The sequence below is a fragment of the Micromonospora sp. NPDC048063 genome (genome assembly GCF_043202855.1).
Lineage (GTDB): Bacteria > Actinomycetota > Actinomycetes > Mycobacteriales > Micromonosporaceae > Micromonospora.
Map to the genome: position 1 here is coordinate 227,121 of NZ_JBIDBG010000007.1, position 57,309 is coordinate 284,429.

At 69.8% G+C, this 57,309-nt stretch carries 47 protein-coding genes and 4 pseudogenes (1 of these 51 cut by a window edge); 29 read left to right on the forward strand and 22 right to left on the reverse strand.

The features are described 5' to 3' along the window. The 3 genes in view from ACGFZ2_RS19560 to ACGFZ2_RS19570 are tightly spaced (each overlapping or abutting the next) and all read left to right on the forward strand, a layout consistent with a single transcriptional unit that may run on beyond the window. A protein-coding gene (locus tag ACGFZ2_RS19560) for an ABC transporter ATP-binding protein/permease (protein WP_393455337.1) crosses the window boundary here: on the forward strand, positions 1–131 show its 3' portion. It extends 1,594 nt beyond the left edge of the window; the window shows 131 of its 1,725 coding nt (coding positions 1,595–1,725); the start codon falls outside the window, past its left edge; the stop codon is at positions 129–131. Then, positions 128–742, forward strand: coding sequence for an ABC transporter transmembrane domain-containing protein (locus ACGFZ2_RS19565; protein ID WP_393455340.1), 615 nt, complete (start codon positions 128–130; stop codon positions 740–742). Before ACGFZ2_RS19560 ends, ACGFZ2_RS19565 begins: the two co-directional genes overlap by 4 nt. Then, positions 628–1,884, forward strand: a complete 1,257-nt coding sequence (locus ACGFZ2_RS19570; protein WP_393455343.1) for an ABC transporter ATP-binding protein — start codon at positions 628–630, stop codon at positions 1,882–1,884. The genes ACGFZ2_RS19565 and ACGFZ2_RS19570 overlap by 115 nt, the downstream gene beginning before the upstream one ends. A gap of 384 nt (positions 1,885–2,268) precedes the next feature. Here ACGFZ2_RS19570 and ACGFZ2_RS19575 read toward each other — a convergent pair whose 3' ends face one another. Further along, positions 2,269–3,723 carry an RNA-guided endonuclease InsQ/TnpB family protein gene (locus ACGFZ2_RS19575; RefSeq protein ID WP_393455346.1) on the reverse strand — a complete coding sequence of 485 codons (1,455 nt, stop codon included), beginning with the start codon at positions 3,721–3,723 and terminating at the stop codon, positions 2,269–2,271. 142 nt (positions 3,724–3,865) lie between these two features. After that, entirely contained in the window at positions 3,866–4,702 is an 837-nt protein-coding gene (locus tag ACGFZ2_RS19580; protein WP_393455349.1) for a LysR family transcriptional regulator, read from the reverse strand. Between the two features lie 95 nt (positions 4,703–4,797). On the opposite strand from ACGFZ2_RS19580, the gene ACGFZ2_RS19585 reads away from it, so the two are divergent. Then, positions 4,798–5,523, forward strand: coding sequence for an SDR family NAD(P)-dependent oxidoreductase (locus ACGFZ2_RS19585; RefSeq protein ID WP_393455352.1), 726 nt, complete (start codon positions 4,798–4,800; stop codon positions 5,521–5,523). Between the two features lie 96 nt (positions 5,524–5,619). Continuing rightward, positions 5,620–5,787 (forward strand): annotated as a pseudogene (locus ACGFZ2_RS19590) (hypothetical protein); the annotation flags it as partial. A gap of 26 nt (positions 5,788–5,813) precedes the next feature. Here ACGFZ2_RS19590 and ACGFZ2_RS19595 read toward each other — a convergent pair. Then, positions 5,814–6,755, reverse strand: coding sequence for an ATP-grasp domain-containing protein (locus ACGFZ2_RS19595; protein ID WP_393455355.1), 942 nt, complete (start codon positions 6,753–6,755; stop codon positions 5,814–5,816). A 251-nt stretch (positions 6,756–7,006) separates the two neighbouring features. Here ACGFZ2_RS19595 and ACGFZ2_RS19600 point away from each other — a divergent pair, with 251 nt between their 5' ends. After that, a complete protein-coding gene (locus tag ACGFZ2_RS19600) occupies positions 7,007–7,969 on the forward strand; it encodes a hypothetical protein (RefSeq protein ID WP_393455358.1) in 963 nt (320 codons plus the stop codon). A gap of 107 nt (positions 7,970–8,076) precedes the next feature. Further along, the gene (locus tag ACGFZ2_RS19605) at positions 8,077–8,496 is read left to right on the forward strand and encodes a hypothetical protein (RefSeq protein WP_393455361.1); all 420 of its coding nucleotides are present in this window, start codon (positions 8,077–8,079) and stop codon (positions 8,494–8,496) included. Between the two features lie 321 nt (positions 8,497–8,817). Here the strand turns inward: ACGFZ2_RS19605 and ACGFZ2_RS19610 are convergent, their stop codons facing one another. From ACGFZ2_RS19610 to ACGFZ2_RS19630, 5 genes are all read right to left on the reverse strand, one after another. Continuing rightward, positions 8,818–9,861, reverse strand: coding sequence for a hypothetical protein (locus ACGFZ2_RS19610; protein WP_393455364.1), 1,044 nt, complete (start codon positions 9,859–9,861; stop codon positions 8,818–8,820). Then, positions 9,858–10,196 carry a PadR family transcriptional regulator gene (locus ACGFZ2_RS19615; RefSeq protein WP_393455367.1) on the reverse strand — a complete coding sequence of 113 codons (339 nt, stop codon included), beginning with the start codon at positions 10,194–10,196 and terminating at the stop codon, positions 9,858–9,860. Before ACGFZ2_RS19615 ends, ACGFZ2_RS19610 begins: the two co-directional genes overlap by 4 nt. Positions 10,197–10,506: 310 nt before the next feature. Continuing rightward, on the reverse strand, positions 10,507–11,172 hold the full coding sequence (locus tag ACGFZ2_RS19620; protein ID WP_350685477.1) for a Type 1 glutamine amidotransferase-like domain-containing protein: 666 nt from the start codon (positions 11,170–11,172) through the stop codon (positions 10,507–10,509). Between the two features lie 274 nt (positions 11,173–11,446). Then, positions 11,447–12,379 carry a DUF1963 domain-containing protein gene (locus tag ACGFZ2_RS19625; protein ID WP_393455369.1) on the reverse strand — a complete coding sequence of 311 codons (933 nt, stop codon included), beginning with the start codon at positions 12,377–12,379 and terminating at the stop codon, positions 11,447–11,449. Positions 12,380–12,511: 132 nt separating this feature from the next. After that, a complete protein-coding gene (locus tag ACGFZ2_RS19630; RefSeq protein ID WP_393455621.1) occupies positions 12,512–13,048 on the reverse strand; it encodes a DUF1062 domain-containing protein in 537 nt (178 codons plus the stop codon). Here ACGFZ2_RS19630 and ACGFZ2_RS19635 point away from each other — a divergent pair. From ACGFZ2_RS19635 to ACGFZ2_RS19645, 3 genes are all read left to right on the forward strand, one after another. Beyond that, positions 12,944–13,312, forward strand: a complete 369-nt coding sequence (locus tag ACGFZ2_RS19635; protein ID WP_393271244.1) for a hypothetical protein — start codon at positions 12,944–12,946, stop codon at positions 13,310–13,312. The two genes, ACGFZ2_RS19630 and ACGFZ2_RS19635, sit on opposite strands and share 105 nt — an antisense overlap. Positions 13,313–13,982: 670 nt before the next feature. Next, positions 13,983–14,117: a hypothetical protein gene (locus ACGFZ2_RS19640; protein WP_393271231.1), complete on the forward strand. Its 135-nt coding sequence runs from the start codon at positions 13,983–13,985 to the stop codon at positions 14,115–14,117. Between the two features lie 147 nt (positions 14,118–14,264). After that, on the forward strand, positions 14,265–14,414 hold the full coding sequence (locus tag ACGFZ2_RS19645; RefSeq protein ID WP_393455372.1) for a hypothetical protein: 150 nt from the start codon (positions 14,265–14,267) through the stop codon (positions 14,412–14,414). Positions 14,415–14,509: 95 nt separating this feature from the next. On the opposite strand, the gene ACGFZ2_RS19650 is transcribed toward ACGFZ2_RS19645, so the two are convergent. The 3 genes and pseudogenes from ACGFZ2_RS19650 to ACGFZ2_RS19660 all read right to left on the reverse strand — a co-directional run. After that, positions 14,510–15,466, reverse strand: coding sequence for a pentapeptide repeat-containing protein (locus ACGFZ2_RS19650; protein ID WP_393455375.1), 957 nt, complete (start codon positions 15,464–15,466; stop codon positions 14,510–14,512). A 478-nt stretch (positions 15,467–15,944) separates the two neighbouring features. Further along, entirely contained in the window at positions 15,945–16,622 is a 678-nt protein-coding gene (locus ACGFZ2_RS19655) for a uridine kinase (RefSeq protein WP_393455378.1), read from the reverse strand. Between the two features lie 200 nt (positions 16,623–16,822). After that, positions 16,823–17,197: pseudogene (locus tag ACGFZ2_RS19660) on the reverse strand (transposase); the annotation flags it as partial. A gap of 93 nt (positions 17,198–17,290) precedes the next feature. Here ACGFZ2_RS19660 and ACGFZ2_RS19665 point away from each other — a divergent pair. The 4 genes from ACGFZ2_RS19665 to ACGFZ2_RS19680 all read left to right on the forward strand — a co-directional run bounded on the left by ACGFZ2_RS19665 (position 17,291) and on the right by ACGFZ2_RS19680 (position 21,064). Then, complete coding sequence (locus ACGFZ2_RS19665) at positions 17,291–18,313, forward strand: ABC transporter substrate-binding protein (protein WP_393455381.1); 1,023 nt, start codon at positions 17,291–17,293, stop codon at positions 18,311–18,313. Then, positions 18,310–19,113: a class I SAM-dependent methyltransferase gene (locus tag ACGFZ2_RS19670; protein ID WP_393269678.1), complete on the forward strand. Its 804-nt coding sequence runs from the start codon at positions 18,310–18,312 to the stop codon at positions 19,111–19,113. Before ACGFZ2_RS19665 ends, ACGFZ2_RS19670 begins: the two co-directional genes overlap by 4 nt. After that, a complete protein-coding gene (locus ACGFZ2_RS19675; protein WP_393269680.1) occupies positions 19,110–20,216 on the forward strand; it encodes a FecCD family ABC transporter permease in 1,107 nt (368 codons plus the stop codon). The genes ACGFZ2_RS19670 and ACGFZ2_RS19675 overlap by 4 nt, the downstream gene beginning before the upstream one ends. Positions 20,217–20,338: 122 nt before the next feature. Beyond that, positions 20,339–21,064 carry an ABC transporter ATP-binding protein gene (locus ACGFZ2_RS19680; RefSeq protein WP_393455384.1) on the forward strand — a complete coding sequence of 242 codons (726 nt, stop codon included), beginning with the start codon at positions 20,339–20,341 and terminating at the stop codon, positions 21,062–21,064. Here ACGFZ2_RS19680 and ACGFZ2_RS19685 read toward each other — a convergent pair. Continuing rightward, positions 21,043–21,842, reverse strand: a pseudogene (locus ACGFZ2_RS19685) (4'-phosphopantetheinyl transferase). The gene ACGFZ2_RS19680 and the pseudogene ACGFZ2_RS19685 sit on opposite strands and share 22 nt — an antisense overlap. Positions 21,843–21,953: 111 nt before the next feature. On the opposite strand from ACGFZ2_RS19685, the gene ACGFZ2_RS19690 reads away from it, so the two are divergent. Then, complete coding sequence (locus ACGFZ2_RS19690; RefSeq protein WP_393455387.1) at positions 21,954–23,924, forward strand: phosphopantetheine-binding protein; 1,971 nt, start codon at positions 21,954–21,956, stop codon at positions 23,922–23,924. Then, complete coding sequence (locus ACGFZ2_RS19695) at positions 23,921–24,994, forward strand: saccharopine dehydrogenase NADP-binding domain-containing protein (protein WP_393455390.1); 1,074 nt, start codon at positions 23,921–23,923, stop codon at positions 24,992–24,994. The genes ACGFZ2_RS19690 and ACGFZ2_RS19695 overlap by 4 nt, the downstream gene beginning before the upstream one ends. Positions 24,995–25,012: 18 nt before the next feature. On the opposite strand, the gene ACGFZ2_RS19700 is transcribed toward ACGFZ2_RS19695, so the two are convergent. Both ACGFZ2_RS19700 and ACGFZ2_RS19705 read right to left on the reverse strand, forming a co-directional pair. After that, on the reverse strand, positions 25,013–27,442 hold the full coding sequence (locus ACGFZ2_RS19700; RefSeq protein WP_393455393.1) for a methyltransferase: 2,430 nt from the start codon (positions 27,440–27,442) through the stop codon (positions 25,013–25,015). A 19-nt stretch (positions 27,443–27,461) separates the two neighbouring features. Continuing rightward, on the reverse strand, positions 27,462–33,863 hold the full coding sequence (locus tag ACGFZ2_RS19705) for an SDR family NAD(P)-dependent oxidoreductase (RefSeq protein ID WP_393455396.1): 6,402 nt from the start codon (positions 33,861–33,863) through the stop codon (positions 27,462–27,464). Positions 33,864–34,017: 154 nt separating this feature from the next. Between ACGFZ2_RS19705 and ACGFZ2_RS19710 the strand changes: the two genes are divergently transcribed. The 6 genes from ACGFZ2_RS19710 to ACGFZ2_RS19735 are packed head-to-tail and all read left to right on the forward strand — an operon-like array spanning position 34,018 to position 43,460. Continuing rightward, positions 34,018–37,878: an amino acid adenylation domain-containing protein gene (locus ACGFZ2_RS19710; RefSeq protein ID WP_393455399.1), complete on the forward strand. Its 3,861-nt coding sequence runs from the start codon at positions 34,018–34,020 to the stop codon at positions 37,876–37,878. 31 nt (positions 37,879–37,909) lie between these two features. Next, entirely contained in the window at positions 37,910–39,418 is a 1,509-nt protein-coding gene (locus ACGFZ2_RS19715; protein ID WP_393455402.1) for an ABC transporter substrate-binding protein, read from the forward strand. Then, entirely contained in the window at positions 39,415–40,344 is a 930-nt protein-coding gene (locus ACGFZ2_RS19720) for an ABC transporter permease (RefSeq protein ID WP_393455405.1), read from the forward strand. Before ACGFZ2_RS19715 ends, ACGFZ2_RS19720 begins: the two co-directional genes overlap by 4 nt. Then, the gene (locus ACGFZ2_RS19725; protein WP_393455408.1) at positions 40,341–41,141 is read left to right on the forward strand and encodes an ABC transporter permease subunit; all 801 of its coding nucleotides are present in this window, start codon (positions 40,341–40,343) and stop codon (positions 41,139–41,141) included. The genes ACGFZ2_RS19720 and ACGFZ2_RS19725 overlap by 4 nt, the downstream gene beginning before the upstream one ends. Then, positions 41,138–42,529: an ABC transporter ATP-binding protein gene (locus tag ACGFZ2_RS19730; protein WP_393455410.1), complete on the forward strand. Its 1,392-nt coding sequence runs from the start codon at positions 41,138–41,140 to the stop codon at positions 42,527–42,529. The genes ACGFZ2_RS19725 and ACGFZ2_RS19730 overlap by 4 nt, the downstream gene beginning before the upstream one ends. Continuing rightward, on the forward strand, positions 42,516–43,460 hold the full coding sequence (locus ACGFZ2_RS19735; protein ID WP_393455412.1) for an NAD(P)/FAD-dependent oxidoreductase: 945 nt from the start codon (positions 42,516–42,518) through the stop codon (positions 43,458–43,460). The genes ACGFZ2_RS19730 and ACGFZ2_RS19735 overlap by 14 nt, the downstream gene beginning before the upstream one ends. Before the next feature lie 559 nt (positions 43,461–44,019). On the opposite strand, the gene ACGFZ2_RS19740 is transcribed toward ACGFZ2_RS19735, so the two are convergent. Genes ACGFZ2_RS19740 through ACGFZ2_RS19750 form a run of 3 tightly spaced genes read right to left on the reverse strand, consistent with a single transcriptional unit; the run spans position 44,020 to position 46,214 of the window. Beyond that, the gene (locus ACGFZ2_RS19740; protein ID WP_393455415.1) at positions 44,020–44,877 is read right to left on the reverse strand and encodes an ABC transporter ATP-binding protein; all 858 of its coding nucleotides are present in this window, start codon (positions 44,875–44,877) and stop codon (positions 44,020–44,022) included. Continuing rightward, complete coding sequence (locus ACGFZ2_RS19745; RefSeq protein ID WP_393455418.1) at positions 44,874–45,560, reverse strand: FadR/GntR family transcriptional regulator; 687 nt, start codon at positions 45,558–45,560, stop codon at positions 44,874–44,876. Before ACGFZ2_RS19745 ends, ACGFZ2_RS19740 begins: the two co-directional genes overlap by 4 nt. Before the next feature lie 12 nt (positions 45,561–45,572). Continuing rightward, positions 45,573–46,214, reverse strand: a complete 642-nt coding sequence (locus ACGFZ2_RS19750) for an NAD-dependent epimerase/dehydratase family protein (protein WP_393455421.1) — start codon at positions 46,212–46,214, stop codon at positions 45,573–45,575. Positions 46,215–46,474: 260 nt separating this feature from the next. On the opposite strand from ACGFZ2_RS19750, the gene ACGFZ2_RS19755 reads away from it, so the two are divergent. From ACGFZ2_RS19755 to ACGFZ2_RS19770, 4 genes are read left to right on the forward strand one after another with little or no spacing between them, the layout of a single operon-like run. After that, a complete protein-coding gene (locus ACGFZ2_RS19755) occupies positions 46,475–48,184 on the forward strand; it encodes a 2-isopropylmalate synthase (protein ID WP_393455624.1) in 1,710 nt (569 codons plus the stop codon). A gap of 58 nt (positions 48,185–48,242) precedes the next feature. Next, the gene (locus ACGFZ2_RS19760; protein ID WP_393455424.1) at positions 48,243–48,455 is read left to right on the forward strand and encodes a hypothetical protein; all 213 of its coding nucleotides are present in this window, start codon (positions 48,243–48,245) and stop codon (positions 48,453–48,455) included. 32 nt (positions 48,456–48,487) lie between these two features. After that, a complete protein-coding gene (locus tag ACGFZ2_RS19765) occupies positions 48,488–48,787 on the forward strand; it encodes a transposase (protein WP_088981155.1) in 300 nt (99 codons plus the stop codon). Further along, on the forward strand, positions 48,784–49,674 hold the full coding sequence (locus ACGFZ2_RS19770) for an IS3 family transposase (protein WP_393455427.1): 891 nt from the start codon (positions 48,784–48,786) through the stop codon (positions 49,672–49,674). Before ACGFZ2_RS19765 ends, ACGFZ2_RS19770 begins: the two co-directional genes overlap by 4 nt. Positions 49,675–49,720: 46 nt before the next feature. On the opposite strand, the gene ACGFZ2_RS19775 is transcribed toward ACGFZ2_RS19770, so the two are convergent. Together ACGFZ2_RS19775 and ACGFZ2_RS19780 are read right to left on the reverse strand one after the other, a co-directional pair. Further along, complete coding sequence (locus tag ACGFZ2_RS19775; RefSeq protein ID WP_393455430.1) at positions 49,721–50,818, reverse strand: helix-turn-helix domain-containing protein; 1,098 nt, start codon at positions 50,816–50,818, stop codon at positions 49,721–49,723. Between the two features lie 329 nt (positions 50,819–51,147). Next, positions 51,148–51,450, reverse strand: a complete 303-nt coding sequence (locus tag ACGFZ2_RS19780; RefSeq protein ID WP_393455433.1) for a plasmid mobilization protein — start codon at positions 51,448–51,450, stop codon at positions 51,148–51,150. Between the two features lie 210 nt (positions 51,451–51,660). Between ACGFZ2_RS19780 and ACGFZ2_RS19785 the strand changes: the two genes are divergently transcribed. Next, positions 51,661–52,596 carry a methyltransferase domain-containing protein gene (locus tag ACGFZ2_RS19785; RefSeq protein WP_393455436.1) on the forward strand — a complete coding sequence of 312 codons (936 nt, stop codon included), beginning with the start codon at positions 51,661–51,663 and terminating at the stop codon, positions 52,594–52,596. A gap of 93 nt (positions 52,597–52,689) precedes the next feature. Here the strand turns inward: ACGFZ2_RS19785 and ACGFZ2_RS19790 are convergent, their stop codons facing one another. Together ACGFZ2_RS19790 and ACGFZ2_RS19795 are read right to left on the reverse strand one after the other, a co-directional pair. Continuing rightward, positions 52,690–53,826, reverse strand: coding sequence for an ankyrin repeat domain-containing protein (locus ACGFZ2_RS19790; protein WP_393455439.1), 1,137 nt, complete (start codon positions 53,824–53,826; stop codon positions 52,690–52,692). 644 nt (positions 53,827–54,470) lie between these two features. After that, on the reverse strand, positions 54,471–55,826 hold the full coding sequence (locus ACGFZ2_RS19795) for a peptidoglycan DD-metalloendopeptidase family protein (protein WP_393455442.1): 1,356 nt from the start codon (positions 55,824–55,826) through the stop codon (positions 54,471–54,473). 99 nt (positions 55,827–55,925) lie between these two features. Here ACGFZ2_RS19795 and ACGFZ2_RS19800 point away from each other — a divergent pair. After that, positions 55,926–56,015, forward strand: a pseudogene (locus ACGFZ2_RS19800) (IS5/IS1182 family transposase); the annotation flags it as partial. A 175-nt stretch (positions 56,016–56,190) separates the two neighbouring features. On the opposite strand, the gene ACGFZ2_RS19805 reads toward ACGFZ2_RS19800, so the two are convergent. Beyond that, a complete protein-coding gene (locus ACGFZ2_RS19805; RefSeq protein ID WP_393455445.1) occupies positions 56,191–56,754 on the reverse strand; it encodes a hypothetical protein in 564 nt (187 codons plus the stop codon). Between ACGFZ2_RS19805 and ACGFZ2_RS19810 the strand changes: the two genes are divergently transcribed. Continuing rightward, the gene (locus ACGFZ2_RS19810) at positions 56,745–57,239 is read left to right on the forward strand and encodes a hypothetical protein (RefSeq protein ID WP_393455448.1); all 495 of its coding nucleotides are present in this window, start codon (positions 56,745–56,747) and stop codon (positions 57,237–57,239) included. The two genes, ACGFZ2_RS19805 and ACGFZ2_RS19810, sit on opposite strands and share 10 nt — an antisense overlap. The last annotated feature ends 70 nt before the right edge of the window (positions 57,240–57,309 follow it).

Genomic DNA, 57,309 nt, shown 5'->3' on the forward strand with positions numbered 1-57,309 from the left:
CGGTGCGGCACGCCGACCGGATCGTGCTGCTGGAACGCGGCCGGATCGTCGCCGCCGGCCGCCACGAGATCCTGCTGACGTCCTGCCCCGAGTACGCCGAGCTGGTCGCCGCACAGGAGGTGGCCGAATGACCGCGCCGGACCGGCCAGCCGACGGTCGCCGCACCGGAGCGCTACGCCGGCTGCTGCCGGCGATCGCCGGGCATCCCCGTGCCTTCCGGGGCACCCTGGCAGCGAACCTTCTCGGGCAGCTCGCCGGGCTGACCGCAGCGGTGACCGGCGCCGCCCTGGTGGGCCGGGCCGTGGCGGGCGTCCCCACCCCGGTCGGTGTGGTCACGGCGGCACTCGGCGCGCTGGTCGCGATCGTCACCGTGGCGACCTGGTGGGAAATGTACGTCTCCCACGACCTGGCCTACCGCGTCCTCGCCGACCTGCGCACCCGGGTGTACGACGCGATCACCCGGATCGCCCCGGGCGGCCTCGGCGGACGTCGCTCCGGCGACCTGGCGACCGTCGCGCTGTCCGACATCGAAACCCTGGAGTGGCTGTTCGCGCACACCATCGCGCAACTGCTCACGGCCACCGTGGTCCTCACCGCGGGCACCGCCCTGGCGGCCTGGATCGACCCGTGGCTGCCCGCCGTGGTGCTGCCCGCCGCGGCCCTGATCACGGTCACCCCTGGCTGCTGCGCCGGCACGCCGACGGACACGGGACCCAGGTCCGCGCCGCCACCGCCGACCTGACCGCCGACATCGTCGACACCGTGCACGGCCTGCGCGAGCTGACCGTTTTCGGGGCGTTGGAACGCCGCCGCGCCCACCTTGCCGCCCGTACCCGACGGCTCGGGCGGGTCCAGCGGCGCAACGCCGCCCGAGCCGGCGTGGAGACCGCGCTGATCGACGCGCTGGTCGCCGCCGCCGGTGTCGGCGCGGTGCTGGTGGTCCTCGACGGCATCCGCACGGGGCGGCTCGACGTCGCCGCCGGCCCGGTGGCACTGGTCCTCGCCGGCGCGGTCCTCGGCCCGGCCAGCCAGGTGGCCGGGCTGCTGAAGGAAGCCGGAACCCTGCGCGCCGCAGCCGACCGGATCGACGCCCTGCTCCAGGCGCCCTCCCCGGTCCCGGCGCCGGCTCGGCCCGTACCCGCACCGAACGGGGGCGAGGTGGTCTTCGATGACGTGCACTTCGGGTACCTGCCGGACCGGCCGGTGCTGAGGGGCGTCTCGTTCATCGTCCGGCCCGGTGAGACGGTTGCGCTCGTGGGTGCCTCCGGGGTGGGCAAGTCGACCTGCGTGCACCTGCTGCTGCGCTTCCACGACCCGAGCGCCGGACGGATCACCGTCGGTGGGGTGGACCTGCGGGACCTCGGCGACGCCGAGCTGCGCCGCACGGTCACCGTGGTGCCCCAGGACGTCCACCTGTTCCCCGGCTCGATCGCCGACAACATCCGCCTGGGCCGGCCGGACGCCACCGACGCCGAGGTGCGTGCCGCCGCCGACGCCGCGCAGCTCACACCGTTCCTGGACGCGCTACCGGTTGGTCTGGACACGCCGGCCGGCGAGCGGGGAACGGCACTGTCCGGCGGTCAACGGGCCCGGGTCGCCGTCGCCCGAGCCCTGCTCACCGGCGCACCGGTGCTCGTCCTCGACGAGGCCGCCGCCAACCTGGACGCCGCCACCGAGGCCGACCTGGCCGCCGCCCTGGAAGCCACCGGAGACCACCAGGCCACCCTGGTGATCGCCCACCGCCTCGCCACCATCATGCGCGCCGCCCGGGTCATCGTCCTCGACGGCGGGCGGGTCGTCGCCGATGACGCCCCTGAGCAACTGCGCAGGCGGGGAGCCCTCGCCGCTGCGGTCCGAGGCGACGAGGCGACGGCCGTCGGATGACCGGCCTCCCGGGTGCGCACCGCCCGGGAGGAGCGATACCGCGCGCCCACGGCGCGGCAGCGCTGGCGGACGACAGAGCGGGCGTGGCGCGCTTCGGCCGGCCCGGGCCGGGTCACCGGGCCGCGTCGAGGACCGCAGCGGGTTCTTCGAGGACTTTCGCTCGGGGAGACAGTCGTCCTGACCGGTCGCGGCGGCGTCGGCAAAACACAGCTCGCAGTCAACGTCATCCGCAGCCAAGGAACAGCTGCCACAGTGGTCATCTGGGTGACGGCATCGCCGCGGGACTTGGGTCCTGGCGACCTACGCGGAAGCGGCCCGGGCAGTTCTCGGCCCACAAGAAGACGGGCGGCCGACCGGCTTCTCACTTGGCTAGTGCTGTGTCCACTAACGTTCACCGGGTTTCCAGTGGCTTGTTGTGGATCCTCGCTGTAGAGGCGAGCGACTCCCCATCGATGGTTGGTGGGGCGGGCCACAGCGGGCCAAACCGACCCTCGCGCCGCCCGGTGGGCGGCGGGGGTCACGTCGGGACCGGCCGGCGCCGGGGAGGTGCCGGCCGACTCGACGGTGCGTGACCACCCCAGGCAGCACGGGCACGGCTGTGGGGGTGGTGGGTCCGCCGCCCGGGGTGCGGGTGGCGATGCTGGCCGCCGCGACCACGTCGCGGTGGCCCGAGAATCTGCAGTGTGGGCAGGTCAGGGTCCGCCCGCGCGGCTTCGGCACGCGTCGCCGGCATGTCGGGCAGGTCGACGAGGTCCCGCGTTCGTCGACGAGGTGGACGGTGATGCCGGCGAGGGTGGCCTTGTCAGTGAGGATCTGCAGAAGCCGGCCGATTTGCCACTGCCGCAGCCGCAGGTTGTGCCGCCGCCCCGCCGGCAGGTCCAGGACCCCACGGGGGTCGCCGACGTGCAGCACCCCGACCCGCTGGCCGACGGCCCAGGTGACGACGGTGCGGGCGGCTTCGTGTTGGGCCTGCCGCACCCGCCGCCGATGCCGACCCTCCACCCGACGGGCCCGGGCCCGGTACTGGCGCCACCGCCGTGACCCCCGCTGACCCGGCTTCGGTGCCCGTCGGGCGACGGTCCGTTGGCGGGCTTTGGTGTCGGCCAGGTGCATGCGGTGCTCGGCGCGGATCGCCCGCCCCGACACCAACAGCGCCTCCCCACCGGGCCCAGCGACGGCGTAGGGGTGGATGATTCCCACGTCCACACCCGCCGCCCTTGCAGGGTCCGGCCCCTCACCCGCCGGATACACCGCGACCGGAATCTCGGCGGTGACGTCGAGGAACAACCGGCCGCCCTCGCACAGCAGGGTGATCGAGCGGACCTGCTCCACCGGATACGGCACCTGACGGGCCAGGCGCACCCACAACGGCTCGATGCCTCGTGCGGTGGGGATGCGCACCCGGTGGCCGTCGAGGGTAAAGGTGCCGTGGTACCAGCGCACCGGCACCAACCCCCGCCGCCGCCTGGGGGACCGCGCCGACAGGTCACCGGCCTTACGGCGTTTCGCCGCCGCGAACCACGCATCCGAAAACCGCCGCAACACCGACCGCGCCCCAGTCGAGTCCAACTCCGCGAACGTGCCCGGACCCGACGCCGACAACTCCCGACACAACTCCTGATAACCGGCCAGCGGCGCGTCCCGACGGCGACGCCGCCATGCGTTGACCTCCACCACGCACGCCCACACGTCACCGGCCGAGCGCAGCAGCCCGAAACACCGCCGCCGCTGCCCCGCCGTCACCCGCACCGCGACACGAGCGGTGCGATACACCACCGCAGGCGCGGCGGGATCCCGACGACGAGGCACAAACCGAAGCCAACACCACCCGTACGACATTTTTCATCGCCGTCGACCCGGCAAACGTTTGTGGACACAGCACTAGCGAGCACCAAGGACATCTGTTGGTCGTCCTCGACGATGTACATCATCTCCGACCAGGCCACCGGTCTTGCCCCCATGTCGTGCCTCCTGAGGAGGCTCAGAGGCGTGTGGCTACGCGAACGAGGTCGGCGAGTGCTCGGGAGCGGCTGTGTGGCGGCCAGGCGATGACGGTCGTCACGGTCGGCGCGTCGAGAACCGGCACGGCGGCTAGGCCTTCGAGCAGGTTGGCGCGGCAGGATTCGGGCAGGACCACGGTGGTGCGGCCAAGCGCGATCAGCTGGAAGAGCTGTGTCTGGTTGCGTACTTCCGCTCCGGGGCCTTCGGGATAGGCGCCGCCGGGGCCGGGCCAGCGGGCAAGCGGGAGGTCCGGCAGTGAACTGACATCCGCCGTCCGGACGTGGGATCTGTCGGCGAGCGGATGCGAGGCAGGAAGGATGGCGACCTGTCCCTCGGTGTTCAGAATTTCGGTGTCGAGTTCGGCCGTCGAGTCGAAGGGTTGATGCAGCAGTGCCACGTCGGCCTGGCCATCATGCAGCATCTGCTGGGGCTGGGATTCGCAGAGCAGCAGGTCGACGGCGACGGCACCCGGCTCGGCGGCGTACGCGTCGAGCAACTTTGCCAGCAGTTCGCCGGAGGCGCCGGCCTTGGTGGCCAGGACGAGCGAGGGCTGACTCGTCGCGGCACGTTGGGTGCGCCGCTCGGCTGCGGCCAGCGCGCCGAGGATCGCCCGGCCTTCGGTCAGCAGCACTGATCCGGCTTCGGTGAGGGTGACTTTTCGGCTGGTGCGTTCCAGCAACGCGACTCCGAGTCGTTGCTCGAGCTGAGTGATCGCCCGCGACAGCGGCGGCTGGGCGATACCCAGGCGCCGGGCGGCCCGGCCGAAGTGCAACTCCTCGGCGACCGCAACGAAGTACCGCAACTCCCGCGTCTCCACCCGTTCAGATTACCGTCGGATCAATATCGGCTGGGTATCGTTGCGTGACTCAGACGGTGTTGGTGCCCCGCCGGTGTCCGGTCACGATCAACGGCATGAGCGAACAGACGATTGCGCTGATCACCGGCGCGAACAAGGGAATCGGATACGAGATCGCGGCCGGGCTCGGCGCGCTGGGTTGGAGCGTCGGAATCGGGGCCCGGGACGAGCAGCGCCGGGAGGCCGCCGTGGCGAAGCTGCGTGCGGCCGGCGTCGATGCGTTCGGTGTGCTCCTCGATGTGACCGACGACGCGAGCGTTGTGGCCGCCGCTGCACTGATCGAGGAGCGTGCCGGGCGGCTTGACGTGCTGGTCAACAATGCCGGCGTCGCCGGGGTATGGCCGGAGGAGCCCTCGACCGTTACGCCGGAGAGTATGCGGGCGGTGGTGGAGACCAACGTGATCGGCGTCGTCCGGGTCATCAACGCGATGCTGCCGCTGCTGCGCCGCTCCGATCGCCCGCGGATCGTCAACCAGTCCAGCCACGTCGCTTCTCTGGCCTTGCAGACCACGCCGGGTGTCGATCTCGGCGGGATCAGCGGGGCGTACTCACCGTCGAAGACGTTCCTCAACGCGGTCACCATCCAGTACGCCAAGGAGCTGAGTGACACCAATATCAAAATCAACAACGCCTGCCCCGGCTACGTCGCTACCGATCTCAACGGCTTCCGCGGAACCAGTACGCCCGCAGAAGGCGCCAAGATCGCCATTCGGCTCGCCACGCTGCCCGACGACGGCCCGACCGGAGGGCTGTTCGATGACGCCGGGAATGTGCCCTGGTGACGAGCCCCTCCTTGCTCACCCACCGTTGAGACGCCCCACGAGGTCTCCAGGCTGTCAAAGACCTCGTCTGGGGTGTTGCGCAACGGACGCGAACGAATGAGGGGAACTTCGCATCATGGCTGCTATCTGGGCTCCGGACGACATACGACGAATCGGTTCTACCGACGAACTGCAGGTCGCCGCCAAAACTATCGACGGGACCCTGTCGCGCTGGTTGCGATCTGGGTCGTGTGCGTCAGTGAGCAGGTGTATGTGCGAACCTGGTACCGACGGAACAGCGGTTGGTTCGCTCACGTGGACTCCCGCCGGGCCAGCATCCGCTTCCAGGCATGCAGGCCGACGTCGCCGTCGAGGAGGTTGCCGCCGGATCGGGTCGGCTGCGCGCGGTCCTCGGTGTTCAGGGCCGCGATCAGCTCGGCAGCGGCCGTGCTACGCGGCCGGTCGCTGACCTGGCCGTCGCCGATCTCGACGATTCGCCACCGACCATCATCGCGTAACGCGAGATCCGCAGTCACGAACGGCAGGTCCAAGGCCTGCATCGAAGCTTCCACGGCCGCCAGGTCGAGTTTTGTGGGTGGCTGGTGCTCCGGGGTATCGGGGTGCGCGGTGACCAGGCGGCAGGAACCCTCGACCCACCAGGTCCGCACCTCCGCCCCGACGAACGACTCGAACTGGCGCAGCACAAAGCCGCCGGCGAAGTCGTCACCGCGCAACTGCCGAAACCGGCCGGCCACCCGCCATGCCGCATCGCGATCGGCCACGTCCGGAATGAACGACGCCTCATGCCAGTAGTGCTTCATCGACTTGCTGTAGTCACGCAGCACCGCAGGTCCGCAGCCAAGGGCCGCGCACGCGTGAAGGAAGCCGCGGCGATCGTCGCCGGAAGTCCAGACCGACTCTGGAGTGTGGCCTTCGATCGCCGGGTACCACCCGGGAAGCTCATGTGCCCGCCGGTAGTGCTCGGGGCTGGTCCGCACGGTCGCACCGCGACCCGCGAGGGCCCGCACCAATGCTGCGTACTGCTCACTTCGCAGCATCCACCCCCGGTAAACCGCGTCCGCACTCTTGGGAACCCTGTCGACTGCCGCCCCGTCCGCCTGTCCGCGAACGAAGGCGTCGTGGTCGATCACCGCGACATCGATTCCGGCCTGGCGGGCCGCTTCGGCCTCGTCGGCGAAGTGCTCGTCTGGCCGGCGGGGGCGCAACACATCGGCGGGCACCAGCAACATCATCCAACAACGATCAGCTAAACAGCCGACCAACGCATCCGAGTATCCATCCGGACCTGCTCAGCCGATGTCGCCCAGGATCGCCGGCCCCGCCCGGTAACGGGTGCGCAGGCGGCAACCGCGCCTCATCGCGGCATGAGCGTGCGTCCGACATGGGCGTTTCGCATGCCGGTTGCGCAGGGGCCGTCCTGCGGGCGGCCGCGACTGCACACGTGGCTCCAGCGGCCCCACAAAGCGGTATTACCCTCCGTTGCATGCCTGAAGATCACGTGTATGGTGTGCGGCTCTTCGTCCCAGGGACTGCGACGACGATGGCTCAGTGGCAGGCCTCGCTCGGACGTTCCGGTCTGACGCTGGAAGGTCAGTCGCTCACGTCGCAGTACTTCGGCTTTCGCGCGATGGTGGAGTGGGTAGGTAACGACGGCTCGTTCGGTCAGGCGTTCGGTCACGGCGCGATGTCGGTGGCGGAGCAGAGCGCCGTCGCCGGGGCCGGAAGCGCCTTGGTCCTGGATTTGCCGGTGTACCTCGGTGAGGCGGCAGGCAAAGTGGCGATGCTGATCGCCGCGCTGGGCGACGCCGGAGCGCTGGGAGTGCGACTCGAGCAGTCGAAGCTGGGCTGGCCCGTCACACGCTGGGTTCAGGGTCTCGAGAGCGGCGACCCGTGGATGCTCTACCGCTGCGCCGTCGTGGTGCTACAGGATCGCGGTGTGTCGCGATCCCGCGGCATGCACGCGTTCGGGTTGCCAGATGCGCAGGTCGAGGCCCCACCATCCGAGGCCAACCAGCTCCTCGGCTCATTCAACGTGTATCAACTGGCGGAGGACCCCGTGCTGGTCAGCGGCGATACCTTCAGCCCCGACCTGGACACCCCTCGCCGCCGCCTCGAGCGCTGGCCCGATGACGGATTTCCGCCGGGCCACGCTTGCCACAACCCCTTTGGCGCCTGGCGTCTGGGCAACGAGGGAGGTGAGGCGAACTCGCGGAGCGGACTTCGGCCCGTATTCATTCCCGCGCTGGTGGCCCTCCTCACCGCCGCCGAGGAAAAGGCCGGTCGGCGCCTCCGCCGCGAAGAGGTGGAACGCCTCACTCGCGAAGGTGTCTGCATGATGATGACCCACGCCGATACCCAGAAGCTCGAACGCAGCCGAGGTTATGCAGACCTCGAGCCGGAGCTGGTCTGGAGGCAGTGGCAGGTCCTACGCGAGTCCCGAGGCTGACATCGTAATGACTTAGCACGCGTACCAGGTCGAACGTGCTGTCGTCGGCATGACCGCGCGATCAGCGGCAGAAGAGTGCAACGCGACCGGAGGGCCATACTGGTGTGGTGACAGCGCGGTTCGACCAGGCATCGGCGGAAGCGGCCGAGGCGCGCGGTGACTGGGCTACGGCGATCGCCCTGGTTAGCGAATTCGCCGAGTGTTACAGCCGCGACCCTTACCGACACAACGCGCACCTGTGGCACATGGACTTGCTCGCCAAGGCCGGACTGCTGCGCGAGTTGGTCGATCGGGCTGAGATGGACGTGCACGCGCGGCGCCATCTGGACCGGTTCCTGTACGAGGAAGGCCACGACGGTGTGCTACGTGAGCGTGCCCAGCGCGGTGACAAAACTGCCCTGTACCTTCTGGTGCGCCTGCTTCACGACCGAGGAGGGCCCGCGGCCGCTATGCAGGCGATCGCCGACATTGACGTGAATGACACCTACGCCATCAAGCTGGCACTTCGATCGCAGTCGAACTGGTAGGACGGCTGGAGGAGTTTGGTTGCGGCCCTCTTCGGCAGGAGATCGCACGACGCACTGACATCGACAGATCAGTACGCCTGATCTTGGTCGAGGTTGGCCTCGTGGGTCAGATTGCGAATGCGGTGACAGCGCTGGTTTTGTAGTAGACCGGGCGGGGTCGGCGTCAGGTCTACTGTGCGGTGAATCGATGCGCCACGTCTGTGCTGCCGGAGTTGGAGCCCGGCCTATTATGTCGGCGAGCTGGCCGAAGGTGGACTATTGCGATGGTCCGAGGACGGTTGTGGAGCGGCGTCGGGACAGTCCGATGGCAGCTACGTTTTGTCATGTCTTCGCCGTGCCTGCTGAGCCGGGGTCGGTGGCGGGTGCAGGCCGGGGCGGGCAGAGCGCGGCCACGGCGATGGCTGCTGTTATCGCCGCCCCGGCGGGGTAGGCCATGCCGCCAAATTCGTCGGTGGGCACCAGGCCACGCCAGAACGGCGAGTCAGGCACGGCCGCGCCTGACAGTATGCCCAGGTATTGCAGACTACCGAGCAGCCAGGCGGGGATCAGCAAGACGAGACCGACGATGGCGGTGGTGGCAGCGAGAGGGGCTGCCCACGGACGGTGCTCGAGACGGCGGCTGGCCCAGCCGGCTAGCAGCCATCCAGCCAGCATGCCGAGCAGGCCGACGGCGAGCGTCGAACCGGTGAGCCAGCGTGGTTCCGCCCGGTAGATCGAGACCCTGAGCCCGCCTTCGGCGTACGCTGCGTCGAAGTAGTCCTCGAATGACAGCACGAGTGCGTCGTTGCGTGCGATCAACGCCTGCGAGTTGTTGCGCCGGGCGCCGGTTTCGATGTCGGTCGGGCTGGTCGAGTAGGTGTCGGTGACGGTCCAGCCGGCCGCCTCCAGGCGTTGCTGCAGGCCGGCTAGATAGGCGTCGACGTCCTCGGTCGCAGGCGTTCGATCGGTGCTGTAGCTGACCGACGCCGCATCGGTCTCACCACCGTTGTTGCGGAAGGGGCCGTCCGACCTTTCGTACCATCGTGCCGATAAGCCCGGGGCGAGCATCTCGGCGAGCTGAGTCCACGCCGCGCCGCTTGGTAGCGCCGGCGCCGCCTCCCAACCAATACGGTTCGCCAGCGACGCGCTCAGAAAGCCGGAGAAGATTGAGGCGAAGATAGCCAGCACGACCACGCCCCTGCTGAGTGGGCGACCGGGTCGGGCCCGCATGCCTTGCCGAAGCAGGTTGAGCGTCTCAATAGGGCCAGGCCGGATGTGTCCGGCCTCGGCAGCCATGAGCAGCGTGTCTGCCAGTTCTCCGCGACGTAAGCCCTTCGGGTAGACGCGCAGCAGCAGACGATATGGGGTGGCGAGGCGGCGGCTCATGCGAACGCCGGGCCAGGCCGCGAGGCGTTCAGCAGCCGCGATGCGATGCTAGCGTTGCGGGCCAGTCGCGCTGTCTCCTCAGCGAGTGCCGCCGCGCCGCCGTCAGTGAGGCGGTAGTAGCGCCGAGGACGCCCTTCAACGATCTCCTCTCTGTCGATCGCGACCAGTCCTTGGGCGGCTAACCGGTCCAGCGCCGCGTAGAGGGTGCCGGCCTGCAACCTGACCTGGCCTTCGGAGAGTAACTCGACCGCCTGGATCATGCCGTACCCGTGCCGTGGTTGATCGACCAGCGCGGTCAGGATCCAGAACGTCGGTTCTCGCATGGCTTTCGACATAGCCGTCAATATAAAGATCATCTGACTATGTTGCAACGGCACTGGTGCCGCGCCGGCTGGGGCGCTTACATCGCCCGCTTGCAGTCCCGGGCCACGCCCCGCGAACCGGCAGACCCGAACAAGCCACACGAGCCTCTCCGGTGGCCGGAGGGAGCACCAACGGCCACTGCATCTCCGGGCAACCCCCCTATCGCAACGTCCCGAACAGCGCACTCATCTCGGCAGTTCCGGACGCCTACCGGCGTGCCGTCCACGCTCGCGTTACGTGACGATCGAATCGCGGCAGATCCGGATAGTCGCCCGGCGACAATCACCCGAACTTCGTCCATTGCCCTTCGGAGACCACCTCGACTGAGCCGTCGACGACCTTGATGGCCGTCTGTTCGTCGATGGCGTAGGCCGGGACGCCGACGTCGGCGGCCCATCGCTCCGCGTCAGCCATGGTGTTTGTCGGGAAGAGGTTCAGGTGCGGGAAGATCGAGAAGTCGACGACTCCTAGGGTGCGGTCGTCTGGTGCGGACGGCCACTCGACGAAGTAGTCCCCGATCCGGGGCGTCATCACCATGCTTCCGGCGCTCACTCCCACCCAGACCTTGTCGGGCAGCGAAGGCAGCAGATCGGCTAGCCCGGACTCGCGCATCCAGTGGCACAGGTATGTCGCGTCGCCTCCGTCGACCAGGAGCACGTCGGCCTTCCGGACCCAGGGGACCCATCGCTCCGCGCCGATGGTGGGCAGTGCGGTGAGCTCGAGGACACCGAGCGACGCCCAGCCCAGGCCGGACATGTACTGCCAGTCAGGCTTGGGCTCGGCGGCGACGAAGTCCCGTACCGATGTCGGACCGCACATCGGGTGACCCCACTGTGCTGTCGGGACACAGAGGGCGTGGCACTCATCGATCGGCTTGCCGAGCAGCTGCACGAGCACCGAGTGGATGCTCGGGTTCGTGACACCGCCGGACGTAAGCAAGAGCTTCACGATGCCTCCGAATTCGCGCGAAGGAGAATGTGCCTGATGACCAAGGGCCGCGCCGGCACTCATCGTAGTTTCGGGCGTCCACTTTCGGAGGTCCCTCAGTTGGCGGGGCGACTACCCTCCACCCGGTCCTACTTCGCCCAACACGCGCACCCGGCCGAGGCGCGCGGGACGCGCATGTCACGGCGACCGCTCATCGACAATAGCGGTTACCCAGCATCTGACGTCGGCATCGCCGGCAACGCAGATCGTGGCCGTATCCGGCGCCGCCGGCGTTCTATGGGATCAACTCAGCCACGGAAAGCGCCTCGTCCAGCCGACCAGCGGCCAGGTCGTCGTGACGGATCACGAAACTCCCGTCACTCCGGTAATAGAACTCGTTATCTACGGGAAAGCGGGCGAGCGACACCCACTCAATCGTCAGCCGGTGCGCCTCCTTCTCCACATGGGAATACCATTTCGCGGCCGGGATGACGATCTCGCCGGTCTTCTCGCGCCACGCGAGGGTCTGCTCCGCAATACTCTTGATTACCTCCTCGTCGGCATACCCGCCGATATAGGCGCTGGCGTACCCGTTGCCAGGCGGCCAGAGATCGTTGGCCAGAGCACAGAGTTCGTCAAGGTGCGGCAGGTCACGCTCGAGGTCACGGGCCATCTGCTGCTGGAAGGGCGACAGGTCGTCCTCGTCCTCGTCGTCCTCGTCCTCGTCGTCCTCGTCCTCGTCGTCCTCGTCCTCGTCGTCCTCGTCCTCGTCCGCCCCGAACCAATCGGGGAACTCCGCGCGCAGCGTGGCGCCGACGTCGTACTGCTTGTCGACGAACGCGTGGTCGGTGGATCCTGCCGCCACCTCGGTATCGGTGCCGGCCGGCACATACACGACTCGCCCGTACCTCCGCTCCCCGGTGGCAGCGGCCTGCTCGTGGTCCATGAAGAACAGCAGCGAGCCGTCTGCCGGCAGGCCGAAGCCGTCGACTCTTGGCAGCGCCGCACAGTCGACCGAGAAGATGAACGGCAACGGACTGACCCCGTCGGACGGCCAGTCCATGCCCACCGGCAGCCGGGGCAACCCACCGAACTGCCCGACCGGAACACCGCTGGATCCTCCGCTCAACCGGATCGACAAACGGAGGTGCTGGATGAACCGGCTGATCTCGTCGTCCGGGATGCCCAACGCGAGCGCTGCACGACGAAACTGCCCCTGATGATCCATAGCGCAACATGGTGCCACGAGAGCGAGCCCGGCGACCGGTGCCCCACGGCCCGCACGCGCTGTCGTCGGCATCGCTGCCGCCGTGATCGGGTGCGCACATCTCGGCACGTCCGGATGCATGCACCCGGGCGTTCACCTTCGTCGCCGGTTTCGGGCCAGCCCTGACCTTCGTTCGCCGGTCATGAGCGACCGCGCGCGGACCGCCGCGTGATGCAGTCCGGGGCAAGGCCACCTTGCCTCCCGCCGCGGCTCAGGCCCACGGCGGCGGCTCATAGCAGGACGCACGAGAAGTCCCGGTGAGTTCTGCGGTTCAGCGGAATGCCGATCTTGACGCGGCGAGCGATCTCCCCGCGGCTGATGCCCAGCCCCTTCGGCAATGAGCCGTTCGGGGCGAAGGGGCACGGGGTCGTCGAAGGTGACCGAAACCTGGGCGGGCCAGGGGCTTTCGGGAGGGGACAGGGTGAGCAGTTTCCCGCATGAGTCCCACTTCAGGGCGAACCGGTTGCGCCGGGTGATCAGCGGGTCGAGGAGGACGCGGGCGACGAGGGCAGAGGAGTTGCCGGAGTGGCCCTCCAGAGGGATCGGATCCAGGCACCGGACCGGGATGCGATCATGAACGGTGATTGTGCTGGTGCGGTCGCCGGAAACGCAGACGACCAGGAGCCAGATGTCGAGGAGTTTGCCGTTGGCATTGACGCGGAACTTCCCGTCGCCGGTGCCGGCGAGGCCGGAAGGGCAGTGGACGCAACGGAACGCGAGCAGGGGAAGGCGCGCGGGCCGAACGGCCCAGGGCAGCACGATATGAGGACGCGTAGACATGATCTCTCTGAAGACCTGACGGAAGGCATGGGAAAAAGAGCCGACGGCAACGTCGGCGACCGATGCACGGGGAAGGTGTCAGGTCTAAAGAGCAGGCGGCGTCACGCGGGGTGAAGTCCTCTCGTGAGTGGGTCGGAGAAGAAGATCCAGTTACAAGGTAGGGCGGGACGGGACGGCGAGGCCACCCATTTTTGTCCTGCCGCCGAGCACCGAGGGGCGGGGCCGGCGAGCTGCGCGTGGACCACGCGCCGATCGTTGCCGCGGCCCCCTTCTGGCGCATTCCGGCCGCCCCCGGTGGGACTTGTTCCTCCCGCTGGCCTTCGCCCTGCCCTCCGGCAGCGTCGCGGGGACGACCGCCGCCTCCCTGCCGCGGCGGATTGGTGAACAGAGAGGATAGGAGCAGCCTCCTCGAAAGCCCGAGCCCGGACATCCGTCGTCGTCACGGCAGCGCTCGCGTCGCGGCAGTCGAGTGCAGTCGATCTTGGCTCGCGCTGCAGATCCAACCGCTCGGTTGCGGCGAACTTGTGTGATGTCCTCGATAGACCGCGCCGTGGTCACGTCTGGAGGCCGCATAGGCGGGCAGTGACGATTGCCAACGTGCCATGAGCAGCGAAGAGACAGGTGGCAAGATCACGAGACCGGTTCGTATTCTCGGAGGCTCGATCGTCAGAGCTCGGAGGTGCCGCCGCGTATGCCGCCCGTTCCGGTCATCACTCTCGCCGCTGGCCGTGTACCCGGTCCGGAAGCCGTCTGCGATGCCGCCGGATGCCCGCAGGCGGCGGGGGTGACCTGGCAGGTGGCACGGTCCGGGGTCATCTTCGGCGACCGGTGGATCGCTGGTGAGGACATCGACCTGTGCCGGGAGCATGACAAGCGGGCACTGCGGTTGACCGGCGCCGAGGACTTCGTCGACGTCTGATCGGTGGCGGGTGGCCACAGTTGGAAGCGGGCGTGCTCGGCAAGGGCGGCGACGTCGTCGACGGGCCGGCTGTACCGTTGCAGGGCGGCCATCTGGTGGCTGGCGAGGTGGGCCAGGGCGGCTCGGATGGTGGCCGCAGGGTGGCCGGTGAAGCCGGGAGCGATCCTGCGGAAGATGGTGGAGGCGCACTACGCCACGCTCGATGCCGCCGGCGACGAGCCGATCACCGTGCGACCCGCCGACGTCGTCCGCGCGCTGGCCCAGGTTGCCCGCCGGGAGCGTCCCGCCGCCGCGTAGGGAAATGTCGGACGACCAGGCGGCTCCGCACCGGCCTGACGGCCCTGGTGTGGGCCCCGGCTCGTGCCGCTGATATGGAGACGCCGTGGTCGTCGTCAGTCACACGGTGCCGGCCGCGCCACCCCTTCGGGCAACCGGGTGCGGTCATTGGTCCGGGCGCACGTCAAGTTCGCGTCGGTCAGGTCCGCACTTCTCAGGTCCGCGCCGCGCAGGTACGCGCCGCGCAGGTACGCGCCGCGCAGGTACGCGTCGGTCAGATTCACGGTGGCCAGGTCCGCGCGGGTCAGGTTCGCGTCGGCCAGGTTCGCGCCGGTCAGCTTCGCACTGCTCAGGTCCGCGCCGTGCAGGTCCGCGCCGATCAGGTTCGCGCCGCGGAGGTTCGCGTAGAGGATCGCGCCGGGCAGGTGCGCGTGGGTCAGGTCCGCGCCGGCCAGGTTCGTGTCGACCAGGATCGCGGCAGTCAGGTCCGCGCCGGTAAGGTCCGCAGCGGTCAGGTCTGCGCCGCGCAGGTCCGCTTCGGGCAGGTCCGCGCCGGCCAGGCTCGCGCCGGCCAGGCTCGCGCTGTGCAGATCGGTTTTGGCGAGGTCGAGTACGCGGCGGAGTGGTCCTTTCGGACCACCCTTGTTGTCGTGGGTGCTGTCGCGGCGCCCCAGTACAGTCAGCGCGGCCTGGATGTCGATCGTCAAGGGAGACGGCGGCGTGAGCCGTTTGGGTGCGGGAGAGTGGACCCGGACGAACGCGGTGAGGATGTCGACGACGGCGGGCTGATCGTCGGCCGAGTCGCGCATGATGCGCTCCAAGGCGTAGATTGCCCCGAGCCGCACGTCTACCTTCTCCGGACCGGGCTGGCCGAGCTGCTCGACCGCCTTGGTGAACCGGTCGGTGATCTGCCCCTGCGCGGTAAGCCGCTGCTGTTCACGGTTGGCCTCGCTGGTCTGACGGTTGGCCTCGTTGGTGATGTACAGGCCGATAGCCACGAACAGCACCGACAGGATGCTGCCGATGGCCACGAGTCGCTGCCAGGGGTCGGGCTTGACGTCGATCGGCCCCACCGGGACCAACTCCAGCCGAACCGTCGACCGAGGGTGCTCGGTCGCGGACTGACCCCTGGCTCTCGGTCGCCGCTTAGTGCGCACGCGTTGACGATTTCCAGCATTCGACCGATCACGGGACGACGGCACATGTCCATTGAAAACCGATACGACCGACGAACAAGACCCCGCAGTCACACCCAGGCATCACGGATTCGAAGGACCAAGACGAGCACCCGGTGGCCAGCCCCACCGACGCGTTGGTTGGGCTCAGAAGCGGGGTAGCCATGCGTTGATCGCCGCGGCGACCTTGTCGTACCGAGTGGCTACCCTGCGGTGACGTTTGAGCCTGTTGATTCCGCACTCCACCGCGCACCGCTTCGCGCTCTCAACCCGAGACGTCGACCGCCGTGATCCGCCCGCCCCGGGCAGTCGGTGAACCGTCCGCATCATCAGACGACGCCGCGTCCACGCACCAGCAGTGCTGTGCAGGGGCGACTCACTCGTCTCCGCATCGGATGTCGGCGGCCTTGCCAGCGTTGTCGTAGACGATGTCGCACGTCAGGTGCGGGACGTACTTGGCCTTGTAGCTGATCTCCGAGCGTTCCCAGGCGTCCCACAGATCCCGGTCGTAGATACCCCGCCGGATGTCCCGCTGCCTGGCCCTCTCCCGAGCGATCTCCATCGGCGCATCGACCCAGATCCGGTGGTGGTAGTACTGCCGCAGCTCGGGGTGGTAGGCGGACACGCCCTCCACGATGAGATACCGGACCGCCGGCACCCTCACCCACCTACCCGGCCCACCGTCGCTGTCGGTCAGAGTCTGGTACTCCGTGAGCTCACCACGCCGGGCCGGCTCAAGCACCCGACGCGCGAGTTCCCCGCGGTCGAAGTCAGTCTTGTCCTCGTTGCTGACCACGCCGTGGATCAGGAAGTCGTCCAGGTGCACCAGATGGAAACTGCCCAGCAACTGACCAAGCCGCCGAGCGAAGACGGTCTTGCCGGCACCGCCGAACCCTTCCACGCCGACCAGTGTCGGCCGCTCTGACCGCCCGCCCTGGCCGATCAGGGCCGCGATCTGCGCCATCTCCAGCCCCAACACGGGACCCACAAGTTGCCGCGCATGATTCCCCGCCGTCACCTCAGCCGCCACCACCCCTTCCACCAGGTACGGCACGTTGGCCGCACGCTTCCAGGGCCAGTATCGACCCCGAAACCCTCGACTGGCCACCCGCCATCCCCGACGAACCCGCCATCCCCGACGAACAGGATCAGCGAGAGAAAAGCTGGACGGTGCCAGCCACGGCCGCGCCGCCGAAGATGTAGAGGTCCGCGGCAGGGATGGGGGCCGCCTCCAGACCTGCTCTAGGCCTCGTTTCAGGAGCGGGGTAGCCACTCGTTGATCGCTGCGACGTGCACGGTGGCCTCGTAGCGGACGGCGAGCTTGTCGTACCGAGTCGCTACCCCGCGGTGCCGCTTAAGCCGGTTGATGCCAACTCCACCGCGTGACGCTGCTGGTAGGTCACCGGGTCAAACACCGGCGGCCGGCCGCCCTTGGAACCCCTCTTCCGCCGGCCGGCCGCCTGGTCGACCTTGATCGGAATGGTCGCCTTGATACCCCGACGACGCAGGTACTCACGGTTGGCCGCGCGAACTGTAGGCCTTGTCCGCCAGCACCCGATCCGGACGGGTACGCGGCCTGCCACCGTCGGGCCTGGGCACCCGGATACCGGCCAGCACCGGGACGAACTGGCCACGGCGCCGTGCCGTTCGCAAGGTGCTTCCGTGTACGTCGGTGCCCCTACCTGCGGATTCCTCGACGAGCCACTGCTACTCTTCCCGGTCATGAAAACGGTTTTTATTACCGCTGGGCTGTGTGTGGTGTTGGCCGCCACCGGCTGTTCCGGTAGCGAGGCCGCCACACCGAGCGGTCCGACCGGTCCGGCCAGCCCGGTCCAGCTGACCAACTGCGGGCTTCCCCTCGGCATCGGCGCGCCGCCCAAGCGTTCGATAACGCTGGAACAGAACGCCACCGAGATCATGCTCAGCCTCGGTCTCGCCGACCGGATGGTCGGCACCAGCTACCAGACCGACCCGGTGCTGCCCCAGTTGCGGTCGGCGTACGAACAGGTGCCGGTACTGGCCAAGCTGTACCCGTCGCGGGAAGCGGTCCGAGCGGCGAACCCGGACTTCGTCTACTCGACCTACTCGTCCGCATACGCCCCGGACGCCGCCGGCTCCCGCGCCGACCTGGTCAAGCTCGGCGTGCCCGCGTACCTCTCCCCATTCGCCTGCGAGAACGCGGCGGACGCGGTCCCGACGGTGAGCTTCGACAGGATCTTCAGCGAGATCCGCGACATCGCGACCGTCTTCGACGTACCGGAGCGGGGTGAGAAGCTGATCCGCGAACAGCAGGGCCGGCTGGACACCGCCGGGCAGCGGGTCGACACGGCTGTGCCGAGCGCTACCGGACGGCCGGGCGCAGGCCCCTCCCTGCTCTGGTACTACTCCGGCACCACCACTCCGTACGTGGCCGGGCACGGAGGCGTACCGGACGCGGTCAGCTCGCTTCTCGGAGCTCGCAACGCGTTCACCGATGTCAGCCAGAAGTGGCCCGCCGGTAACTGGGAGGAGATCGCCAGACGCAACCCGGATGTGATCGTGGTGGCCGACCTGACCCGGGGCGGCGACGGCGACAGCGCCCAGTCGAAGATCGACTTTCTGCGCCGCAACCCGGTGACGTCCAAGCTGGACGCGGTGGTCGGCGGACGGATCATCACGGTGTCCGGATCGTCGATGGATCCGTCGATCCGCAGCGTCGAGGCGGCCGAACTGGTCGCTGCGGGCCTGCGCGGGTTCGTCCGATGACCGCGCGGGATACCGCCGACGCCGGCGTGCGGGCCGCCGGGGCGCTGGATCAGGCGGCCGCCCGGCGCCTGCTCCAGCTCTGGGACAACCAGCAGTCCGCGTACGTGGCCCACCGTGACCTGCGGTTCGAGGCGATGTTCGACGTGCTGCGGCTGCACTGCCCGGACGACCTGACGATCCTGGACCTGGCCTGCGGTCCCGGCGCGATCAGCGACCGGGTACTGGCCGGCTTCCCGCAGGCCGCCGCTGTCGCGGTCGACTACGACCCGATGCTGCTGACGGTAGCCCAGGGTGCGCTCGATCGGTACGGCTCCCGGGCCGAGGTGCGCGACGTGGACCTGGCGACCGAGGACTGGGAGAAGGCGCTGGCCGGGAGGAGGATCGACGCCGTACTCAGCTCGACCGCGCTGCACTGGCTCTCACCGGCACAGCTGCTGCGCGTCTACACCGCCGCCGCTCGGCTGCTGCCGGCCGGTGGTGTGCTGCTGAACGCGGACCACCTCCGGTACGACGGGTCGGCTCCCACGCTGAGCGACATCGCCCGCCGGCACGACGAGCGAGTGCAAGAGGAGACGTTCGCCGCCGGCGCGCTCAACTACTCCGACTGGTACGCCGAGGCGGCCCGTCATCCGGAACTGGCGGGACTGGCCGCCGAGCGGGAACGGCGGTTCGCCGACCGGCCGCCGCAGGCCCTGGCCCCGCTGGAGTTTCACCTCGCGGCACTGCGTACGGCAGGCTTCGCCGAGGTCGGCACCGTCTGGCAGTACCTCGACGACTACGTGGTGTTCGCCCGCCGATGAGCCCACCGGTCGCACCATCCCTCGCCCCGGCACCCGATTCCGGTGCCGGGGCGAGGCGAGCCTCGTTCACCCCTGCCGGCACCTGGCGCCCGGGTGGCCGGTACGTCCTGCCGCTGGCCGTGTTCCTGTTGCTCACCAGCATCGCGGCAGCGGTCGCCGTGGGCTCGGCCGATCTCTCCGCCGCCGACGTACTGCGTTCCGTGGGCACCCATCTGGGCCTGCCGGCCCGCCCGCTGCTGCCGCTGCCGGACAGCATCGTGTGGGACCTGCGGCTGCCCCGGGTGCTGCTGGCCGCGTTGGTCGGTGCCGGCCTGGCCGTGTGCGGCGCGGTGCTGCAGGCGCTGACCCGTAACCCGCTGGCCGACCCGTTCCTGCTCGGCGTCTCCTCCGGCGCCTCCACCGGCGCGGTGGCGGTGCTGGTGCTCGGAATCCACGTCGGCGCAAGCCCCGTCGGCCTGACCACCGGCGCGTTCGCCGGCAGCCTGGCCGCGTTCGGCGCGGTGCTGCTGCTGGCAGGTCGACGAGCCGTCGAGCCGACCCGCATCGTGCTCGCCGGGGTGGCCGTCTCACAGCTGTTCAATGCGGTGACCAGCCTGATCGTGATCTCCGACGCGCACACCCAGGACACCCGCAGCGTGACATTCTGGCTGCTCGGTTCGCTGACCGCGGCCTCATGGCCGGCGGTGGCGCTGTGCGCCGTGGTGACCGGCGTTGGCCTGCTGGTCTGTTGGGCCGCCGCGACGGCGCTGGACGCCTTCGCGTTCGGCACCGACACCGCACGATCGCTCGGCTTCTCCACCGGGCGAACCCGGCTGCTGCTGTTCGGCGTCACCGCGTTGGTGGCGGCCACGCTGGTCGCGGCGAGCGGGGCGATCGGGTTCGTCGGATTGACGGTGCCGCACGCGGTACGGTTCATGATCGGTTCCGGGCACCGCACGCTGCTACCCGCCTGCGCGGTCACCGGCGCGACCTTCCTGATCTGGGCGGACACCGCGGCGCGGACCGTGTTCTCGCCGCAGGAACTGCCGGTGGGTGTGCTCACCGCACTGCTCGGCGTGCCGGTGTTCGCCCTGGTCATGCTGCGCCGGACGGCTACGCCGTGACCGGCTGGGAGCCCACCGGCGGCGGGCGGGCAACCCGAGACGGCCGCGACGGCCGCGGGCACGTCACGGGCCCGCGTCCGGCTCTGCTGCGCGCGGACCAGATCGGATGGGGCGTAGCCGGCGTGCGGATTCTGGCCGAGGTGGCGCTCACCGCCGAGCCGGGTGCCACGGTCGGACTGCTCGGGCCGAACGGCTCAGGCAAGTCGAGCCTGCTGCGGCTGCTGGCCGGGCTGGCGCGACCCGACTCCGGGCTGGTGCTCCTCGACGACGTCGCGTTGAGCACGCTGTCTCGGCGCGCACTGTCCCGGCGGATCGCGGTGGTCACCCAGCAGGCGGTCACCGACGTGGAGATGTCCGCCCTGGAGGTGGTCCTGTTGGGCCGAATCCCGTACCGCCCACGTCTCGCCGGTGTCGCCGCTGCCGATGTGGCCCTGGCCCGGCACGCGCTCGCCGAGGCCGGTCTGGCCGGGTTCGAGCAGCGGCGCTGGTCCACCCTGTCAGGTGGGGAGCGGCAGCGAGTGGACCTGGCCCGCGCCCTGGTTCAGGAGCCGGACCTGCTGCTGCTCGACGAGCCGACGAACCACCTGGACATCCGGCACCAGCTGGACCTGTTGCAGTTCCTCTCGGAGTCGGCGACCACCGTCGTGGTGACCCTGCACGATCTCAACCTGGCCGCACAGTACTGCGACCGGCTGGTGCTGTTGCACGCCGGCCGAGTGATCGCGGCGGGTGCGCCCGCCGAGGTGCTCACCGCAGCCCGGATCGCGCAGGCATACCGGGTACGGGCGGACGTCGACACGGCGGCTGACGGCCGGCCCCGGGTCCGCTACCGCCGGCCCGGCTCCTGATCCGTCTCAGGCTGCCGTAGGTGGCTACAAGGATCGTCGCCGTGACTGGTTGGATCTACAACGATCGCCCTGAAGGCGTGCGGTTCCTGGCCGAGCGGATCGCGGATCCGGGCCGTGGGGAGATTGAGAACGAGATCTGGGACTGGGTCGTGCGTGGCGAGGACGACGCCGACGAGTTCGTGGATTCCCTTGACGAGGACGAGCAGCGCCACGGCGCCACCGACGAGGAGCTCAGGGCGGCGTACGCCAAGGCGTTGGCCGCTCGGCGGGCGCAGCAGCGTGGGTGGGGTGAGGTGCGGAGCAACCTCGCCCGCGCCTTCCTTGATCTCCTCCTTAGCGCTGAACAGGACGCGACCCCAGTGCACCCGCGGCACGGCGACCTCCAGTTCCCGCAGACGCGCCCGTTCGGCGGGGCCTGTCACCGACTCCTCGACGTCGCCAGGCAGCGAGGCGTGCGGTTCGGCGTCGATACCGAGTCCCGCCAGGTCGGTCCGTGGGGCCACCGCAGCCGCCCGGTAGCCGGAGCAGTGCGTGATGCTACCCACGATGCCGGGCGGCCAGAGCGGCTCGCGGCACGGCCCCGATGTGAGCGGTGCGGCCGCATGCCCCAGTTGTTCCAGGCCTGCCGGGCACAGCGGCGGGCTGTCACGAACTCCCGTCGCCGACTGTCGAGCGCACCGGCGATCAGGTCCTCCTCGCCGGGGAACGGCTCTTCGCCCAGGATGTCCTCGAACTGTTCCACCACCGCCACTGATACCGGGACCAGGGACGTGATCACCGACCACCGTCCACATCATCCACGCTATCGAAAATGACATTCATACCGGTGTAAGCTACGTCCTGTCTCCGTGCCCACCCCATACGCACCCGATCCACGAGGAGCCTCTCGATGTCACTCGGCACCTTCGCCCCCCAGGGCGATCCCGTCCCGGCCCTCACCGAAATCTGGTCGGAACTGCTCGGCGTGCCCTCGCGCACCATCGAGCCCGAGGTGTCGTTCCTGCGTCTGGGCGGAGACTCGGTCCTGGCGGTCCGCATGGCCGCACTCATCCGCAAACGCCTGGGCGTGGTGCTCGCGCTGGCCGATGTGGGCGCCGAGTCGACGGTGTCGGAGCTGGCCGGGCTCGTACGCAGAAGGTCAGCCGGCGGCACCGCGGCCCGGGCGTTGCCGGTCGACCTGCGGCGGCGTGCCGACAAGGCGAGCCCGTTCGCGCTACTTCCCCTGCAACAGGGATACTTCGTCGGCCAGCAGGGCGGCTGGGAGCTGTCGTACGAGTCCGCGCACTTCTACAGCGATGTCGCGTTGCGGAACATGGACAGCGACGAGGCCGCTGAAGCCCTCGCCGACGCCCTGCGGCGCCTCGCCGAGCACCAGCCGATGCTGCGGGCCCGGGTCACCTCCGACGGCATGCAGCACATCCTGCCGCTCGACGCCCCCGCGGCCGTCCCCGAGCCGCAGGTGTACGACCTGCGCAACGCATCGATCGAGACAGCGTCCGAGAGTCTGGCCCTGCTGCGCGCGGAAATGATCGCGAACGGGCCCGACCCGACCCACAGTCCCGGACTCGACGTCCGGCTGACACTGCTGCCCGACGGCAGGGGCCGGCTCCACACGAACATGAGCCTGCTGTTGTTCGACGGATGGTCCGCCACGCTGCTCAACCGGGAACTGCTCGAACTGAGCGCCGACTGGAACGCCGTGCCCGCCCCGCTGGACATGGACTTCGACGACTACGTCGCGTCGGTGCAGGCCCTCCCCCAGAGTGATGCCTGGGCCGGCGACCGCGACTGGTGGTGGTCGCGCCTGGACACCCTGCCGCAGCCCCCGGCGCTGCCGCTGGCAGCCGACCCCCGGGAGGTCCGTGCCACGACGATGGCCAACCGGGAGCAGTACCTGTCGCCCGGCCGCTGGGCCGCGCTGCGCGACCGGTGCGCCGCGCACGACGTCACCCCGTCGACCGCGATGTTCACCGCCTTCGCGATCACCATCGCCCGGTGGGCCGGCCACCACCGCCTCCTGCTGAACTCCCTGCAGCTCAACCGGCTGCCGCTGCATCCCGACGTGCATCGCGTCTTCGGGGCCTTCGCCTCGACCATGCTGCTGCCCACCGAACTCGCACCCGGCTCGACGTTCACGCAACTGGTCACCCAGGCACAACGGCGGTTCACCGAGTATTCCGGGCACGCACTGGTGACCGGTGTCGAGGTGTCCCGGGAGCTCGGCCGGCGGCGCGGCACCCATCGGCCGGTCGCCCCGGTGGTGTTCCAGAGCACGCTCGGCATGGACGCCGCCACGGGCGCTCAGCAGCCCGACGCCGCCGGGCCGTTGGGCGAGCTGGGCATGGACGACTTCTTCCATCAGCTGCGTACCCCCCAGGTGGCGCTGGAAGCCCGGTTCTACGAGCTACGGGGATCACTGGCCATCGTGTTCTCGCTGGTGGAAGAGCTGTTCGACGCCGCGCAGGTGGACGCCGCCTACGCCGAACTGGTGGCGCTGGTCGGCAGCCTCGCCGACGGCGAGGGCTGGCACCGGCCGGTCGACCTACCCACGGAGCCGGACAGCGACCGGACCGGCCTGCGGCTGGGGCAGTACGCCGACGACCGTCCCGGTGCCGCCGACGGCCCGCCCGCGACCGAACTCGAGCAGACGATCGCCATGCTGTGGGAAGAACTGCTGGACACGCCGGTGCTCGACCGCAGCGCCAGCTTCTTCGATCTCGGCGGCGACTCCCTGCTCGCCGTACGGGCCCTGGCCCGGCTGGCCAAGGAGGCGGGAGTCACCGTGCCGGTGCGCGACTTCCTCGCCGACCCCACGGTGGCCGGGCTGGCCGCGGTTAGCCGCGCGGGTGCCGCGCGATGACGGGCTCCGTCGGCGTGCTCGGTGGTGCCGGCACGGTCGGCCGGACCGCCGTCGAACGGCTGCGTGGCTTCGGGCTCCCCGTCCGGGTCGGTGGGCGTGATCTCGACCGGGCCGGCGAGGTCGCCGAGGCGAACGGATCGACTGCTGTGCGCGTCGACCTGTTCGATGACGCCTCGCTCGAGGCGTTCTGCGCGGGCTGCTCGGTGGTGCTCAACTGTGCCGGGCCGTCGTACCGGATTCTCGACCGGGTCGCTCGGGCTGCCCTGTCAGCAGGTGCGGGCTACGTGGACGCGGCGGGTGACTTGGTGGCGGTGGAGGCTCTCACCCAGGATCCACCGGCCGGTCTTTCGCAGCACGCGGCTGTCTTCTCCGCCGGGCTGATGCCCGGCCTCTCCGGGCTCCTGCCACGGCTGCTGCTGGACGGCAGCCCGGTGGCCCGCCTCGACGTGTATGTCGGCGGGTCGGTGGAGATCAGCGCGGCTTCCGCGGTGGACGCGCTGCTGACCCGGGGGCCGAAGTTCGGGCACGCGCTGGCGGTGTGGCGCGACGGACAGGTGGCGCAGCACAGCCTGGCGCCGCTGCGTTCCATCACGCTGCCCGGCTTCCACGGGCGGGTGCACGCCGTACCGTTCCTCTCCACCGAGATGATCGGTCTGGCGTCGGCGGCCGGGCTCCCCGAACTGCGCAACTACACGGTGTACGCGACGGACAACCTGCCGCGGGCCTTCGCGACCGCGTGGGCTGACGACGACGAGTCGCCGGAGGCGCACGCGGCCGCGATCGTGCAGGCGGCGCGGCGCGATGTCGAGGACCACGGACGTCACTACGCGGTTTTGGCGTACGCCCGTCCGCCGGCCGGGTCCGGCCTGGTGCCTCGTCGGGTGCTGCTGAGGACACCGGACTCGTACCCGCTCAGCGGGGTGGTGGCGGCCATCGCGGCACGCGAGGTGGCCGCCGGTGCCGTCGCACCCGGCGCGCACCATGCCTCGGAGGCATTGAACCCCCAAACGGTCGCCAGAGAGTTGGCGGGCGACCCCTGGGTCAGCGAGCTGGCCCTGCCCTCTCGCTGACTGGCGCGCAGGTCGTACTCAGGTGGTGGCGGCGAAGAGTTGGACGCCGACCGGATGCAACGGATGGTCCGGGCCGGGAACGGAGACGATCTGGCTGAAGCCGGCGTCGTCCAGCTCGGCCCGCCACTGCGTCTCGTCGAGGAAGATCTGGCCGGTTCCCGCCCGCCTGTCCCGGTCACCCGGCCGCTGCCCGCCCGGCCGGGCCGACATCAGGAACTGCATGGACGTCAGGATCTGGTGCATCTCGCGCGTGGTCTCCACGAACAGGAGCACACCACCGGGCTGCAGCAGGCGCCGGAAACCGCGCAGGGTTGCGGCGATGTCGACGGCGTTGTGCAGCACGTTGGCGGCGAGCACGACATCGAGTGTGCCCTCGCCGACGTCCTGCGCGAGGATGTCCGTGTTGATGTCGAACCGCCCGTACCGTAGGCCGGCGCGGTCGGCGAACCGGCGCCGGGCGTCGGTGAGGAAGAACGCCGAGACATCGGTGAACAGGTAGTCCAGGGGAGTCTCGCGCAGCGCGTCGAGGACGTCCACGGTGGTACCGCCGACCCCGGCCCCCACTTCCAGAACCCGTAGCGGCCGGTCGGCGGGACGCCATTGCGCTGCCCAGCGCAACGCTTCGGCCGTGGCGGCGTTGACGTAACGGTTGACGGCGTTGTCCCGGTAGGCGCCTTCGGCGGTGCCGGTCTCGCCGTCTGCGAACAGCAGCGCCTGCAGGCTGACCTCGTCACGCAACAGTGCGGGGAGGTACTGCACCGCGGTCTGGAAGAACCGGGTGAGTTCGGGCGGGTAGTGCAGGCCCCGGCGAGCGTCGTCGATGCCGTCGACGGCCGCGACCAGAGCCGTCCGTCCCGGTGCACGCAGATCGTGGTAGCGGTGACCGTCGGTGCTGAGCATGCCGGCATCAACGAGAACCGCGAGCCAACGGCGCATGATCCATTGATGTCTCGGCGCGATGGCCAACGCGGCCGCGATCTTCTCCTCGTCGTCGCCGGACGGTCCGGTGCACAGGTCCGCGCCGGCAAGGGTGTCGGCCATGGCCAGCCGGGCGATGCGGTCGAGCTCCTGGAGAAAGACCGGCAGACGCTCGGCGTCGTGCGGGTCGACCGCACGGGCGGCAGCGGCCGCGATGCGATCGGCCGGAACGCCACGGTCGACGGTGAGCCGCAGTCCCCGCGTATCGGCGCCCGCCTGCCGGAGCATCGCCCGCGTGGCCTCGCCGACGCGGCGGCGTACGAAGGCGGTGAACGGCTCATGGGCGCGGCCGGGCGCGGAAGCGACCGAGGTGAAGGCAGCGGCCGCGGGAGCGACGAGCGCGAGAGCGGCAGGATCGGACTGGTCCAGCACCACCGCGACGTCGGCTCCGGCCAGAGCGGTGCGCAGCTGGTGAGCGGTGACGGCGTCGGCGGCGTTCACCAGCAGCCGGTTGGGGATGCCGCCGATGCGGATCGGCCGGCCCTCGGCGATCATCGCGCGGGCATCGTCCATTCCGGCCCAGTTATGGGCGGCGGGCGGGACGCAGGCGTCGGCCGCTTCGACGTGGAGGACCGCGTCGAAGCGGTAGCGGGTCAACTCGGTGTCGGCGGTCATGGTCTTCGGGTAGGCGGCGATGCGCACGTCGCGGCCGCTGCCCATCGCGGCGCGGGCGAGTACGGCGGGGTCGAAGTTGAGTTCGTCGTCGCGGTCGGCTCGGCCTCGGGCGCGCTCGGTGATCACGGAGTCGGTCGCCTCCGGGTCGGCGGCGCGTTCCAGCCAGCGGCAGTAGGCGTCCAGCAGACCGGCGTGCCGGTTGTCGCCCACGATCACCACGCCGCCGGGTGCGACGAGCCGGACCGCGTCCTGCACCACCCGGCTGAGATAGGCGACATCGGGGAAGCACTGCGTGACGGAGTTGACGAGGACGCAGTCCGGTCCGGCGGTGGGGACACCGGCCCGGTCGAGGGCCCGCCGCACCTGCCCGGAACTCGACTCGTGTGCGCCAGCGCTGACGAAGACCTGCCCCGGCCTGGCCCGCTGCTCGTGCCGGCGCACCATGTCCTCAGCGACGTCGGTGCCGACATAGCCGGCCAGGTGCGGGTACAGCCGGTCGGCGAGCAGCCCGGTTCCGCAGCCCAGCTCCAGGACGTGCCGTGGCCGCGTGGCGAGCACCAGTTCGACGGTGCGCTCGACCCATTCGGTCATGTGCGCGACGGGCAGCGGCTCCCCGGTGTCGGAGGCGCGCCATCCCGCCAGGGTGTCACCGTTGCCCGCTCCCGCCGCGTACGTGTAGTCGTACACCTCGGCCCAGTGATCCAGGTATTCGCGTACCAGCGGCCCCAGGCCGGGCCGGACCGCGGTGGCTTCGGGCCGCAGCCGGATCTGCAAGCCGGTGCCGTCGTGGGCTGCGGCGGCGATCCACGGGTGGGCGTGCAGCCGGTCCAGGGCGGCGGTCATCTCCGGGGACACGTACGGCTCCGTTCGGTGGTCATGACAGGTGGCGGGCGAGGGCGGTGTTGAGTACGCCTGCGACAGCGGTGAGTGCCGGCTCGCGCATCAGGGAGTAGTGGTCGGCGTCGACACCGATCACCTCGGGAGGCATGGCGAGACTGGTGGACCAGCCCAGGTCGGTCAACCCGGGTGGGGTGTCGTCGACGCCCATGCCGATGCCCGAGTTGCGGGTGGCCCTGCGATCGGCTCTGACCAGCAGGGTGTGGGTCCGCTCGTCGCCGTGGAAGCCCGGCCGGTGCTGGGCGAGACTATGCAGGTGCCGGCCGAAGACCGCGACACGGGAACGGGGATCCTCACGGGTGCCGAGGAGCCGGTGCTGCCGGAGCCGGTCCGTCGCCTCCTGCCAGCGTTGCTCGGCCGGTACGCTCAGGAAGGCGTTCAACGCGTCGGTCGTACCCATGCCGAGGTCGATGTCGAGGTAAGCCTCCAGCGCTCCCAGGTGCCGGGCGAGCACTAGAGCCTCCGCCGTCTCGGGCTCGCCGGGGACCGCCGTGATGTAGGTGGGGTCGTTGGAGTCCAGCATCACCAGCAGCGCGACATGCTGGCCCTGGCTGTGCAGGGTCCGGGCCATCTCCTGGCCCAGGCTGCCGCCCATCGACCAGCCGCCGAGCAGGTACGGGCCGTCGGGCTGGACGGAACGCAGGACATCGACGTAGAGGCGCGCCAGAGCGGGCAGCTCGGTGGGCGCCTCGCCGCCGGACAGGCCAGGATCGGTCAGGCCGACGACGGTGACCCGCTCGTCGAGCCGCTGGCCGAGGTCGGCGTAGCAGGTCACGTCGCCGCCGGAGGGATGGACGAGGAACAGCGTCGGACCGGATCCGGTTCCGGCACGCAAGGTGATCGCCACGTCCTCGACCGGCAGCGCCGGGGTGGCGCTTACGGCCTCGCTGCGCCAGGCTGCCGGGTCCGTCAGGCTGCGCAGCCGGCTCAGGTAACGGTCGAACATGCGGTCGACCTCGGCCGGCGGCAGCACCGGCTCCAGCGCATCCCACTGGACCAGTAGCTGACCGTGATGCTCCAGAACCTGATGGTCGAGCACGGTCTGGGGGGTCTGGCTCAGGGCGGACACCTGCCGGCCCGCCCACTCCAGGTCACGGTCGCCGCCGATGACGTCGTCCAGTCCGAGCGCACTGGTGAACACGACCGGTACGGAGGTGAGCGCACCGGTCTGCGCGGACTTCTCCGCCAGCAGGTCGAGGGCGGAGAAGAGCCGATGGTCCAGATCGGTGAACAGTCGGCGGTGCACTCGGCCGGCGTGTTCGGCGAAGCTGCCGGCTGCACGCCGGTCCACCTCGTGCAGCAGCAGCGAGGTGAAGTCACCGACCACGCTGTCCATCGCCGGATGCAGCGGCGGGCGGTCGAACAGAGTCAGCGTGACGGCGAAGTGTTCCTCGCCGCTCCACTGGGCGAGCAGTTCGCCGTACGCGGTGAGAAGGGCGGCTGTCGGGGTGACGCCGTTGGCGGCGGCGTTACGGCGGAAGGCGGCCCACTGCTGCGCGTCGAGCCGGCCCGTATGCCGCTCGAACCGGCCGCCGGTCTCGATACCGGAGACCGGCAAAGTGGGTGCGCCGGGCAGGCCGGGCAGCCGGTCGCGCCAATAGCCGGCAGCCCGCGTCCACTCGGGGGTGTCGCGCCGTGCCGCCAGAGCTCGCACGCAACCGGCAAAGGTGATCGGCACCTCCGGCAGGGCCTGATCGGGATTCGCGTAGTAGTGACGCAGGTCCCGGTCGATGATCCAGTAGCTGCCGGCGTCGCAGACGAGGACGTCGATGCCGAGGAATAGACGAACGCCACCGCCCGGCAGCCGGGCCGCGCGGATCTGGACCAGCGGCCACCGATCGGACGGACCGGGTCGGCGGAAGACCTGCTCGCGCAGGGCGGCGAGCCGTTCGGCGCGTTTCTGCTCACCGGCCTGGGTCAGATCCACCGGGCGGATGCGGTAGGAGGGCACCTGTTCCAGTTGCCGCAGCCGACCCTGCCCGGTCGTGATGGTGCGCAGCATCGCGTGCCGGGCGATGACGAGGTTCCACGCCTGCTCGTAGCGGTCGAGATCGAGGTCCGGGCAGTCGTACTCCAGCGCGAAGTGACAGGCGGTGTCGCCGAAGCGGTAACCCCCGGTGCGGCCCGTCCAGTAGGCGTGCTGCACACGGGTCATGGCGAAGGTGCCGTCCGGGTCCGGTCCACCGGTCACCGTCGTGGCCGGATCCCGCTCTGCAGCCGGTTGCGCGCTGCCGATCGTCCCGGCCAGACCGGCGACAGTCGGACGGGCGAGCAGGTCCCGCAAGCTCAGCCGGACCCGGTACCGTTCTCCCAGGTCGGCGAGCATACGGGTGGCCAGCAGCGAGTGTCCGCCCAGAGCGAAGAAGTCGCTGTCGCCGTCGGTGACCGAGGCGCCGAACAGGTCGGACCAGGCTGCCGCCACGACCGCTTCGACGCCGGTGAGGTCACTGGTGACGTCGTCGTGCCGGTGTGCGGTCGTCCGGTCCGCGGCACGCATCCGGGTGCGCAGGTCGGTAGTGGAGACCGCCACGACCGGCGGCACGGTGCCGGCCGTCGCGGCGCTCAGGATCGCGTCGAGGGCATGCATGCCGGTGGCGGCGTCGAGCGCGAAGGTCAGGTTGACCTCGCGTTCACTGCCCAGCGGCCCCACCTTCCAGGCGTCCCAGACCACGCTGACCCAGCGGGTGTCACCGATGGGCGGCTGTTGCGCGAGGGCGTCGAGGAAGCCGTTCGAGGCGCAGTAGGGCCCGGTGCCGATGCCTCCGACGAGCGTGCCGGCCGACGACATGAGCACGACATGGCGGGGACGCTGCTGCGGCGGCAGGTCCTCGATCGCGGCCCGCAGGGCCAGTGCTCCCCGGGCTTTCGCCCGGAGGTGGCCGTCCACGTGTTCGGGGCCGATGCGGCGCATCGGTGCCAATTCTTCGGTGGCCACCACGCCCGCGGCATGCACCACGAGGTCGAGGGTGGACTGCGAGCTCACGTCGGCCAGCAGCGCGCCGGTGGCGCCGGGGTCGGCGGCGTCGAGCACCTGCACGGACACGTCGTGCCCGCGCTGGACGAGGTGGTGCACCGCGTCCTTGCGGTCGCCGGAACGGGAGGTGATCACGACCCTCATTCCCTGCCCGGCCAGGTGCGCTGCGATGGTGACGCCGACATCGCCGAGGCCGCCGATGATCAGCGCGGTCGTGCCGGGTCGCGCGGCCGGGGCGGAGGAGAGTGCGGGCCAGGGTGCCAGGCCGCTCACCCACCGCTGGGAGTTACGGACGGCGGTCTGGATTCCGGTGGATCCCCCTCGCAGGTCGGCGAGTTCGGCGATCACCGCCGGCGCGTGGGTCCGCAGGTCGGTGACGTCGACGGTGCGCCACGACAGTCCGGGCGTCTCCTGGGCGAGGACCCGGGGCAGGGACCGTACCGCCGCGGCGCCGGGCGCGGGCACGTCCGGGCTCTCGACGCGGCATCCGTTCACCGTCACCTGGAGCAGGAAAGCGGGTGGCGGATCGAGCGCGGCGACCCGGCCGTACCGGAGGATCTCCTCACGGGTCTGCTCGGGTGTCCGGGCGTCACCGGTGACGATCACCACGCCGTCGACCGCTTTGGCCGGATCGTCGAGGCCGACGACTTCGGCGTCGCGGGCACGCAGCGCCGCGCCGATGACATCTCCGGGGTCACCGGTCACCATCCAGCGCCCGCCCAGACTCGGTACGGCGGGCAGCGGCGGCTCCTGCCGCCAGAGCGGTACCTGGAGAAGCTCGCTGGTCTGTGGCTCCGTCGTCTGCGGCTCGGGGTCGATCCACAGGCGGCGTCGCTGGAAGGCGTACCCGGGTGCGGCGACCCGCCGCCGCCCCGGCCGGTGCATGGCGGTGAAGTCGACGAGCACGCCGTGGCTCCACAGTTCGCCGGCGGCCAGGCGTGCCGACGCCAGGTCGGACAGTTCGCCGTCCGACGGGTACGTGGTGACGGTGGCCTTCAGGTGCGCAAGGCCGTGGCTGCGGGCGGCAGCGACAAGGGCCGCCCCGGGGCCGACCTGGATCACCACGGTCGGCGTCGGCTCCGCCGTCGCGGCGGTGAGCGCGGCGGAGAAACGCACCGGCTCACGCAACTGGCGGACCCAGTGCTCCGGATCGGCAAAGTCGTCGCCGACCATCGTGCCGGTCAAGGAGCTGACGGTGGGCACGATGGGCCGCCCGGCGCGCACCGACCGCGCGGCCGCCCGCATGTCCGGCAGCGCCGGGTCGATCAGCCGCGAATGCGCGGCGGACCTCAGTGGTAGCCGGGCCGGCGCGATCCCCCTGCGGCCGAGAACGGCGACCAAATCCTCCACAGCGCCGGCCGGCCCGGAGACCACGCAGGATCGTGGAGCATTCACTGCGGCTAGGTCGAGATCGGGGTGTTCGCGCAGCAGAGCTGTCACATCGGATTCGGACAGTGGGACGGACAGCATCGCTCCGCCGCCCGCGGCTCCGGCCAGCGCGCGGGATCGCACCGCGACGAGGGTCACGGCGTCGGGCAACGTCAGTGCCCCGGAGACGACCGCGGCAGCGTACTCGCCGAGGCTGTGGCCGAGCAGGACCTCCGGGTGGATGCCCCAGGATTCGAGCAGCCGGGCGGTGGCGACCGAGACGGTGAACAGGGCGGGCAGCCCCACGACGGCCGACTCGACCGTCGTCTCGTCACCTCCGGTGATCAACGTGGTGACGTCGGTGCCGAGGTGGTCGCGGAACAGTTTCGCGCACTCCTGCACGCACGAGGCGAACACCGGCTCGTCGGCGTACAACTGCGCGGCCATGCCCGCGTACTGGCTGCCGCCGCCAGGGAAGAGGAACACGAGGCGCGGCGCGCCGTCGGTGCGCACCGCAGCGGTACGCCGCGGCGTGATTCCGGGGCCCGCGACGACCGCCTGCCGGTACGGGTGGTACTTGCGACCGTGTTGCAGGGTGTGCGCGATGTCGGGCAGATCTGCCGACGGCACCTCGCGTGCGGTGGCGTCGAGGGCGGCCGGTTCGTACGCCGAGTAGAGCAGGATCTGGGGCCGGTCGTCCGGCGAGGTGGCCGTCCGGTCGGGCGCCGGGCCAAGCACGACGTGCGCGTTGGTGCCGCCGATGCCGAACGAGCTGACACCCGCGTAGGGCGGGGCATCCCACGGTCGGGTGCGGGTGACCACCGCGAACGGTGAGCCGTCCAGCCCGAGCTGGTCGTTGATCGGATCGGCGTGCAGCGAGGCGGGCAGTGTCCGGTGATGCAACGCGAGCACCGTCTTGATGAACGACGCGATACCGGCGGCCGCGTTGGCGTGACCGATGTTGCTCTTGACAGAGCCGATCCCGCACCATGCCGTGGTCCGGATGCCGTCGTGGCCGAATGCCTTGCGCAGGGCGGCGACCTCGATCGGATCGCCCAGGCGGGTGCCGGTGCCGTGGGCCTCGACGTATCCGACCTGCGACGGTTCGATGCCCGCGACGGCAAGGGCTTCCGCGATCACCCGGGCCTGCCCGCGCAGCGACGGGGCGGTGAAGCCGACCTTGTCGGCGCCGTCGTTGTTGACCGCGCTGCCGTGCAGAACCGCGAGGACGGGATCACCGTCGGCGAGCGCGTCGTCGAGTCGGCGCAGCACCACCGCACCCACACCCTGGCTGTAGACGATGCCGGTGCCGTCGGCGGAGAAGGGCCGGACCCGCCCGTCGACGGCGAAGATGCCTTCCGGCACATACCGATAGCCGTGACCCTGCGGGACGATCAGCGAAGCGCCGCCCGCGACGGCCATGTCGCATTCGCCGGCCAGCAGGGACTGGGCGGCCACGTGGACGGCGACCAGCGAGGTGGAGCAGGTCGTGGTGATGTTCATCGCCGGCCCGGTCAGGCCCAGCCGGTAGGCCGTCTGCAGAGGTAGGTAGTCGGCCTGGGTGGCGATGGCGGTCTGCAGGCTGCCGAGGGGATCGGGCCCGCCGCCGGTCGGATCCCAGCGACCGGCGAGGTTGGCCGTGAGATAGGCACTCTGGGCCGTTCCTGCGAAGACACCGACCGCCTCGATGCCGGCGCCGCCGCCGTGCCCGCTGCGTTCTAGCGCCTCCCAGGCGGTCTCGAGGAAGAGCCGGTGCTGCGGGTCGGTGAGGGCCGCTTCGGCATCGGTGAGCCCGAAGGGGGACGGATCGAACAGTTCCTGGCCGTCGATGATCCCGCCGACCGGCACGTAGTCCTTGCGCCGACGCATGCCCAGAGGCACGCCTCGGTCGGCGAGTTCCTCGTCGGGGAACCGGGTGAGGCCTTCGCGCGCGTCCCGCAGCAGCTCCCAGAAGCGGTCGGCGTTCGGTGCACCGGGGAAGCGCCCGGCGACGGCGGTCACCGCAAGGGCGGGGTGGGACGGCGAAGGGGGCGTCATCGCGCTCCTCGATGGTTGGCCGAAAGGGGCTCATCCGTTATACATGAGAATGACAACCATTTCCATCAACGCGGTCCACTATCGACCGAGCCTACTGGAAATCGTTGTCGTTTTCATGTTGTACTACTCGCTCCGAGTCCTGGGGAGGAGCCGCATGACGACCTCGCACACACCGCCGATCGACCGAGTGGACGAGGTGACCGCATGCCTCGCGGAGAGCCTCGACCTCGACCCGGCCGACATCGATCCCGGCCGCAAGCTCACCGAGCTGGGACTGGACTCGTTCGCCGCGGTCCGATTGCGGCGCAGGCTGCTGGACGAACTCGGTGTGGATCTGCCTCTGACCACATTCCTCAACGGCGCGACACCCGGCACCGTCACCGCGGCCGTGCTCGCCGCACCGTCCGGCGACGGGCCGGCGGAGACCGTCCCCACGACCGCTTCCGCTGCCGCCGCCGGGACCGAGCCCTTCCCGCTCACCGCGCTGCAGACGGCATACCTACTCGGCCGCGATCCGTCACTGCCACTGGGCGGCGTGGCCACGTACTTCTACTTCGAGTACGACCGGCGACCCGGCGGCGACGCGGAGGCCGACGTCCGCGCTCTGACGGACGGATGGAACCGCCTGGTGGCCCGCCACCCGATGCTGCGGCTGGTCATCGACGAGGAGGCCCGCCAACGGGTGCTCCCCAGCGAGCTGCGCTACGAGATCCCGGTCACCGACTTGCGCACCGCCCCGCCCACAGACGCCGAACGGACCCTGGCGGACATGCGTACCGCGCTGTCCCATCGACCACACGCGGTGGACCGCTGGCCGTTGTTCGACATCCGCGCCGCGTTACTGCCGGACGGCCGCACCCGGTTGTTCGTCGGCATGGACATCATCGCCTTGGACATGGCCGGCTGGATGCAGCTCATGCGCGAATGGGGTCAGGCGACCACCGATCCGAACCTGCTGGCGGCGCCACCGGTCACCACTTTCGCGGCCCTGCTCGCCTACCGGGAGCAGGATCCTGCCGAAGCCGCACGCCGCGAGCGTGACCGCGCGTACTGGCAGAGCCGGGCGGACCGGCTCCCGCCTGGCCCGGCACTGCCCTGGAGCGCGACCGCGGAGAAGCTGGGTGTCCCGCACTTCACCCGGCATGCCGCGGCCCTGACCGCCGGCGAGTGGTCGCGGCTGCGGAGCCGGGCGAGCAGGCACGGAGTCTCCGCCACCGCCGTGCTGCTGGCCGCCCTGGCGTCGATCCTCGGCCGCTGGGGCGCGACCGACCCGTTCTGTGTGAACACCACGCTGTTCGACCGGCCGCAGGACGACGATCGCCTGCGCACGGTGGTGGGCGACTTCACCACCACCGTGCTCACCGAGTGCGCCCCCCTCGACCCGTCCGGAGACGGCGGGTTCGCCGGCTACGCCGCCGCGGTCAACCACCGGTTCTGGTCCGACCTGGAGCACCGTTCCGTCTCGGCCGTCGAGGCGCTCCGAGGTCGCGGAAACGCCGGGCTCGTCCCCGCATATCCCGTCGTGTTCACCAGCGGGGTCGGACTGGCCGCCACGACCGAGCCCCCGACCGCCTGGCTGGGTGAGGAGGTCTTTGGAGTCTCACAGACCCCGCAGATCTTCGTCGACCACATCGTCTGGGAGGATGGCGACCGGCTGCGCATCGCCTGGGACGTCGTCGACGGATGCCTGCCCGACGGCTTCGCCACCGGTATCCGCGACGCCCACCTGCGACTGCTGCGCCGGCTGGCCGACGACGAGCAGGCCTGGACCGATCCGGCCTTCGGCTGGGACCCGTCCTTCCGCCCGGACGAGGCACTGGACGTCAGCCCGTTCGGCGGCGACTGCGGGCCGCTGATCGACGATCCGCTGCGGGCGAACGCCGGCCGAGCACCACAGGACGTCGCCCTCATACACGGGGACGACGTCGTTACCCATGGCGAACTGGACGCACGAGCCCGCGCCACCGCTGCCCTGCTCGCCGGACACGGGCTGGGACCGAGTGACATGGTGGCGGTGGCCGCTCCAAAGGGCGCCGCACAGATCGCCGCTACACTCGGCATCACCGCCTCCGGCGCGGGCTATGTCCCGGTCGAACCGTCCTGGCCGGCGGCACGGATCGCCTCCGTCTGTGCGCAGGCCGACATCAAGCATGCGCTGGTCACCGGCATGACCTCGGCACAGTGGCCGGACACCGTACAAATTCACGCCATCGACGACGGCGCGCCGGACGGCGACGAGGCCGCCGCAGAGCCACGCGCGCCGCGCCCGGGAGATCTGGCGTACGCCATCTTCACCTCCGGCTCCACCGGGCGGCCCAAGGGTGTGGCGGTCGAGCATCGCCAGGCCCGTACGACACTCGACGACATGGCCGACCGCTTCCCTCTGGAGGCGGGCGACCGGGTGCTCGCGCTGTCGGCACTGTCGTTCGACCTGTCGGTCTACGACGTGTTCGGTGTACTCGGCGCCGGTGGGGCGATGGTGCTACCCGACCCCGGCCGCCAGCGCGACCCCGGCCATTGGCTGGAACTGATGGACCGGCATCGGGTGTCGGTGTGGAACACCGCACCGGCACTGCTGGAGATGCTCGTCGAGTACGCCGAGATCGACCCTGGCGCTGCGGCCTCGGCCATGTCCGCACTGCGCCTGGTACTCCTCTCCGGCGACTGGATCCCGGTGACGCTGCCCGACAGAGTGCGGGTGCTCGCGCCACAGGCCCGGATCATCAGCTTGGGCGGCGCGACCGAGGCGTCCATCTGGTCCATCTGCCATCCGATCGAAGAAGTCGACCCGGCGTGGCGCAGCATCCCGTACGGGCGGGCGCTACGCGGACAGTCCTTCCATATCCTCGACGGCGACGGGCGGCCCTGCCCGGTCGGTGAGGCCGGCGAGCTGTACATCGGTGGCGACGGGGTGGCGGCCGGCTATCTCGGTGACCCGGAACAGACCGCACAACGGTTCACCACCCACCCGGTCCTGCGCCGCCGCACCTACCGCACCGGCGACCTCGGCCGCTGGCGCTACGACGGGACGATCGAGTTCCTCGGCCGCGTCGACCGGCAGGTCAAGATCCGCGGCCACCGCATCGAGCTCGGCGAGATCGAAGCCGTGCTCAGCCGCGCACCCGGCGTACGACGCTGTGTGGCCCGGTCCGTGCCGGGACCGGACGGCGGCGCCCGACTCGTCGCCTATGTGGCCACCGGCGACGATGCGTCACCTCTGGCCGAGGACGTCTTGGTGGCCCGCCTACGCGAGCACCTGCCCGAGTACATGATCCCCAGCCGCTTCGTGCAACTGGCGACGCTGCCCGTGACGGTAAACGGCAAGGTCGACCACGACCGGCTGGGCAACCCCTTCCGCAACGACCCGCCTGTTCACCAGCCCCCTGCCGTCCCGGCGACCACGTCCGCACCGCCGCAGGTCGCGGCTCCGGCGGACCCGGACGACCTGACCGGACTGCTCGTCAACGCCGCCCGTTCGGGGCTCGACGTCCGCGTCAGCGTGCGCCCGGGCCGACTGGACGTCGTCTCGGCCCTGCGGGCGGCCACCGAACTGGCCGTAGCGGTCCGGCCGTCGAACGGCTCCTACGAGGTGGTGCCGGACCTCGACGGCGAAGCCGTTCTCGGACTCCGGATCATCGCCGAGCCGGTGATCCGTACCGAGGAGCCCACCACGCCCATCGGCACGTCCGACTCGGACATCGAGAACAGCGTGGCCGCCGTGTTCGGCGAACTGATGGACTGCACCGTCGATGTCACCAGGCCATTCTTCGACCTCGGGGCGACCTCGCTGACGCTGCTGCGAGCACACCGGCGGCTCAGCGACCGCCTCGGCGTGCCACTGGCGATGGTCGACCTGTTCGCCCATCCGACCGTCCGCGATCTGGCCCGGCTGATCGCCGGCCGCCGCGCTCCGGTACCACCGGCCACCGCGAACCCGCCCGCAACGACGCCAGCACGAGACCGGGCGGCAGGACGGCTAGCGGCGCGCGCCGCCGCGGCACGCACCACGCTCTGAACCCCGACCGACCCCGCAACAGAAGGCACCCATGAGAACCCGTATCACCCTGACCCTCGTCGCCCTGCTCGGCGCCGCGTCGCTGACCGCATGCGGCGATTCCGAGCAGGCCACCGCGACACCCCCGGACACCCTGCGATACGTAACGGTCGGGTCACCGGCCACCGCGAGCAACGACCCCCACGGCGGGCTCGGCAACGAATCCGACGCGGTGCGGTTCGCGCTGATGTACGACGTGCTCACCGGACAGGGCCCCGACGGACGCACCCAGCCGAGACTGGCGGAGTCGTGGAAACCGGACAGGAGCCTCACGAAGTGGCAGTTCGCCCTGCGCCGCGACGCCACCTTCTCCGACGGGAGGCCCGTGCGGGCCGCGGACGTGCTCTACTCGCTGCGCCGCATCGACCGTAAGGCGGCGGAGAACTACGGCCGGCTGGCCGCTTTCGATCTCGCCGCCTCGCGGGTGGTCGACGACCACACCGTGGAAGTCGTCAGCCGCAAGCCGTTCGCCGAGGTGCCGCGAGCCCTGGAATCCATGACGTTCATCGTCCCGGAGGGCAGCGACGACTTCACCGCCGCGGTACCCGGGTCGGGACCGTTCACACTGGTCAGCAACGACGCGCAGAGCGCCGTGCTGGAACGCCGCGACGGCTGGTGGGGCACCGCGCCGTCGTTGCGGCGTATCGAGGTCCGGGCGGTCGCCGACCCGCAGGCCCGCGCTCAGGCCGTGCTGTCCGGGCAGGCCGACGTGGCCGCGAGCATCGCACCGGCGGCAGCGCGACAGGCCGAGGGCCGCACCGACCTGAGCCTGGTCCGCCGGCCGGCGGTCACCATGTACCCGTTCGTGATGCGTACCGACCGCAAACCGTTCGACGACCCCCGTGTCCGCGAGGCGTTCAAGCTGGCCGCCGACCGGCCGGCGCTGGTGCAGGCCACATTCCTCGGGTACGGCCAACCACAGGACGACCTGCTCGCCCCGGCGGATCCGTCCGCGCCGCAAGGGCTGACCCCGCGTACCCGTGATGTGGCCAAGGCACGGCAGCTTCTCACCGATGCGGGCCAGGGCGACGGGCTGACCGTCACGCTGCACACCACGACGTCCTATCCGGGGATGGACACCGCCGCAACACTTTTCGCCTCGCAACTGAAGGAAATCGGTGTCACCGCTGAGGTGAAGATGACCCCGCCGGACACCTACTTCACCACGGTGTGGGGCCAGCAGGACTTCTACACCGGTTACTTCGGCGGTATCCCCTTCTTCGACGTGGCACGGGTGTCGCTGATCTCGGGCTCGCCGACGAACGAGACGGCGTGGAAGCGGCCGGAGTTCGACGCGGCGCTGGACAAGGCCCTGGGCGAGCCGGACGAGGGCGTGCGCAACCGCGTGCTCGGCACATTGCAACAGCAGGTTCGCGACGAGGGCGGGTACGTGGTGTGGGGCACCGGCGACGGCCTGGACCTGACCCGTTCCGGAGTGCAGGGTCTGCCCACCGGCGCCGGCTTCGGACGGCTCTTCATCGATCAGGTACGGCTGCCATGATGATCCTGCGGGCCCTGGTCCGCGCCGTACTGTTGCTGTTCGGCGTTTCGGTGATGGTGTTCGCCGCCACCGAGGCGCTGCCCGGCGACGCCGCCGAGGCCCGCACAGCGGGGCGGGCCACCGCGGCGCAGCTGGCCGAGATACGGGCCGCCACCAGCTTGGACGCCGCGGTGTGGCGGCGTTACCTGGAGTGGGCCGCTGGCCTGCTTCGCGGGGACGCGGGCGTCTCGTTGATCTCGGGCCGGCCGGTGGCGGACGTGATCGGTCAGCGACTGCCCGCGACAGCCGCGCTGGCCGGTGCCGCACTCCTGGTGACCGTGCCGCTGATGCTGGCGTGGGCCTGGCCCGCCGGTGCGGGCTCGCCGGCCGGCCGGTTGGTCGCCGCCGTCGTGACAGCCACCGCCGCCGTCCCGCAGGTGGTCGTCGCCGCGGCGCTGACCGCTGTGTTCGCCGGGATGCTGGCCTGGTTCCCGCCTATCTCGCTGCTGCCGGCCGACGGGCGCCCACCGGGGCTGTCGGTGCTGGCGCTGCCGACGCTGAGCCTCGCTCTGCCGGCGGCCGCCTACGGGGCGATGCTGCTACGCGGGCTCGTTGCTGACATCGTGGCACGGCCGTACGTGCGTGATGCCCGGCTGCGCGGCCTTCCCGGATGGCGGATCGCCGCTGTCTACGTCGGACCGTTCCTGGTCGCACCGGCTCTGCGGGTCCTGGCCGTCGTCGCGGGTGGTCTGATCGCTGCCACCGCGGTGGTGGAGGTCATGTTCGGCTATGCGGGGCTGGGTGAGCTGCTGGTCGGCGCGGTCGCTAACCGCGACGTCCCGGTGGTGCAGGCCGGTGCGATGCTCGCCGCGGTGGCCGTGGTCCTCGGGATGCTGGCAGCGGATCTCGTCACCGTACGGACCGATCCCCGGCGGGCGATGACATGAGCATCGTGACGGGCGGCCGGCTCGGTTTCGTGACGTTCGCCGGTACCGTCCTGGGTCTCGCCCTGTTCGGCAGCCTGCTGGCGCCGCACGACCCCACCGCACCGCTGGGTGCGCCGTGGTCGCCGTCCGGCGGCGTAAACCTGCTGGGTACTGATGCCCTGGGCCGTGATGTGCTGTCCCGGGTGCTGGCCGGAGGTCGCCATCTGACCCTCACCGCCGGGGCGGCAGCACTGGTGGCGGCAGCGATCGGCATCGCCGGCGGACTGCTGGCGGGGTGGCACGACGGGCCCCTGTCGCGGCTGCTGCACGCGGCAGCGGATCTGCTTCTCGCCGTACCCCTGCTGTTGATCGCCCTGGTTTTCGCCGTCACCCTGCCCGGCGCCGTGGCGGTGATCGCCGCGACCGTCTGCGGCGGGGCCCCGCTGACGCTGCGTATCGTCGGCGACGCGGTGCGGCAGGTGCGCCATGCCGGCTTCGTCGACGCCGCACTGGGCTGCGGGGAGTCCGGCCCGAGGATCCTGGGCCGGGAGATCCTCCCGGCGGTGGCCGCGCTGGCCGGTTCGGAGATCGGCGTCCGTTTCGTGGTGGCACTGCAACTGGCCGCCGCTCTCAGCCTGTTCGGGCTGGGGCCTGCTCCCCCGGCCCCGGATTGGTCCGCCATGATCCGGGAAAACGTGAGCGGCGCGGCCCTGAGCCCCGCCGCGCTGATCGCCCCCGCCATAGCTTTGGCAGTGCTCAGCCTGACCGTCGCCGTCGTCGGCAATGCCGCCGCCCGCCACGCCCGGCGGCCGCTGTGACGCGGGATGGCGGACTGGAGGTCAGCGGCCTGCGCGTCACCGGCCGCGGTGGCCGGACCGTAGGCATCTCCCCTGATCTGCACGCCGCGCCCGGCGAGGTGGTGGCACTGACCGGCCCATCCGGAGCGGGAAAGACGGTGTGGCTGGCCGCCGTCCTGGATGCCCTCGAACCGCCGTTGCGCCGCTGCGCCGGCATCGTACGGTGGCAGGGAGAAATCATCGCGCCGGGCGATGCGGCACGTCGGTGGCGCCGCCGGCATACGGGGATCCTCGTCCAGGACGCCGCACAGTCGTTGCATCCGCTGCTGACAGCTGTCGCGTCGGTGGCCGAGACCGGGGTGGACACCAGTCGGGCGGCCATAACACTCGAACAGGTCGGCATCGACGCGTCCCTGCACGTCCGGCGGGTGCACCAGCTCTCCGGCGGGCAGACGCAACGCGTCGCCCTGGCCCGGGCGCTCGCGGCCCGGCCGCCCCTGCTGATCCTCGACGAGCCGACCAGCGCGCTGGACAGCGCAGCGGCCCATCTGGTGGCCGCCGCGGTCCGCGCCCGCCGCGGCGATCCGCGTTTCGTCACCCTGCTGGTCTCGCACGACAGGGACTTCGTCGCCACGGTGGCCGACCACGTCGTGGTGTTCGGGACGGCGCCATCAGCGTCGCCACCGGTACCGTCCCGCCGTCCCGCGGCAGGCGCCACGGTGCTCCGCGTCCACCATCTCCGCCTGGATCGTCCGGGTGGGCAGACTCCTCTGCTGCAAGCTGTCGATCTGACCGTCGACGCGGGCGAATGCGTCGCCGTGCTCGGTCCCTCGGGATCCGGAAAGACCACCCTGCTGCGCTCACTCGCGGGGCTGCACCCCGTGACGGCCGGCCACGCGGAGCTGGCCGGAACCCGCCTGCCGTGGCCCGTCCGGCACCGTCCCTCCGCCCTGTTGCAAGCCGTCCAGTACGTCGGTCAGCATCCCGCCGACACGCTCAACCCCGCCCACCGGATCGCCACCGCCGTCGGCCGGCCGCTGCGTACCTTCCGGACCACCGACCGAGCCGGGCGCCTCGCCACCGTGAACGCCCTGCTCACCCGAGTCGGCCTCGACCCTGCGGTGGCGGGCCGCCGCCCCAATGGGCTGTCCGGCGGACAGCGCCAACGGGTGGCGCTCGCCCGCGCCCTGGCGGCACAGCCCCGGTTGCTGCTCGCCGACGAGATCACCGCGGCCCTGGACCCGGCCTCCACGACGACAGTGCTGGATCTGCTCGGCGAGATGCGTCACGACGGGCTCGCCGTGCTGATCGCCACCCACGATCCCGCGGTCGCCGACCGCGCCGACCGTGTCCTGACGATCCACGACCACGCCCTGCACCCACTGGAAGGAAGCCATGACCGACCCTAGAAACGAGTACGACGTCATCGTCGTCGGCGCCGGCGCGGCCGGCCTCAGCGCCGCGCAGGTGCTCGGCCGCCAGCAGCGCCGCACCCTGGTTCTCGACGGAGGGCCACCGCGCAACAGCCCCGCCGACGGCATCCACATGTTCCTCAGCCGCGACGGGTTCCCGCCGCTGGAACTGCTGGAGGCCGGCCGGCGTGAGCTGCATCCGTACCCCGGCGTCGAAGTCGTGACCGCTCGGGCCGCCGAGGCTGTCGGGAACATCGACGACTTCACCCTGACGTTGGACAACGGCGACCGGCACCGCGCTCGCCGTCTGCTCCTGGCCACCGGTCAGGTGGACCGGCCCTGGGCTGTCCCGGGCTTGCCGGAGCGTTTCGGGCGCAGCGTCATGCACTGCCCTTTCTGCCACGGCTGGGAGGCACGAGACAAGAGCATCGTCGTGTTCGGCCGTGAGCCCGCTGAAGTGATGCTCGCCGCCTACCTCGCCGATCGGTACAGCAAGGAAGTCACCGTGGTGACGAACGGCCGGCACACGCTGCCCGAACCTGTTCTCGGCAATCTGCGCGGGCTGGGCATTCCCGTGACCCAGGAGCCGGTCACGGAACTCACCGGCGAACTGGACGATCTCACCGTCCAGTTCGCTGACGGCAGCAGTACGCGATGTCAGGTGGCGTTTCACCGCGCGCCCGTCGAACAGCAGACGTCGCTGGCGGTGCAGCTCGGTGCCGAGCTTCTTCCCGACGGCTACGTGCGGGTCGACGAGTTCGCCCGGACCACCGTCGCGGGTGTGTCCGCCGCCGGCGACCTCGCCCGGCTTCCGGCCCTGCCCGACGGATTGACCCTGGTGAGCCAGGCTGCCGCCGACGGGGTCCGGGCCGCCGTCTGGCTGGAACAGGGTTTGTTCCGCGCGGCCCTTCCGGTGCCGCTCGGCTGACGGGTCGCGGTCGGTTCCCTTCGGTTCGGGAGCCGACCGCCCCCAAGCTTGGCGCGAGCGCGTCGACGCACACTGTAACGCCTCGCCTGCCGCGACGGGGTGACAGGCTGTATCCAGGAAGCGGATCTCCTCGTCGGGCAGTCGCCAGACCGTCCAGCCTCCCCGGATGTGGACAAGGTGGAGCGCCCTACCGGACGAACCTTGGCCCCGTCCGGGGAAAGTGACCTGACGTAGCGGCGAGTGTGATCAAGTGCCGTACCGCGTGGTCAGACGCATCGGTCGTGCCGTCGAGCATGATCGGGAGTCACCACGCGGTACGGCGTTCGCTGACGATCCGCTGACTCTGGAACGACGCGCTGCGGGCGCCCGAGGACGGCCGAAGGCCGCCCGCAGGGCAGTCCGCAGGCGCGGTTGCCCAGGCCTACCTGACCTTCTGATCCGTAGATTCCCAAGAGCATGTCTAGGTGTTGCGGGCCAAGGCGTTGTTGACATCCAATCTTGGTGGCGTGCGTGTGCGGGGCCCGCCCGTGAGTTCTTCAGCGCCTCTGTGGCCTACGGCTCAAGTCGAGTAAGCCTGGGTCTTAGCTCTTGCGACCGGGTACTTCCCGTCGGCTGAACTCGCTCGCGCGAACCATCGCCTTCCGTGCTGGCCGACCTGAATGGGGTAGGTGAAGGCGAGCGACACGTACTCGGTGGTGAGGACGTCTGCTGCTGGACCGGACCTGACGATGCGTCCATCGTTGAGGAGGACGGCGTGTGAGGTGCTCGGCGGAAGCTCCTCGAGGTGGTGGGTGACCAGGATCGAGGCGAGTTCGGGGTGAGTATGTTCGAGCGCTGCGATGGTCGCCAACAGCTGCTCGCGCGCAGCCACGTCGAGACCGGTGGTCGGCTCGTCGAGGAGGAGCAGATCGGGCTCGCAGATAAGTGCGCGGGCGATCAGGGCGCGGCCGCGTTCACCCTGCGACAACGTCGGCCACTTTGCCTCGTACTTCCCGGCCAGGCCGATCTGCTCGATCAGGGCATCGGCGGCGCGGACCTGAGAGGGTGTGGGCTGCCAGCGCAGCGGTAGCTCGATCGAGCCGGTCAGTCCGGTCAGCACCACCTCACGCAGCGCAAGCGGAGAGGTCAGCGGGTGTCGTGGATTGACATGACCGATGGAACGGCGCAGTGCTTGTAGCTCAACACGCCCGAGCCGGTAGCCAAGGACGTCGACCGTCCCGGAGGTGGGATGCGTGAGCGCACCGCAGAATCCCAGGATCGTGCTCTTGCCAGCACCGTTAGGGCCGATCAGCGCCCAGTGCTCACCCGGATGTACGGTGAAGCTGATCGAGTCGAGGATGGTCTGCTCGCCGCGCCGGAACGTGACCTCGGCGAGCTCGATGACGGGCCGTGCGTGGGCGACGCTGCCGTTGGTCACGCCAGGGCCGCCTTTAGTGAGGTGAGGTGGGTACGGCTGAGCTGGGCGGCCGTGGCTGACTCGCGGTCGATGATGGCCTTCACGAGTTCGGCATGTGCCTCCTGGTCGTTCCCAGACGCGTCGGAGTCGCACGGGGTGCCGGCTGGCTGCAGGTTGAGCATGTCGATCATCGCCCGGCGGACCCGTGGCACGAACCCGTCGAAGAGTTCCAGCAGGACGTTGTTGTGGGCCGCGGCCACGACGGTGCGGTGCAGTGCCATGTCGGCATCGACGTACTTCTCAGCGCTCTTCCCTGCTGTGACGCGTTGCGCGAGGGCCCGTCGCATTGCTCGTATGTCCGATGCGGTACGCCGCTGAGCCGCGAGCGATGCCGCCTCGGTTTCGATGGCGATGCGGCCCTCGATGACCGCGGCGATGTCTGCTTGTCGTAGTACCAGGTCCCAGTCCTCGTTGACGTCGAGCGCCGTGACGAACACCCCTGCACCCTGCCGGGTCTCGAGAACGCCACGCCCGGCCAGTTGTCGGATCGCCTCGCGAACCGTCGATCGGCCGACGCCGAGCTGGGGGCCCAGCGTCGTCTCGCCGGGGAGCTTCGCGCCGAGGTGCCACTCGCCCGCGCGGATCCGCTCGAGAAGGAGTTGCGCAGCCTGGTCAGCCAATGAGGTTCGCTGTACCTGCTCCATGAGCCGTCCCTTTCAGTCCGAGGTGGCGGTGTCGTCGGTGATCGTGTGGATCCCGCTGGGCCGATCCAGCGCGGCGACCGTGCGCTCCGCGGCGGCATCGATATGGATGCGGGGGCCGGCGGGCGGGGCATCGGGATAGAACGTCTCAGGTCCGTAGAACTGGCCGTAGCGCAGTACGACGCCACCGAAGCCGAGAATGGCGTCCTCGAGCGCCCGGACGGCCTCAGCGCCGTTGCCGGGTGGCAGCTCCCAGGCAACGCTCTGCGCGAGGAGTCGCCCGCAATCCGCGGCAGTGGCTGCAGCGATGAGGTTGCGTGTCCCCTCGATGCGCATGCGTGCGTTGTCTGCCCGTCGAGCCGGAAGCTCCTCGGTGGTGTCAGGCAGGTCGGTGAGCTCATGGAGGACCAGGTCGGGTCGGAAGCCCTTCACCGCGGTCGTGAGCGCGGCGGCGTCGTAGACATCGCACACCACGGGCTCTGCACCGAACTCCTGGACCAGCGCCGCCTTCGACGCGGTGCGGGTCATCCCGGCCACGGTGTGGCCGGCCCGGGTGAGCAGAGGCAGCAAGCGCGATCCGATCACGCCGGTCGCCCCGGCGACGAACACTCGAAGTGCTGGAACGTTGGACGAAACAGTCGCTGGCTCGTCATTCATGATGAGAACTCTACCTGTCTACTTGTCTGAGGAGTTGTGCTAGCGTGCCTGGGTGCTGATCCAGCAGGTGCTTCTCCTTCGCTGCCACGGCGGGGCCTTGTCGAACCGGCTCCCCACCGTGGAGTCGAGACGTGCGCCGGTTCATCTCCCAGCCTCGATGAGAAGGAACCGCCAGCATGTCCAGCTTTCCCACGATCGCCACGCCCTCAGGTCCTGTTCCGGATGCCGCTCCCGCCTGGAACCGCCAGCGGGAATCGCAGATGCCGTCGTACCGTTACCGCGACGTCTACGCACGCGTCGAGATCCCCCTCACCGAACGTGACTGGCCCAGCCGCCGCCTGACCAAGGCTCCGTTGTGGGTGCCGGTCGACCTGCGTGATGGCAACCAGGCACTGCCCGAGCCGATGGATCCTGGGCGCAAGCGCCGGTTCTTCGAGCTGATGGTGGCGATGGGCTACAAGGAGATCGAGGTCGGCTATCCGTCGGCGTCCCAGACGGACTTCGACTTCGTGCGCCTCATCGCGGAGTCCGACATCGCGCCTGAGGACATCACCATCGTGGTCTTCACGCCGGCCCGTCGCGACCTGATCGAGCGAACGGTGGACTCGATCCGCGGCATCCCGAACCAGGTCGTGATCCACATGTACACCGCCACCGCCCCGACCTGGCGCGATGTCGTGCTCGGTCACCCGGCCGACGAACTGAAGGAGCTCGTCCTCCGTGGCGGTCGCGACGTCCTGGCACTCACCGACGGCATGCTGAACGTGAGATTCGAGTTCTCGCCCGAGGTCTTCAATCTCACCGAGCCCGACTACGTCCTCGACATCTGCGACGCGATGACGACGCTGTGGGACGCGACGCCCGGACGGCCGGTGATCCTCAACCTGCCGGCGACCGTCGAAGTCGCGAGTCCGAACGTGTATGCCGATCAGATCGAGTACATGCACAAGAATCTCTCCCGCCGCGACAGCGTGATCCTCTCGGTCCACCCGCACAACGACCGCGGCACCGGCATCGCATGCGCGGAGCTTGCGGTGCTGGCCGGCGCGCAACGTGTCGAAGGCTGCATCTTCGGCAACGGGGAGCGCACCGGCAACGTCGACATCGCGACCCTGGCGCTGAACCTCCATGCGCAGGGCATCGACCCGATGGTCGACTTCTCCGACATCGACGAGATCCGCCGTACCGTCGAGCACTGCAACCAACTCGAAGTGCACCCCCGCCACCCCTACGTCGGCGACCTCGTGCACACCGCCTTCAGCGGCACCCACCAAGACGCCATCAGGAAGGGCTTCGCCGAGCACCGGGACCGGGCCGCGGCCGAGAACCGCACGGAGCGAGAAATCGAGTGGCGAGTGCCCTACCTGCCGATCGACCCCGCTGACATCGGACGCAACTACGACGCGGTCATCCGCGTCAACTCCCAGTCCGGCAAGGGCGGCATCGCCTACCTCCTCGAAGCCGAGTACGGCATCGAGCTGCCCCGCCGTCTCCAGATCGACTTCGCACGCCGGGTGCAGGAATGCGCCGACACCACAGGTCTCGAGATCGACCCGCCACAGCTGCTCAAGCTCTTCGAATCTGCCTACCTGACTCCCGACACCGATGACATCGAGCTGATCGACCTCGAATCCGGGAGCCACGATGGCACGAGCCGCACGGATATCCGCCTGCGCATCGACGGAGTGGAGCACAGCGGCAGCTACGACGTCGGCCCTGTCGAAGCCACCGCCCGGTTGCTCGAGGAGCAGCACATCGGCGTCGAGATCCTCTCCCTGCACCAGTCCTCGCTCACATCCGGGAACGACAGCGACGCGCTGACCCTCATCGAATACCGCAACAGCGGCGGCACTCACTGGGCCGCCGGGCGAGACCGGTCCGTGTTGACCGCCAGCGTGCGCGCGGTGCTCAGCGCCGCGCTCGCCACCGCCGGCACCCTTACGACCTCGTGCACGGTTGCGGATCTTTAAGTATCGATGATCGTTGTTTCCTGGCATGGTTGGTGCTGCGATCATGATGAATCGTCGGATGACGGGGCTGTCCCGGCTGGTGATCGAGGGCCTGGTTGTGGAGCTGGCGCCGCGCTGGCAGGCCCGGCACCGCGATCGGCTTGCCGCGCGGGCGCGTCGGCGCGGGATTGGCGCTGGGGCGAAACACCGGTTCGCGTTCAGGGATCGCCTGTTGGCCACGCTGGTGCATCTACGGCACGGGTTGACCCATGACGTGCCGTTCCCCTCGTAGCGTGGAGGTCAGAGCTTGAGGGATAGAGGTTCATGGCTGAGACGAGACGGCAGTTCGATCCGGAGTTCCGGGCGGGTGCGGTGCGCATTGTGCGGGAGACGGGTAAGTCGATCGCGCAGGTCGCCCGTGACCTGGGGATCAACAGCGGGACTCTGGCGAACTGGGTGAAGAGGGACCGCGAGACTCGCGGTGAGGCCGCGGCCGGGCAACTGGCCGAGGATGAGCGGGCGGAGCTGGCCCGGTTGCGGCGGGAGAACGCCGAGCTGGCGATGGAGCGTGATGTCCTCAAGCGATCCGTGGTCCTGTGGGTCAAGGAAGCGACGGGCCGGTGAGCGTGGCCGCCTTCATCGCTTCCCAGAGGACCGAGCATTCCGTGCCGCACGCGCTGGCCTGCCGGGCGTTGGGGTTGTCCGAGTCGTGGTTCTACAAATGGCGTGACCGGCCGCCAACCCGCCGCGATGATCGGCGTGCCCGGCTGGCAGCCGAGGTCAGGAAGGTCTTCGACGACTCGGGCGGCACCTACGGCAGCCCACGCGTCGGTATCGAGCTGCGCGAGCAGGGCTGGCGGGTCTCGGACAACACGATCGCGCAGCTCATGGCCGAGTTCGGCCTGACCGCCCGTGTCAAGCGCCGCCGGCGGGGCCTGACCCGCCAAGGCACACGGCCGGCCGCGCCGGACCTGGTCAAGCGGGTGTTCACCGCGCCGGCGCCGAATGTCGCCTGGTGCGGCGACATGACCGAGATCCGCACCGACGAGGGCAAGCTCTACCTGGCCACCGTCATCGACCTGTACTCCCGTCGCATCCTCGGCTACGCGATGGGCGCCCACCACAACGCCGAGCTGGTCGTCGCAGCGCTGAACATGGCCGCCGTCACCCGCGGCGGCAGCGTCGAAGGGGTGATCTTCCACAGCGACAGGGGCAGCGAATACGCCTCGGCCGACTTCGCCCAAGCCTGCGCCCGCTGGAAGGTACGCCAATCGATGGGCCGGGTCGGGTCGTGCTTCGACAACGCCGTCGCCGAGGCCACCTTCTCCACCATCAAGGTCGAGTACGTCCACCGCCGTCACTTCCGCACCCGCACCGAGGCCCGCCTGAAGATCGCCACCTGGATCACCGACTTCTACAACCGGCGCCGCCGACACTCCGTCTGCGACTGGCGCTCACCCGCCGACTACGAACGATCAGAAACCCGCGTCCTGGAGGCCCGGGCCGCATAACGACGCCCTCCACGATTCCAGGGGATTGACACGTGCGTCGACCGGCTCACGGCGCGATCTCCAGGTCGTCGTCCTGCGGTAGATCCGCCTCGGCGATGTGACCATGCATCAACTCCAGAGCCCTGGCCCGGGTGATTCGCCTGTTCCGCAACGCTTCCATCACGGCCTTTGCGTAGGCGGGCGATACCCGTACCGATGCAAGGTCGGGCTGCGGTGCCCAGCCCAACGCCTCCATGAACTCCACGTGGGTCGGCCGAACCTGGCTCCAGGCCCTACGCGTCTCTGGGTCGATGGTCCCTGCCTGCTCAGCCTGCCGCAACGCCAGCAACCAAGAGGTACGGTATCGAGCCGCATAGCTCACGATCTGGTCCCGGCTCACCGTCCCGCGGGCTCCGGCTGCGGCAATCGCTTGCACGGGCAGCAGCAGTTCCGCGGCGAAGGCGTCAATCACCGCCTCCCGTTCTGCACGCGAGGCACTCACGCCGAGGTCGGCGGAATACTCATCACCAATGATGAGATGCCCCAACTCATGTGCAGCGGTAGCCCGCCGGCGGCCAGGATCGCCCGTAGTGCTCACGACAGCAACGGCGATGTCGCCCTCGATGAGCGATGCGCCGTCGCCTGGCAGGTCGGTAACCAGAACCCACTGACCTGCGCGCTCACAGACGTCCATGATGCTGCCGATCGGTTCATCGCCGAGCCCGAACCGCTGTCGCAACCACCGGGCTGTCTGACGCGCATCATCCTCGGATGCCACCGGGTGCGGGTAGCGAAGCAGCGGACGGGTACGCAATACGCCAAGGTCCAGCAACTGCTGGACATTGCGCAGCCACTCAACCATGGCGATTTCGAGGCGTTCCGACGACCGTGCTGCCTCAGTGTCGGTTTCCTCGGTCAGCGGCGCCGCCCGTCGGGACAACACCGCTGGCGGCGGCTGAATCAAGTACTCCATCGACACCTTCAGTGCCCTGGAAAGCCGAGCCAACTCCAAGCCGTCCAAACGGCGGCTGCCAGCCTCAACCTTGGCCAGCATGGTGCGGTCTAGCCCCACCATCGCCGCGAGATCCTGCTGCGAGATCCCCAACGACAGGCGGGCTTGTCGTACCTGCTCACCGACAAGGGGCCAGTCCCAGCCATCAGCCATGGTGCGATAATCGCACACTCAGCGCCGGAATGGGTCAACACACGGAAGTTCAGGGTTCGCGCATCCAAGTCTGGGGGTCGGTGAGCACCGTCTCGCCCTTCTCCCGCAACATGACCAGACACTGATCCCGGTCCAGATCCACTGGCCTCAACGCCAACGCCCCACCCCGACGGCACGCCGTCTCAATGTGCAACCGCAGCAGCAGAACTCCTCGACGTCGTGATCGAGGCCGGCGGACAGATCCTCATGGAGTTCTTCGTCGGCCGATCACCGCGCCCGAATGGGCCCGACGGGGCATGCCGGGACGGCCTACGGGATGTCGTTCCGGCTCAGTCGGCCCCGGACCCGGCCGGCGTGCCGCGCAGCTCGGCCGCGGCCTGGTTGACCGCGGCCCGGGCGGCGAACAGGTCCCGCTGCAGCGCCGCCAGCTCGGCCCGGGTGCCGGTGTCGACCTCGCCCGTGGCGTTCACGCCCCGCACTGCCGCCAGCGCCGCCTCCCAGACGTACCCGGTCGTGGTCAGCCCCGCCCGTGTCGCCGTAGCGGCCAGCTCGGCGTACTCGTCGCCGGTGAAGCGCACGTGCGTGCGGTGGTCTCGGCCTGGAAACGAGTACCGGCGAGACCGTGCTTTCACCTGCGGGATTGTGCCCGGCCGCCCGGCGCCGCCCCGCACCCTCGACCGCGACCAGGCCGTAGTCGCGCTCGATGACTCGCACCGCGGCCATTGCCCGCGCGTAGTCCTGTCGAGGGTGAGGGATCGGCCTGCTTGCCTGGAGCCAGGCTGTGTCTGGTTTCATCCCGTGTCGCACTGACACAGCACGCGGTAGGTCGTGAGGATGTAGGCATGAGTTCATCGCAGCCTCTCGCCGACCCTGAGTCCGAGCCGGACACGACCGCAGGCGGGCCGATGAATACTGCTGGCGTGGGGTCCAGGCCCCCATCGCCGGACTCCCCCGGGTCTACCCCGGATCACCGCTACCTGCTCGACAACGCCCGCGTGGAGGCGGGCGAGCGGTTCACCTGGCTGGCCGAGCTGTTCGACGGTGTCACACGGGGGCACTTCGACCGGCTCGGAGTAGAGGCGGGCTGGCGCTGCTGGGAAGTCGGCGCCGGCGGCCCCAGCATTCCCGAGGTACTCGCCACGGCCGTCGGACCAACCGGTTACGTGCTGGCCACGGACATCAATCCGGCCTGGTTGGACCCGCACGGCGGGTACGAGGTGCTCCGGCACGACATCGTCGGGGACCCGCCGCCGCAGCCAGGCACGTTCGACCTGGTACACGCCCGGCTCGTGCTCGTCCACGTGCCCGACCGTGCCCGTGCGTTGGCGACGATGGTGGCGGCGCTGCGGCCCGGCGGCTGGCTATTGGTCGAGGACGCCGACACCGAGCTGCAGCCGCTAGCCTGCCTCGATGAGGTTGGCCCGGCACAGCAGCGCGCCAACCGGCTGCGGCGCGCCATCCGGGAGTTGATGACCCGCCGCGGCGCCGACCTGCGCTACGGCCGTACGCTGCCGCGGGCGTTGCGTGCGGCCGGCCTGGTCGATGTCACGGCGGCCGGCTGCTTCCCGGTCGGCGGGGTAGCCTGCGACCGGCTGGAGACCGCGACGGTGCGCATGGTCCGCGCCGAGTTGCTCGCCGCAGGGCTGGCCAACGACGCCGAGATCGACGCGCACCTGGCCGCCATCGATGCCGGCGAGCTCGACCTCACCCTCGCGCCGTTGATCTCAGCATCAGGACGCCGCCCAGGCCAAGCAGTCTGCCTGAAGTTCTGCATGTAACTGGGTAGCAGCATGGAGCGGCCGGCCGGCCTCCACACCAGCGTGATCACAACTCCAGACGGGACCTAGCGGCCGAGCTGTCGGTTGATCTCATCAAGCACGTCGATGATTTCCAGCCTGCTGGTGCCGGTCGGCATGATGTGGGTGGTGCCGTAGGCGAGTTCCACCCAAGGCCGAGCGTACGGCGGCGAGTTCGTCTGCGGTGGCGTCCAGTTGATGCCAGGATGCGTTGGCCGCTGGGACGGCCTGGTCGCGCAGCCGCATGGTGATGATTCGTGCCGTGTCGGCGTGCGTGCCCGTCAGAGTGTTCCATTCGTCGTCGCCGAGGTCGTCGAGGGCGATGTCGATGACGTTTGCCAGCAGGTGGAGCATCTGTGGGTCGCCGGTGAGTCGGACGACGGTCGGGACGGCCCGGACGACGGTGCGCGTGATCGGCACGTCGTCCAGGCCGACGTGGCGCTCCCCCAGCATGAACTGGACGTTCTGGCGCTGCCAGCCTTGGGCCAGTTGCAGCGCGGTCATGCCGTCGGCGCTGAAGGCGTCTGTGGTAGCGCCGGCCAGTAGGAGGGCCGCGATGACCTGCTGTTCGTTGCGTTCGACCGCGTGCATCAACGCCGTTCGCCCCCGCGCGTCGCGGGTGTCCACGTCGGCGCCGGCCTGCAGGAGCACGTCCACTGCGGCGTGATCGCCGCGTCGGGCAGCCACGACGATCGCCGGTGTCGCGTCGGAACGCTGTTGGTTGGCGTCCGCGCCGTAGGCGAGGAGAAGGCGCAGCACTGCCGGTGCAACGGGTTGCATCACTGCGGTGATAACAGGTGCTTCCTCGCTCGGGCCTGGGGCCGCCCCCGCTTCCAACAGGACCCGTAGCGTCGCAAGAGCCGCAGGCGTCGGGTGGAACGCGATATGAGACAGGGCCTCGGTCAGGACGCTCGACCTGGTGGCGGGCTCCGCCGTGAGCGCCCCGTGGGCGGCGAGGAACTGCACCGCGTCCGCGTGCGCCTCGATAACGGCAACGCGCAGCGGCGACGCCCTGTAGGGATCGGCTGGACCGATGCAGGCGCCGGCATCCACCAGCAGGCGCACAATTTCCAGCCGGCCAGTGCGCGCAGCGTCGGCCAGCACCGACCCTCGGAACCGACCAACCGTCACGTTCGGGTCGGCGCCGTCGGCAAGGGCCTGCGGTTCAACTGAAGGTCCGACTGCTGTGAGTCGGGCGGCGCGTCGAACCACCAATCGCGTAGACGCACTGGCCGCAACGGACGCGATCTGAACCGCGCCGAGCAGGCTGGCTCAGCGGCGGATTCATGCACCATGGCGCGTGGTCTGAGGACGGGAAGGATCAGCGCGGGCCAAGACTTCCGTCGCCGTCCTATCCGCGACGATCAACTCATCCAGTTCGGTGCCCGCCATGACGGCAGGCTATCGCTACGCCGTGGCCGCAGCCTCTGCCTGTTGGACTGCCCGACTCGTCAGGCTGCCGGCGCGCCGGTCGTTCCGCGCGGACCGTCGGGGGCAGGACCTTGATGCCCAGGACGGTCTCGACCTCGGGCCTGGCATGTCGGGCCCTTCGTCCACGTGCCGATTGCGGCGAGCGTCGTCCACCACCACGGGCCTCTGCCGATCGCCAGCGCCATCCACGGCGGCCGCCAGACGCCGTACGAACCGGCGACACCCGGCGATCCAGCCACGACCTCAACCGCTCGGTCTGCGGCATGTGACGGCGTCGGTGTTGGGCCGGGGGCTGCCTCATCGCCGCAAAGCGCTACGGGAGAACGGGTCAGTTGTTAGGGGATAGCCGAGAGGTGCCTTGTCGGCGGGTCGGCCGGGGCACCGTGTCTGGCGCCTGGGCCGACCCGCCCTGGTGAGTGGTTACGTCACATGACGTGTATGAAGGTCGCCCAGCCGTGTCCGATCCTGACCGGGTTGGCGAGGCCGGCTCCGCTGTGCGGGTAGTACCAGAGGTTTCCGTTCGCGTCGACTCCCAGGACGTCGGCAGCACCGTCACCGCTCCAGTCCGCGGCCATGACGTGCTTGAAGGGCGCCCAACCATGTCCGATCCTGACCGGGTTGGCGAGGCCGGCTCCGCTGTGCGGGTAATACCAGAGGTTTCCGTTCGCGTCGACTCCCAGGACGTCGGCAGCACCGTCACCGCTCCAGTCCGCGGCCATGACGTGCTTGAAGGGCGCCCAACCATGTCCGATCCTGACCGGGTTGGCGAGGCCGGCTCCGCTGTGCGGGTAATACCAGAGGTTTCCGTTCGCGTCGACTCCCAGGACGTCGGCAGCACCGTCACCGCTCCAGTCCGCAGCCATAACATGCTTGAAGGTCGCCCAACCATGTCCGATCTGCGTGTAGCCAGACAGTTTGTAGCTGTTGTTCGGGTAGTACAGTAGCCTCCCTGAAGAATCGACTCCTAGGACGTCGGCGGCACCGTCACCGCTCCAGTCCGCAGCCATGACGTGCTTGAAGGTCGCCCAACCGTGTCCGATCCTGACCGGGTTGCCGAGGCCGGCTCCGCTGTGCGGGTAGTACCAGAAGTCACCGTTGGCAGCGACTCCCAGGACATCGGCGACACCGTCACCACTGAAGTCGGAAACCCGTTCGCCGTCAGCCCCGGGCAGGCCGGTGGAAAGGCGGTTCTGGCTCACGGGTGCGGTGCCGGTGGGATAGTTGGTGCCGGTCTCCACGGTATTGGGGATTTCGCGGCTGAGCTGAGAATCGCAGTAGACGACATTCCAGTGAAGATGTGGGCCGGTCACGTTTCCGGTGGCGCCGGACGCGCCGATATGCTGCCCCTGCGCCACCAATTGCCCCCTGTTGACGATGGTGGCGCTGAGATGGGCGTACTGAGAGCAACGGTTGTTGCCGTGGTCGATCAAGGCGATGATGCCTCCGCCGGTGCTCCACCCCTCGTAGTAGACGGTGCCGGCCGCCGAGGCGACAATCGGGGTGCCTTGCGGCATGGCGAAGTCAACGGCATGTCGATTATAGCCGTCGTTGTGAGAATAGCCGCTTCCGGGCGTCTGGGTAATGGTGTACGCATGTCCAGCCCGGTAAGGTAGCTTGAACGGTGCGCCATTGCCGGCGAGTGCGGACTCCTGAGGAATCAGGATTCCGAGCACGGCGACAAGCGCAGCCAAGCTGACTGCGATATCGCGACGCAAATGGACCTCCTTGTGTCTACGATCGGCGCGGAATCTGGAATGTTGGCCTTGCAGCTGCACGCTCATGAGCCACGGACTTTCGGGCGCGATCTGGCCCAAAGGGTGTCCCAACGGGGCCGAGACTGTCAAGAACGCCAATGGCTCTCTGCGTAACGGCCTGTTGCCCCGCCATGGGCTGGGAAAGGCTTCCACGTCCAGCCCCGACGGTGGGTCGTGGAACGGACCTTTGGCCAGGTTCAGGCGCGTCGACGCGCAGGGTCGCCTCGCCGTCGATCGGCACCAGTGTTCCGGTGAACGCGCCCCCGCCCTGCACCGGCACCAAACCACCGAGGCAGTAGCTGCGGCTGACCAGCCCGGTCCCCGCCATGAGGCCCGACCGCCCGCCGCCTACGGGATCCGCCACCGGCGGCACCCGTGTCCCGCCCCGGTGTCAGTCCAGCCAGTACCAGCCGTCGCCGAGCGACCAGCGCATCCGGCAGGGGTCCGCGAAGCAGTCGAAGCTCGTGTCACCCGGCGTCCCGGTGAGGTACGCGTAGCCGGCCGCGCCGTCTGGCGTGCCGACCCAGACCGGCAGGAGGATGCCCGTCGGCCCGCTGCCCTCGGTGCCGATCCGCACTGCCCGCCCCATGGACGACAGGTGCCGCAGATCCTTCGGCAGAACCTGGCCGTACCGGTCGCCGTACTCGGCCGTGACCTTGTCGGCGAGCCCGGCCGCGGTGCGGAAGTCGTCCCGGTGGAGGCGGTAGAAGTTGTGGACGAAGACGGACGTCCAGTCGACGGCCACGATCGCCACCGGGGCCAGCATCCCAGGAACCAGCACCAGCGTCAGCGCCTTGACCGGCCCGACCCTGCGCCACAGGGCCACCAGGGCGATCCCGGTGACGGCCATCGCCAGCAGCCAGCCCAGCCCGGTGATGATCAGGCCGAGCAACCACAGGTTGGCCAGCCGAAGGCCGAAGAGATGCAGCCCGGCGACGACTCCCCATGCCGCCACGCCCCCGACCACCCAACCGGCGACGACACGGCCACGCGGGCGTAGAGCTGTCGTGGTACCACCTGCGACGACGGGCATCCGCTCATTATGAAGGTGGGCCGCAACACGGCCCGGGTCTCCAGCCGGCGGTGGACCGCAGGCTGCCCGGTGGATCTGAACGAACTCACCGACGAGGTCGAGGCGGCGTGCCGCACCTTGAGAGGTGGCCCCGACCGCTCGTGACCCGCAGCGAGCAGTTCCGCACCTGGTGGGCCACCCACGACGTGCACATGCACCACACCGGCGTCAAAAGGCTGCGCCACCCACTCGTCGGGGAGATCACGCTGACCTTCAACGAGCTGGACCTGCCCGGTGACCCGGGGCTGAGCATGAAGGCGTACACCGCCGAGCCGGGATCCGCCTCGGAGGAGAAGCTGCGGCTGCTTGCCAGCTGGTCGACGGCCAGCCCGGTGGAGCGCTTCCCCGCCGACGCCGAACAAAGCTGACTCGCCCCGCATTACGAGCCGAGCGTCCGGCACCGGCGCTGGGCAGATCCACCGCGCCTGGAACCACGGG

Excerpts from the sequence above, each read along its gene's own strand:
- ACGFZ2_RS19760 (WP_393455424.1), top strand. The coding sequence starts at position 48,243 with ATGACGGGGCTGTCCCGGCTGGTGATCGAGGGCCTGGTTGTGGAGCTG.
- ACGFZ2_RS19665 (WP_393455381.1), top strand. The coding sequence starts at position 17,291 with ATGAAAACGGTTTTTATTACCGCTGGGCTGTGTGTGGTGTTGGCCGCC.
- ACGFZ2_RS19695 (WP_393455390.1), top strand. The coding sequence starts at position 23,921 with ATGACGGGCTCCGTCGGCGTGCTCGGTGGTGCCGGCACGGTCGGCCGG.
- ACGFZ2_RS19810 (WP_393455448.1), top strand. The coding sequence starts at position 56,745 with ATGCCGCCACGCCCCCGACCACCCAACCGGCGACGACACGGCCACGCG.
- ACGFZ2_RS19795 (WP_393455442.1), bottom strand. The coding sequence starts at position 55,826 with ATGAGCGTGCAGCTGCAAGGCCAACATTCCAGATTCCGCGCCGATCGT.
- ACGFZ2_RS19575 (WP_393455346.1), bottom strand. The coding sequence starts at position 3,723 with ATGTCGTACGGGTGGTGTTGGCTTCGGTTTGTGCCTCGTCGTCGGGAT.
- ACGFZ2_RS19775 (WP_393455430.1), bottom strand. The coding sequence starts at position 50,818 with ATGGCTGATGGCTGGGACTGGCCCCTTGTCGGTGAGCAGGTACGACAA.
- ACGFZ2_RS19675 (WP_393269680.1), top strand. The coding sequence starts at position 19,110 with ATGAGCCCACCGGTCGCACCATCCCTCGCCCCGGCACCCGATTCCGGT.
- ACGFZ2_RS19690 (WP_393455387.1), top strand. The coding sequence starts at position 21,954 with ATGTCACTCGGCACCTTCGCCCCCCAGGGCGATCCCGTCCCGGCCCTC.
- ACGFZ2_RS19785 (WP_393455436.1), top strand. The coding sequence starts at position 51,661 with ATGAGTTCATCGCAGCCTCTCGCCGACCCTGAGTCCGAGCCGGACACG.
- ACGFZ2_RS19720 (WP_393455405.1), top strand. The coding sequence starts at position 39,415 with ATGATGATCCTGCGGGCCCTGGTCCGCGCCGTACTGTTGCTGTTCGGC.
- ACGFZ2_RS19710 (WP_393455399.1), top strand. The coding sequence starts at position 34,018 with ATGACGACCTCGCACACACCGCCGATCGACCGAGTGGACGAGGTGACC.
- ACGFZ2_RS19735 (WP_393455412.1), top strand. The coding sequence starts at position 42,516 with ATGACCGACCCTAGAAACGAGTACGACGTCATCGTCGTCGGCGCCGGC.
- ACGFZ2_RS19750 (WP_393455421.1), bottom strand. The coding sequence starts at position 46,214 with ATGAATGACGAGCCAGCGACTGTTTCGTCCAACGTTCCAGCACTTCGA.
- ACGFZ2_RS19715 (WP_393455402.1), top strand. The coding sequence starts at position 37,910 with ATGAGAACCCGTATCACCCTGACCCTCGTCGCCCTGCTCGGCGCCGCG.
- ACGFZ2_RS19585 (WP_393455352.1), top strand. The coding sequence starts at position 4,798 with ATGAGCGAACAGACGATTGCGCTGATCACCGGCGCGAACAAGGGAATC.
- ACGFZ2_RS19765 (WP_088981155.1), top strand. The coding sequence starts at position 48,488 with ATGGCTGAGACGAGACGGCAGTTCGATCCGGAGTTCCGGGCGGGTGCG.
- ACGFZ2_RS19755 (WP_393455624.1), top strand. The coding sequence starts at position 46,475 with ATGCCGTCGTACCGTTACCGCGACGTCTACGCACGCGTCGAGATCCCC.
- ACGFZ2_RS19705 (WP_393455396.1), bottom strand. The coding sequence starts at position 33,863 with ATGACGCCCCCTTCGCCGTCCCACCCCGCCCTTGCGGTGACCGCCGTC.
- ACGFZ2_RS19600 (WP_393455358.1), top strand. The coding sequence starts at position 7,007 with ATGCCTGAAGATCACGTGTATGGTGTGCGGCTCTTCGTCCCAGGGACT.
- ACGFZ2_RS19625 (WP_393455369.1), bottom strand. The coding sequence starts at position 12,379 with ATGGATCATCAGGGGCAGTTTCGTCGTGCAGCGCTCGCGTTGGGCATC.
- ACGFZ2_RS19615 (WP_393455367.1), bottom strand. The coding sequence starts at position 10,196 with ATGTCGAAAGCCATGCGAGAACCGACGTTCTGGATCCTGACCGCGCTG.
- ACGFZ2_RS19595 (WP_393455355.1), bottom strand. The coding sequence starts at position 6,755 with ATGATGTTGCTGGTGCCCGCCGATGTGTTGCGCCCCCGCCGGCCAGAC.
- ACGFZ2_RS19745 (WP_393455418.1), bottom strand. The coding sequence starts at position 45,560 with ATGGAGCAGGTACAGCGAACCTCATTGGCTGACCAGGCTGCGCAACTC.
- ACGFZ2_RS19670 (WP_393269678.1), top strand. The coding sequence starts at position 18,310 with ATGACCGCGCGGGATACCGCCGACGCCGGCGTGCGGGCCGCCGGGGCG.
- ACGFZ2_RS19610 (WP_393455364.1), bottom strand. The coding sequence starts at position 9,861 with ATGAGCCGCCGCCTCGCCACCCCATATCGTCTGCTGCTGCGCGTCTAC.
- ACGFZ2_RS19725 (WP_393455408.1), top strand. The coding sequence starts at position 40,341 with ATGAGCATCGTGACGGGCGGCCGGCTCGGTTTCGTGACGTTCGCCGGT.
- ACGFZ2_RS19565 (WP_393455340.1), top strand. The coding sequence starts at position 128 with ATGACCGCGCCGGACCGGCCAGCCGACGGTCGCCGCACCGGAGCGCTA.